This is a genomic window from Burkholderia sp. MSHR3999 (assembly GCF_000833595.1).
GTDB classification, from domain to species: Bacteria; Pseudomonadota; Gammaproteobacteria; order Burkholderiales; family Burkholderiaceae; genus Burkholderia; species Burkholderia ubonensis.
Map to the genome: position 1 here is coordinate 569,382 of NZ_JRFO01000007.1, position 55,984 is coordinate 625,365.

At 69.4% G+C, this 55,984-nt stretch carries 54 protein-coding genes and 1 pseudogene (2 of these 55 only partly in view); 38 read left to right on the forward strand and 17 right to left on the reverse strand.

Going from position 1 to position 55,984, the window contains the following annotated elements; translation table 11 throughout:
- Window positions 1-1,094: the 5' portion of a mannose-1-phosphate guanylyltransferase/mannose-6-phosphate isomerase gene (locus KY49_RS26020; protein ID WP_042587317.1), read on the reverse strand. 433 nt of this gene lie to the left of the window's left edge; 1,094 of the gene's 1,527 nt are visible here — the first part of the coding sequence; its start codon is at window positions 1,092-1,094; the stop codon falls past the left edge of the window.
- A gap of 428 nt (window positions 1,095-1,522) precedes the next feature.
- On the opposite strand from KY49_RS26020, the gene KY49_RS26025 reads away from it, so the two are divergent.
- The 10 genes from KY49_RS26025 to KY49_RS26070 all read left to right on the forward strand — a co-directional run bounded on the left by KY49_RS26025 (window position 1,523) and on the right by KY49_RS26070 (window position 14,360).
- Entirely contained in the window at window positions 1,523-2,899 is a 1,377-nt protein-coding gene (locus KY49_RS26025; protein WP_042588741.1) for an undecaprenyl-phosphate glucose phosphotransferase, read from the forward strand.
- Between the two features lie 55 nt (window positions 2,900-2,954).
- Window positions 2,955-4,367 (forward strand): UDP-glucose dehydrogenase family protein, encoded by a 1,413-nt coding sequence (locus tag KY49_RS26030; RefSeq protein WP_042587318.1) that lies wholly within the window; start codon window positions 2,955-2,957, stop codon window positions 4,365-4,367.
- 15 nt (window positions 4,368-4,382) lie between these two features.
- The gene (locus KY49_RS26035) at window positions 4,383-4,826 is read left to right on the forward strand and encodes a low molecular weight protein-tyrosine-phosphatase (RefSeq protein WP_042587319.1); all 444 of its coding nucleotides are present in this window, start codon (window positions 4,383-4,385) and stop codon (window positions 4,824-4,826) included.
- Entirely contained in the window at window positions 4,820-5,998 is a 1,179-nt protein-coding gene (locus tag KY49_RS26040; RefSeq protein ID WP_042587320.1) for a polysaccharide biosynthesis/export family protein, read from the forward strand. Before KY49_RS26035 ends, KY49_RS26040 begins: the two co-directional genes overlap by 7 nt.
- Window positions 5,999-6,047: 49 nt before the next feature.
- Window positions 6,048-8,273 carry a polysaccharide biosynthesis tyrosine autokinase gene (locus tag KY49_RS26045; RefSeq protein WP_042587321.1) on the forward strand — a complete coding sequence of 742 codons (2,226 nt, stop codon included), beginning with the start codon at window positions 6,048-6,050 and terminating at the stop codon, window positions 8,271-8,273.
- Window positions 8,274-8,291: 18 nt separating this feature from the next.
- Entirely contained in the window at window positions 8,292-9,251 is a 960-nt protein-coding gene (locus KY49_RS26050; RefSeq protein WP_042587322.1) for a glycosyltransferase family 2 protein, read from the forward strand.
- 147 nt (window positions 9,252-9,398) lie between these two features.
- Complete coding sequence (locus tag KY49_RS26055; RefSeq protein WP_042587323.1) at window positions 9,399-10,538, forward strand: glycosyltransferase family 4 protein; 1,140 nt, start codon at window positions 9,399-9,401, stop codon at window positions 10,536-10,538.
- 11 nt (window positions 10,539-10,549) lie between these two features.
- Entirely contained in the window at window positions 10,550-12,016 is a 1,467-nt protein-coding gene (locus KY49_RS26060) for a glucose-6-phosphate isomerase (protein ID WP_042588742.1), read from the forward strand.
- A complete protein-coding gene (locus KY49_RS26065; RefSeq protein ID WP_042587324.1) occupies window positions 12,013-13,197 on the forward strand; it encodes a glycosyltransferase family 4 protein in 1,185 nt (394 codons plus the stop codon). Before KY49_RS26060 ends, KY49_RS26065 begins: the two co-directional genes overlap by 4 nt.
- Window positions 13,197-14,360, forward strand: coding sequence for a glycosyltransferase family 4 protein (locus KY49_RS26070; protein ID WP_042587325.1), 1,164 nt, complete (start codon window positions 13,197-13,199; stop codon window positions 14,358-14,360). The genes KY49_RS26065 and KY49_RS26070 overlap by 1 nt, the downstream gene beginning before the upstream one ends.
- An 18-nt stretch (window positions 14,361-14,378) precedes the next feature.
- Here the strand turns inward: KY49_RS26070 and KY49_RS26075 are convergent, their stop codons facing one another.
- A complete protein-coding gene (locus KY49_RS26075) occupies window positions 14,379-15,605 on the reverse strand; it encodes an MFS transporter (protein WP_042587326.1) in 1,227 nt (408 codons plus the stop codon).
- A gap of 99 nt (window positions 15,606-15,704) precedes the next feature.
- Between KY49_RS26075 and KY49_RS26080 the strand changes: the two genes are divergently transcribed.
- Window positions 15,705-16,244: a winged helix-turn-helix transcriptional regulator gene (locus KY49_RS26080; RefSeq protein ID WP_231636488.1), complete on the forward strand. Its 540-nt coding sequence runs from the start codon at window positions 15,705-15,707 to the stop codon at window positions 16,242-16,244.
- On the opposite strand, the gene KY49_RS26085 is transcribed toward KY49_RS26080, so the two are convergent.
- Window positions 16,192-16,971 carry an AraC family transcriptional regulator gene (locus KY49_RS26085; protein ID WP_042587327.1) on the reverse strand — a complete coding sequence of 260 codons (780 nt, stop codon included), beginning with the start codon at window positions 16,969-16,971 and terminating at the stop codon, window positions 16,192-16,194. The two genes, KY49_RS26080 and KY49_RS26085, sit on opposite strands and share 53 nt — an antisense overlap.
- 32 nt (window positions 16,972-17,003) lie before the next feature.
- On the reverse strand, window positions 17,004-17,345 hold the full coding sequence (locus KY49_RS26090; RefSeq protein ID WP_042587328.1) for an FKBP-type peptidyl-prolyl cis-trans isomerase: 342 nt from the start codon (window positions 17,343-17,345) through the stop codon (window positions 17,004-17,006).
- A 405-nt stretch (window positions 17,346-17,750) separates the two neighbouring features.
- Here KY49_RS26090 and KY49_RS26095 point away from each other — a divergent pair, with 405 nt between their 5' ends.
- Both KY49_RS26095 and KY49_RS26100 read left to right on the forward strand, forming a co-directional pair.
- Window positions 17,751-18,671: a metal-dependent hydrolase gene (locus KY49_RS26095; RefSeq protein WP_042587329.1), complete on the forward strand. Its 921-nt coding sequence runs from the start codon at window positions 17,751-17,753 to the stop codon at window positions 18,669-18,671.
- A gap of 495 nt (window positions 18,672-19,166) precedes the next feature.
- Window positions 19,167-20,654, forward strand: coding sequence for a sigma-54 dependent transcriptional regulator (locus KY49_RS26100; RefSeq protein ID WP_042587330.1), 1,488 nt, complete (start codon window positions 19,167-19,169; stop codon window positions 20,652-20,654).
- A 9-nt stretch (window positions 20,655-20,663) separates the two neighbouring features.
- Here KY49_RS26100 and KY49_RS26105 read toward each other — a convergent pair whose 3' ends face one another.
- The 4 genes from KY49_RS26105 to KY49_RS26120 form a co-directional block, all read right to left on the reverse strand.
- Window positions 20,664-21,062 carry a GtrA family protein gene (locus tag KY49_RS26105; protein ID WP_042587331.1) on the reverse strand — a complete coding sequence of 133 codons (399 nt, stop codon included), beginning with the start codon at window positions 21,060-21,062 and terminating at the stop codon, window positions 20,664-20,666.
- A 22-nt stretch (window positions 21,063-21,084) separates the two neighbouring features.
- Window positions 21,085-22,149 carry a glycosyltransferase family 2 protein gene (locus KY49_RS26110; RefSeq protein ID WP_042587332.1) on the reverse strand — a complete coding sequence of 355 codons (1,065 nt, stop codon included), beginning with the start codon at window positions 22,147-22,149 and terminating at the stop codon, window positions 21,085-21,087.
- Between the two features lie 65 nt (window positions 22,150-22,214).
- On the reverse strand, window positions 22,215-23,555 hold the full coding sequence (locus KY49_RS26115; protein ID WP_042588744.1) for a glycosyltransferase family 87 protein: 1,341 nt from the start codon (window positions 23,553-23,555) through the stop codon (window positions 22,215-22,217).
- Window positions 23,555-24,793 carry a glycosyltransferase family 87 protein gene (locus tag KY49_RS26120; RefSeq protein WP_042587333.1) on the reverse strand — a complete coding sequence of 413 codons (1,239 nt, stop codon included), beginning with the start codon at window positions 24,791-24,793 and terminating at the stop codon, window positions 23,555-23,557. Before KY49_RS26120 ends, KY49_RS26115 begins: the two co-directional genes overlap by 1 nt.
- A 1,054-nt stretch (window positions 24,794-25,847) precedes the next feature.
- Between KY49_RS26120 and KY49_RS26130 the strand changes: the two genes are divergently transcribed.
- The 18 genes and pseudogenes from KY49_RS26130 to KY49_RS36300 form a co-directional block, all read left to right on the forward strand.
- On the forward strand, window positions 25,848-26,018 hold the full coding sequence (locus KY49_RS26130; protein ID WP_042587335.1) for a Flp family type IVb pilin: 171 nt from the start codon (window positions 25,848-25,850) through the stop codon (window positions 26,016-26,018).
- An 89-nt stretch (window positions 26,019-26,107) separates the two neighbouring features.
- Complete coding sequence (locus tag KY49_RS26135; RefSeq protein WP_042588745.1) at window positions 26,108-26,320, forward strand: Flp family type IVb pilin; 213 nt, start codon at window positions 26,108-26,110, stop codon at window positions 26,318-26,320.
- A gap of 111 nt (window positions 26,321-26,431) precedes the next feature.
- The gene (locus tag KY49_RS26140; RefSeq protein WP_042588746.1) at window positions 26,432-26,614 is read left to right on the forward strand and encodes a Flp family type IVb pilin; all 183 of its coding nucleotides are present in this window, start codon (window positions 26,432-26,434) and stop codon (window positions 26,612-26,614) included.
- Window positions 26,615-26,645: 31 nt separating this feature from the next.
- Window positions 26,646-27,185, forward strand: a complete 540-nt coding sequence (locus KY49_RS26145) for an A24 family peptidase (RefSeq protein WP_042587336.1) — start codon at window positions 26,646-26,648, stop codon at window positions 27,183-27,185.
- Window positions 27,186-27,225: 40 nt separating this feature from the next.
- Entirely contained in the window at window positions 27,226-28,626 is a 1,401-nt protein-coding gene (locus tag KY49_RS26150) for an ATP-binding protein (RefSeq protein WP_042587337.1), read from the forward strand.
- Between the two features lie 35 nt (window positions 28,627-28,661).
- On the forward strand, window positions 28,662-29,501 hold the full coding sequence (gene cpaB, locus KY49_RS26155; RefSeq protein WP_042587338.1) for a Flp pilus assembly protein CpaB: 840 nt from the start codon (window positions 28,662-28,664) through the stop codon (window positions 29,499-29,501).
- A gap of 119 nt (window positions 29,502-29,620) precedes the next feature.
- A complete protein-coding gene (locus KY49_RS26160; RefSeq protein WP_042587339.1) occupies window positions 29,621-31,732 on the forward strand; it encodes a type II and III secretion system protein family protein in 2,112 nt (703 codons plus the stop codon).
- Between the two features lie 20 nt (window positions 31,733-31,752).
- Entirely contained in the window at window positions 31,753-32,049 is a 297-nt protein-coding gene (locus KY49_RS26165; protein ID WP_042587340.1) for a hypothetical protein, read from the forward strand.
- 24 nt (window positions 32,050-32,073) lie between these two features.
- Window positions 32,074-33,330, forward strand: coding sequence for a pilus assembly protein TadG-related protein (locus KY49_RS26170; protein ID WP_042587341.1), 1,257 nt, complete (start codon window positions 32,074-32,076; stop codon window positions 33,328-33,330).
- Window positions 33,331-33,374: 44 nt separating this feature from the next.
- Window positions 33,375-33,878 carry a TadE/TadG family type IV pilus assembly protein gene (locus tag KY49_RS26175; RefSeq protein ID WP_042587342.1) on the forward strand — a complete coding sequence of 168 codons (504 nt, stop codon included), beginning with the start codon at window positions 33,375-33,377 and terminating at the stop codon, window positions 33,876-33,878.
- Window positions 33,875-34,336: a TadE/TadG family type IV pilus assembly protein gene (locus KY49_RS26180; protein WP_042587343.1), complete on the forward strand. Its 462-nt coding sequence runs from the start codon at window positions 33,875-33,877 to the stop codon at window positions 34,334-34,336. Before KY49_RS26175 ends, KY49_RS26180 begins: the two co-directional genes overlap by 4 nt.
- A gap of 30 nt (window positions 34,337-34,366) precedes the next feature.
- Window positions 34,367-35,575 (forward strand): AAA family ATPase, encoded by a 1,209-nt coding sequence (locus KY49_RS26185; RefSeq protein ID WP_042587344.1) that lies wholly within the window; start codon window positions 34,367-34,369, stop codon window positions 35,573-35,575.
- A gap of 20 nt (window positions 35,576-35,595) precedes the next feature.
- Window positions 35,596-36,963, forward strand: a complete 1,368-nt coding sequence (locus KY49_RS26190; protein ID WP_042587345.1) for a CpaF family protein — start codon at window positions 35,596-35,598, stop codon at window positions 36,961-36,963.
- A gap of 48 nt (window positions 36,964-37,011) precedes the next feature.
- Complete coding sequence (locus KY49_RS26195) at window positions 37,012-37,989, forward strand: type II secretion system F family protein (RefSeq protein WP_042587346.1); 978 nt, start codon at window positions 37,012-37,014, stop codon at window positions 37,987-37,989.
- Between the two features lie 54 nt (window positions 37,990-38,043).
- Window positions 38,044-39,018 (forward strand): type II secretion system F family protein, encoded by a 975-nt coding sequence (locus tag KY49_RS26200; protein WP_042587347.1) that lies wholly within the window; start codon window positions 38,044-38,046, stop codon window positions 39,016-39,018.
- A gap of 207 nt (window positions 39,019-39,225) precedes the next feature.
- Window positions 39,226-39,735 carry a winged helix-turn-helix transcriptional regulator gene (locus tag KY49_RS26205; protein WP_042588747.1) on the forward strand — a complete coding sequence of 170 codons (510 nt, stop codon included), beginning with the start codon at window positions 39,226-39,228 and terminating at the stop codon, window positions 39,733-39,735.
- 94 nt (window positions 39,736-39,829) lie between these two features.
- Window positions 39,830-41,101 (forward strand): beta-ketoacyl-ACP synthase II, encoded by a 1,272-nt coding sequence (gene fabF / locus KY49_RS26210; protein WP_042587348.1) that lies wholly within the window; start codon window positions 39,830-39,832, stop codon window positions 41,099-41,101.
- A 7-nt stretch (window positions 41,102-41,108) separates the two neighbouring features.
- Window positions 41,109-41,312 (forward strand): annotated as a pseudogene (locus KY49_RS36300) (TrbI/VirB10 family protein); the annotation flags it as partial.
- 5 nt (window positions 41,313-41,317) lie between these two features.
- On the opposite strand, the gene KY49_RS26215 reads toward KY49_RS36300, so the two are convergent.
- Complete coding sequence (locus KY49_RS26215; RefSeq protein WP_042587349.1) at window positions 41,318-42,100, reverse strand: ABC transporter substrate-binding protein; 783 nt, start codon at window positions 42,098-42,100, stop codon at window positions 41,318-41,320.
- Between the two features lie 214 nt (window positions 42,101-42,314).
- Here KY49_RS26215 and KY49_RS26220 point away from each other — a divergent pair, with 214 nt between their 5' ends.
- Window positions 42,315-42,734 carry an MbcA/ParS/Xre antitoxin family protein gene (locus tag KY49_RS26220; RefSeq protein ID WP_063805121.1) on the forward strand — a complete coding sequence of 140 codons (420 nt, stop codon included), beginning with the start codon at window positions 42,315-42,317 and terminating at the stop codon, window positions 42,732-42,734.
- Window positions 42,725-43,432: an RES family NAD+ phosphorylase gene (locus KY49_RS26225; protein WP_042587351.1), complete on the forward strand. Its 708-nt coding sequence runs from the start codon at window positions 42,725-42,727 to the stop codon at window positions 43,430-43,432. The genes KY49_RS26220 and KY49_RS26225 overlap by 10 nt, the downstream gene beginning before the upstream one ends.
- Before the next feature lie 31 nt (window positions 43,433-43,463).
- Here the strand turns inward: KY49_RS26225 and KY49_RS26230 are convergent, their stop codons facing one another.
- The gene (locus tag KY49_RS26230) at window positions 43,464-44,195 is read right to left on the reverse strand and encodes a metallophosphoesterase (RefSeq protein WP_042587352.1); all 732 of its coding nucleotides are present in this window, start codon (window positions 44,193-44,195) and stop codon (window positions 43,464-43,466) included.
- Window positions 44,196-44,316: 121 nt separating this feature from the next.
- Between KY49_RS26230 and KY49_RS26235 the strand changes: the two genes are divergently transcribed.
- Both KY49_RS26235 and KY49_RS26240 read left to right on the forward strand, forming a co-directional pair.
- Complete coding sequence (locus KY49_RS26235) at window positions 44,317-44,970, forward strand: DUF1345 domain-containing protein (RefSeq protein ID WP_042587353.1); 654 nt, start codon at window positions 44,317-44,319, stop codon at window positions 44,968-44,970.
- A gap of 192 nt (window positions 44,971-45,162) precedes the next feature.
- Window positions 45,163-46,794: a DUF3459 domain-containing protein gene (locus KY49_RS26240; protein WP_042588748.1), complete on the forward strand. Its 1,632-nt coding sequence runs from the start codon at window positions 45,163-45,165 to the stop codon at window positions 46,792-46,794.
- Between the two features lie 29 nt (window positions 46,795-46,823).
- Here the strand turns inward: KY49_RS26240 and KY49_RS26245 are convergent, their stop codons facing one another.
- From KY49_RS26245 to KY49_RS26265, 5 genes are all read right to left on the reverse strand, one after another.
- The gene (locus KY49_RS26245; RefSeq protein WP_042587354.1) at window positions 46,824-47,408 is read right to left on the reverse strand and encodes a thiamine phosphate synthase; all 585 of its coding nucleotides are present in this window, start codon (window positions 47,406-47,408) and stop codon (window positions 46,824-46,826) included.
- 40 nt (window positions 47,409-47,448) lie between these two features.
- The gene (locus KY49_RS26250; protein ID WP_042587355.1) at window positions 47,449-48,795 is read right to left on the reverse strand and encodes a hemolysin family protein; all 1,347 of its coding nucleotides are present in this window, start codon (window positions 48,793-48,795) and stop codon (window positions 47,449-47,451) included.
- A gap of 80 nt (window positions 48,796-48,875) precedes the next feature.
- On the reverse strand, window positions 48,876-49,643 hold the full coding sequence (locus tag KY49_RS26255; RefSeq protein ID WP_042587356.1) for a sensor histidine kinase: 768 nt from the start codon (window positions 49,641-49,643) through the stop codon (window positions 48,876-48,878).
- A gap of 76 nt (window positions 49,644-49,719) precedes the next feature.
- Window positions 49,720-50,643: a DMT family transporter gene (locus KY49_RS26260; RefSeq protein WP_042587357.1), complete on the reverse strand. Its 924-nt coding sequence runs from the start codon at window positions 50,641-50,643 to the stop codon at window positions 49,720-49,722.
- A 39-nt stretch (window positions 50,644-50,682) separates the two neighbouring features.
- Window positions 50,683-51,540 (reverse strand): LysR family transcriptional regulator, encoded by an 858-nt coding sequence (locus KY49_RS26265; protein WP_042587358.1) that lies wholly within the window; start codon window positions 51,538-51,540, stop codon window positions 50,683-50,685.
- 109 nt (window positions 51,541-51,649) lie between these two features.
- Between KY49_RS26265 and KY49_RS26270 the strand changes: the two genes are divergently transcribed.
- From KY49_RS26270 to KY49_RS26280, 3 genes are all read left to right on the forward strand, one after another.
- Window positions 51,650-52,033, forward strand: coding sequence for a tautomerase family protein (locus KY49_RS26270; RefSeq protein WP_042587359.1), 384 nt, complete (start codon window positions 51,650-51,652; stop codon window positions 52,031-52,033).
- Between the two features lie 125 nt (window positions 52,034-52,158).
- Complete coding sequence (locus tag KY49_RS26275; RefSeq protein ID WP_042587360.1) at window positions 52,159-53,823, forward strand: CHAD domain-containing protein; 1,665 nt, start codon at window positions 52,159-52,161, stop codon at window positions 53,821-53,823.
- Window positions 53,824-53,857: 34 nt separating this feature from the next.
- Window positions 53,858-54,691, forward strand: coding sequence for a TOBE domain-containing protein (locus KY49_RS26280; protein ID WP_042587361.1), 834 nt, complete (start codon window positions 53,858-53,860; stop codon window positions 54,689-54,691).
- A gap of 52 nt (window positions 54,692-54,743) precedes the next feature.
- Here KY49_RS26280 and KY49_RS26285 read toward each other — a convergent pair whose 3' ends face one another.
- Window positions 54,744-55,445 (reverse strand): sulfate/molybdate ABC transporter ATP-binding protein, encoded by a 702-nt coding sequence (locus KY49_RS26285; protein WP_042587362.1) that lies wholly within the window; start codon window positions 55,443-55,445, stop codon window positions 54,744-54,746.
- Window positions 55,446-55,511: 66 nt separating this feature from the next.
- A protein-coding gene (gene modB, locus KY49_RS26290; protein WP_042587363.1) for a molybdate ABC transporter permease subunit crosses the window boundary here: on the reverse strand, window positions 55,512-55,984 show its 3' portion. 202 nt of this gene lie beyond the right edge of the window; 473 of the gene's 675 nt are visible here — the last part of the coding sequence; its start codon lies beyond the right edge, outside the window; it ends in the stop codon at window positions 55,512-55,514.

Here is a 55,984-nt window from a genome sequence, read left to right on the forward strand (position 1 = left end):
TCGGGCGTCTCGACGACGACGAGGTTGTGCGTGCCGACGCAGGCGACGAGCCGGCCTTCCGAATGCGCGAACGTGGAGGCGGCATCCTCGAACAGCACGTGGCCGCGGCCGACGTTGTCGGCGTCGTCCTTCGGCAGGATCTGCCAGATCGCGTCCCACGAGCCGACGTCCGACCAGCCCGCGTCGAGCGGCACGACGACGCTCTCGCACACCGGCTGCTCGGCCGCGAGCGGCTCCATCACCGCATAGTCGATCGAGTTCGACGGCGACGCGGCGAATGCGTCGCGATCGACGCGGAAGAAGTCGCCGTCGGCCTTGCCTTGCGCGACCGCCTGTTCACAGGCCGCGTGGATCGCCGGCTCGAAGTGGCGGATCGCTTTCAGCCACACCGACGCGCGCACGATGAAGATCCCGCTGTTCCACCAGTATTCGCCGGATGCGACGTACTGCTGCGCGAGCTCGAGATGCGGCTTCTCGACGAAGCGGTCGAGGCGCCGCACGTCGAGATCGCCGGATGAGTCGCCGCCGAGCGGGGCGCCGACGCGGATGTAGCCGTAGCCGGTTTCGGCATGGTCCGGCACGATGCCCATCGTCGCGATCCTGCCTTGCGCCGCGCAGCGCACGCCGGCGGCGACGGCCGCGTGAAAGCGCGGCAGGTCGGCGACCGCATGGTCGGCCGGCATCACCGTCATCACCGCATCGCCGCTGTCGGCGACGATGCGCAGCGCGGCGAGCGTCAGCGCGGGCGCGGTGTCGCGGCCGAGCGGCTCGAGCACGATCGACGCGCGCTTGCCCGTCAGGCGCAACTGCTCGGCGGTCGTGAAGCGATGGTCCTCGCCGCAGACGATCAGCACGTCGTCGCTGAGCGGATGGCCGCTCGACAGGCCGTCGAGGCGGCACGCGGTCGCCTGCAGCAGCGAATGGTCGCCGAGCAGGCCGATCAGCTGCTTCGGATAGTGCTCGCGCGACATTGGCCACAGGCGCGTGCCGGAGCCGCCGGCAAGGATCACCGGCTGCACCGCGACGCGCGCGCCGGCAGGCGCGGCGGCGGAAGAAGACTGGCGCGTATCGGCTGTCACGGCCGGAGCATTCATGATCGCACTCCTCGTTTGATGTCAATGCCTGCCGTTGTAGCATGAAGTAAATCGACAATAAAACCGTGGTGGCTCGTTCGATATTCGTCGATCGCCCGTAAGAGAAAAATTTTCCAGATGCCGGAAGGCGCAAATAAAAAATAAAAAAATAATTCGGAAAATTCGGGTCTGATGCCCGTCCATCATGGCTGACGCGGCGATTCGGCCGATTCGTGAACATCTTTATCTTTTTTCGACCCGGGAAAAGATGCCGATATAAATCGCCCTCAGTCGGGCAGTAATTACCGATTAATTTTCGAAATACTTGTGCGCTTGCCGGAGGAATTTTCTTACCTGTTCAATAACGCCATGCAATGTTTGATGCGAATGCGCGGCACGTGCTGCGCAAGGAGCGGTTCGGCAAACGCCTGTCCAGAGAGGAAGCGAACATGTTGAGCGTGCTGGCGAGAATCATCGATATCGCGATGGTCGTGGCGGGAGCCGTGATCGCCGCCGCGCTGCACGACGGGCGCAGCGTATGGCTCGACGATCTGCAACGCACGATGGTGCTGTTCGACTGCGTGCTCGTCGTCGTGTTTTTCCCGGCGTTCGGGATCTACCAGTCGTGGCGCGGCAAGCGGCTGATCGGGCTGATGGGGCGCGTCGCGTTCGCGTGGCTCGTGGTCGAGCTCGCGGGCATCCTGATGAGCTTCAGCTTTCACCAGTCGGGCCAGCTCTCGCGGCTCTGGCTCGGCTACTGGGCGCTCGCGACGATGGGGCTGCTCGCGGCGTCGAAGGCCGGCGTGCATGCGGTGCTGCGGCAACTGCGGCGCGGCGGCTACAACCATCGCGCGGTCGCGCTGGTCGGCGGCGCGCCGGCGACGCGGCGGCTGATCGCGCAGATGCGCGCGCGGCCGGAGGCCGGCTTCAATCCGGTGTGCGTGTACGACGAAAGCGCGGCGCCCGGTGAAGCGATGCTCGACGACGTGGCGATCGAGCGCCGCTTCGACACGCTCGTGCGCCTCGTGCGCAACCGCGTGATTCGCGAGCTGTGGCTCGCGCTGCCGCTGTCGGAAGAGCCGCAGATCAACCGGATCGTGACGGTGTTCCGCCACGACTTCGTGAACATCCGCTTCATCCCGGACGTGCGCGCCGTGTCGTTCTTCAACCAGGAAGTCGTCGAGCTGCTCGGCGTGCCGGCGATCAACCTCGCGGCGTCGCCGATCACCGACGTGCGGATCCTGCCGAAGTTCGTGTTCGACCGGCTGTTCGCGCTGAACGCGCTCGTGGTGCTCGCGCCCGTGATGCTGCTGATCGCGCTGCTGATCAAGGCGACCTCGCCGGGGCCGGTGTTCTTCCGGCAGAAGCGCAAGGGCATCGACGGCAACGAGTTCGAGATCTACAAGTTCCGCTCGATGAAGGTGCACCAGGAGACGGCGGGCAAGGTCACGCAGGCGACCAGGAACGACACGCGCGTGACGCCGGTCGGCCGCTTCCTGCGCCGCACGAGCCTCGACGAGCTGCCGCAGTTCATCAACGTGCTGAAGGGCGAGATGTCCGTCGTCGGCCCGCGCCCGCACGCGCTCGCGCATGACGACATCTACAAGGATCTGGTCAAGGGCTATATGTTCCGCTACCGGATCAAGCCGGGCATCACGGGCTGGGCGCAGATCAACGGCTTTCGCGGCGAGACCGACCAGATCGAGAAGATGATGGGGCGCGTGAAGCTCGATCTCTACTACATGCAGAACTGGTCGTTCTGGCTCGACATCAAGATCGTCGCGCTGACGCTCTGGAAAGGCTTCACCGGCAGCAACGCCTATTGAGCGGGCAGGTTGCCCGCCCCGAACTTCGAATCACTGGTCAAGAGGTCGACACATCATGAATCTGACTATCATCGGCAGCGGTTACGTAGGTCTCGTCACCGGCGCCTGTCTCGCCGACATCGGGCACGACGTGTTCTGTCTCGACGTCGATCAGCGCAAGATCGACATCCTCAACGACGGCGGCGTGCCGATCCACGAGCCGGGCCTCAAGGAGATCATCGCGCGCAACCGCTCGGCGGGCCGCCTGCGCTTCTCGACCGACGTCGAGGCCGCGGTCGCGCACGGCGACGTGCAGTTCATCGCGGTCGGCACGCCGCCCGACGAGGACGGCTCCGCCGACCTGCAGTACGTGCTCGCCGCCGCGCGCAACATCGGCCGCTACATGACGGGCTTCAAGGTGATCGTCGACAAGTCGACAGTGCCGGTCGGCACCGCCGAGCGCGTGCGCGCGGCGGTCGCCGACGAGCTCGCGAAGCGCGGCGGCGACCAGATGTTCTCGGTCGTGTCGAATCCGGAATTCCTGAAGGAAGGCGCGGCCGTCGACGATTTCACGCGGCCGGACCGCATCGTGATCGGCTGCGACGACGACGTGCCGGGCGAGCGCGCGCGCGAGCTGATGAAGAAGCTCTACGCGCCGTTCAACCGCAACCACGAGCGCACGCTGTACATGGACGTGCGTTCGGCCGAGTTCACGAAGTACGCGGCGAACGCGATGCTCGCGACCCGCATCTCGTTCATGAACGAGCTCGCGAACCTCGCGGACCGCTTCGGCGCGGACATCGAGGCGGTGCGGCGCGGGATCGGCTCCGATCCGCGCATCGGCTACCACTTCCTGTACGCGGGCTGCGGCTACGGCGGCTCGTGCTTCCCGAAGGACGTCGAGGCGCTGATCCGCACCGCGGACGACCACGGCCAGCCGCTGCAGATCCTGAAGGCGGTGTCGTCGGTGAACGCCGGGCAGAAGCGCGTGCTCGCCGAGAAGATCGTCGCGCGCTTCGGCGAGGACCTGACGGGCCGCACGTTCGGCATCTGGGGCCTCGCGTTCAAGCCGAACACCGACGACATGCGCGAAGCGCCGAGCCGCGCGCTGATCGCCGAGCTGCTGTCGCGCGGCGCGCGTGTGACCGCCTACGACCCGGTCGCGCAGCGCGAAGCGCAGCGCGTGATCGCGCTCGATCTCGCGAGCCACCCGAGCTGGCTCGAACGCCTCGCGTACGTCGACGACGAATCGCAGGTCGCGCGCGACGCCGATGCGCTCGTGATCGTCACCGAATGGAAGGCGTTCAAGAGCCCGGACTTCACCGCGCTCGGCCGGCTGTGGAAGTCGCCCGTGATCTTCGACGGCCGCAACCTGTACGAGCCCGACGCGATGAGCGAGCAGGGCATCGAATATCACCCGATCGGACGGCCGGGCTCGCGCCAGGCGCTCGCCGCACGCCTTTCCGGAGCCGCCCGCGCGAACGCGTGAGGCCGGTCATACGCCATGTTCCGAAACATCCTGATCGTCTGCCACGCCAACGTCTGCCGCAGCCCGGCGGCGGAGCTGCTGTTCAAGTCGCATGCCGCGTCGCGCGGCGGGCCGCGCGCGGCGTTTCACTCGGCGGGCGTCGATGCGAACGTCGGCGAAGGCATCGATCCGGTGATGCGCAGGCTGCTCGCCGAGCGCGGCGTCGACGCGACGACGCATCGCTCGCGACGCCTGTCGCGCAACATCGTGCGCGAAGCCGACCTGATTCTCGTCAGCGAGCGTGCGCAGATCGCGGCGGTCGAGTCGTTCGACCCGTTCTCGCGCGGCAAGGTGCACCTGCTCGGCAAGTGGGAAGACGCCGAGATCGCCGATCCGCACGGCGGCCCTGAAGCCGGCTATCGCCGAAGCTACACATTGATCGAACGTCTGGTGCAAGGATGGCTGCAAAAACTATGCTGAATCGTACGCTGCGCCCCGTGGCGCTCGCCGTTGCGCTGACGACGCTCCTGTCGGCCTGCGCAACCGCGCCGGGCAACTACCTCGATGCGTCGCGCCTGAAGGAAGAGGAGCGCGCGCAACCGTCCGAGACCTACACGGTCCACTACATCGACGCGAAGCTGATCATGGACCAGCTCCAGCAGCAGCGCGCGTCGCACCCGCTGCCGCCGTCGCGCTTCGCGGACCCGTCGCAATACGTGTACCGCATCGGGCCGCAGGACATCCTCGGCGTGACGGTGTGGGACCACCCCGAGCTGACGACGCCGCAGGGCCAGTCGTTCTCGAGCGGCGGCAACACGACGCAGACGGTGGCCGGCGCGCTGCAGCAGCCGTATACGACGGCGCTGCCGGGCCAGGCCGATCCGTACGGCCAGACGGTCGGCGCGGACGGCACGATCTTCTTCCCGTTCGTCGGCCGCATCCGCGCGGCGGGCAAGACGATCGTGCAGGTGCGCGACGAGCTGGCCACGAGCCTCGCGCGCTACGTGAAGAATCCGCAGATCGACGTGCGCGTGCTGTCGTTCCGCAGCCAGAAGGTGCAGGTCACCGGCGAGGTGAAGCAGCCGGGCCCGCTCGCGGTGAGCGACGTGCCGCTCACGCTCGTCGACGCGATCTCGCGCTCGGGCGGCTCGACTGCCGAGGCCGACCTGCAGCGCGTGCGCCTGACGCGCGACGGCAAGTTCTACACGCTCGACGCGAACGGCGTGCTCGATCGCGGCGAGGTGTCGCAGAACGTGATGCTGCAGCCGGGCGACATCGTCAACGTGCCGGACCGCAGCGACAGCCGCGTGTACATCATGGGCGAAGTGAAGACGCCGGTCGCGGTGCCGATGATGAAGGGCAAGCTGACGATCGCCGACGCGCTGACGTCGGGCGGCGGCATCCTCGATACCGACGCGAACCCGCGCAAGATCTACGTGATGCGCGGCACGCGCGACAACCCGACCAAACCGGAAGTGTTCCGGCTCGACATGACGCAGCCTGACGCGCTGATGCTGTCGAGCCGCTTCCAGCTCCAGCCGCTCGATGTCGTGTACGTCGACACGGCGGGTTCGGTGCAGTTCAACCGCGTGCTGCAGCAGGTGCTGCCGACGATCCAGACGATCTTCTACATGAGGCAGATCACGCGTTGACGAATCGCGGGACGGCCCGGCCGTCCCTGCCCAACTCAAGCGGGAACGTATGGTGAACACGCAAGCGAAACAATCCTACGCGGGCCTGGCCGCGAAGACCGAGGAAGAAGACGTCGTGCTCGGTCAGCTGATCCAGGTGATCTTCGACGATTTCTGGACGCTGCTCGGCATCGCGGTGACCGTCGTCGCGCTCGCCGGCCTCTACTGCTTCATCGCGAAGCCGGTGTACCAGGCCGACGTGCACGTGCGGGTCGAGGGCAACGACAACACGTCGCAGGCGCTCACGCAGACGCAGACGGGCGCCGTCATCAACAGCGGCCCGCAGCAGGCGCCGACCGACGCGGAAATCGAGATCATCAAGAGCCGCGGCGTCGTCGCGCCGGTCGTCGAGCAGTTCAAGCTGAACTTCTCGGTGATGCCGAAGACGATCCCCGTGCTCGGCAGCCTCGCCGCGCGCTTCGCGACGCCGGGCGAGCCGGCCAACGCGTGGCTCGGCCTGAAGTCGTACGCGTGGGGCGGCGAGGTCGCCGACATCGACACGGTCAACGTCGTGCCGGCGCTCGAAGGCAAGAAGCTGACGCTGACCGCGGGGCCGAACGGCACCTACACGCTCGCGGACGCGAACGGCGGCCGGATCCTGTCGGGCCGCGTCGGCGAGGCCGAGCAGGGCGGCGGCGTGACGCTGATGGTGTCGAAGCTGGCCGCGCGCCCGGGCACGCAGTTCACGGTGGTGCGGTACAACGACCTCGACGCGATCGCCGGGTTCCAGGCCGGCATCCAGGTGACCGAGCAGGGCAAGCAGACCGGCGTCGTGCAGATCTCGCTCGAAGGCAAGGACCCGGAGCAGACCGCGGCGATCGCCAACGCGCTCGCGCAGTCGTACCTGAACCAGCACGTGATCGCGAAGCAGACCGAAGCGACCAAGATGCTCGACTTCCTGAAGAAAGAGGAGCCGCGCCTGAAGTCCGATCTCGAGCGCGCCGAGGCCGCGCTGACCCAGTACCAGCGCACGTCGGGCTCGATCAACGCGGGCGACGAGGCGAAGGTCTACCTCGAGGGCAGCGTGCAGTACGAGCAGCAGATCGCCGCGCAGCGCCTGCAGCTCGCGTCGCTCGCGCAGCGCTTCACCGATTCGCATCCGCTCGTGATCGCCGCGAAGCAGCAGCTCGGCCAGCTTCAGGCCGAGAAGGACAAGTTCGCGAACCGCTTCCGCAGCCTGCCGGCGACCGAGGTGAAGGCGGTCCAGCTCCAGCGCGACGCGAAGGTCGCCGAGGACATCTACGTGCTGCTGCTGAACCGCGTGCAGGAGCTGTCGGTGCAGAAGGCCGGCACGGGCGGCAACATCCACCTGATCGACTCGGCGCTGCGCCCGGGCGCGCCGGTCAAGCCGAAGAAGGTGCTGATCCTGTCGGCCGCGGTGTTCCTCGGGCTGATCCTCGGCACGGGCATCGTGTTCCTGCGCCGCAACCTGTTCCAGGGCATCGAGGATCCGGACCGCGTCGAGCGCATGTTCAACCTGCCGCTGTACGGGCTCGTGCCGGAAAGCGCCGAGCAGGCGCGGCTCGACGCGCAGGCCGAGAAGAGCGGCAGCCGCGCGCGGGCGATCCTCGCGAGCCTGCGGCCGAAGGACCCGAGCGTCGAGAGCCTGCGCAGCCTGCGCACCGCGATGCAGTTCGCGCTGATGGACGCGAAGAACCGCGTGATCGTGCTGACCGGCCCGACGCCGGGCATCGGCAAGAGCTTCCTCGCGGTCAACCTCGCGGTGCTGCTCGCGCACTCCGGCAAGCGCGTGCTGCTGGTCGACGCCGACATGCGCCGCGGCCTGCTCGACCGCTACTTCGGCCTCACGCCGCAACCCGGCCTGTCCGAGCTGCTGAGCGACCAGTCGCCGCTCGAGGACGCGATCCGCGAGACGCCGGTGCAGGGCCTGTCGTTCATCGGGGCCGGCACGCGTCCGCCGAACCCGTCGGAGCTGCTGATGTCGGCGCGCCTGCCGCAGTACCTCGAAGGCCTCGGCAAGCGCTACGACGTGGTGCTGGTCGATTCGCCGCCGGTGCTGGCCGTGACCGACGCGACGATCTTCGGCCGCATGGCGGGCTCGACGTTCCTCGTGCTGCGCTCGGGCATGCATACCGAAGGCGAGATCGGCGATGCGATCAAGCGGCTGCGCACCGCGGGCGTCGACCTGCAGGGCGGCATCTTCAACGGCGTGCCGCCGAAGGCGCGCGGCTACGGCCGCGGCTATGCGGCCGTGCACGAATACCTGAGCGCCTGACCGGCTGGAGGCTCGACGATGAAAATTTCCGTGCTCGTTCCGACCTACCGGCGTCCGGCCGATCTCGCGCGCTGCCTGCATGCGCTGCAGCGCCAGGCGCGGATGCCCGACGAGGTGATCGTCGTCGCGCGCCCGGAAGACGACGCGACGCACGAGCGCCTCGCCGATCCGTCGGTCGGCGGCACGCTGCCGCTGCGCGTCGTGCCGGTCGACGTGCCGGGGCAGGTCGCCGCGCTGAACAAGGGCCTCGACTCGGTGCACGGCGACATCGTCGCGATCACCGACGACGACGCCGCGCCGCATCCCGACTGGCTCGCGCGCATCGAAGCCGCGTTCCTCGCCGATCCGCGCGTCGGCGCGGTCGGCGGGCGCGACTGGGTGCACGAGAAAGGCCGCCTGCTCGACGAATCGCGCGAGCGCGTCGGCCAGCTCACGCTGTCCGGCAAGATCATCGGCAATCATCATCTCGGCGTCGGCGGCGTGCGCGAAGTCGACACGCTCAAGGGCGCGAACATGAGCTTCCGGCGCGCGGCGATCGAGCGGCTGCGCTTCGATACGCGGCTGCGCGGCGCGGGCGCGCAGGTGCACAACGACATGGCGTTCAGCATGCGCGTGCAGCGCGCCGGCTGGACGCTCGTCTACGACCCGGCGATCGCGGTCGATCACTTTCCGGCCGAGCGCTTCGACGACGACCGGCGCGACGCCGCGTCGCTGAACGCGATCAGCAACGGCGCGTACAACCTGCATCTGACGCTGCGCGAGCATCTGCCGCCGATCCGGCGCGAGATCGCGTGGTGGTGGTGGATGCTGGTCGGCACCCGCGTCTATCCGGGGCTCGCGCACCTGCTGCTGTCGCTGCATACCGCGCAGCGCGACCGCGTGCGCGACCACTGGCGCGCGGTGCGGCGCGGCGCGCGCGACGCCCGCCGCGCGACCCAGGCCTCCCACCGCGCGGCGATGCCGCCGGTGACGTCTTGAACGGCTCGCGCGCGTTTCGCGCGGCCAAATCTGGAGGACTTGAAATGGCACGACCCCCACGCTCACTACATTCGCTTGGGGGGCGCAGCCCCCCCATCCCCCGAAAGCCAATCCATTTGCGATTGGGGCGGCCCGGCGGAGGCTGACATGACTCCCACGAAAGTGCACGTCCATCTGTTTTACGGCGCCGATCCGCGCACGTACCGCAAAGGCGACGACATCGGCTGCCTGTACGGCTATCACCACGCGGAATCGGACGAATTCACGCTGACCTATTCGCAGGACGCGCGCGAGAACCGCGTCGTCAGCGTCGCGCGCCGCGCGCTGAAGGCGGCGCTCGGCTTCGACGTCGTGCATGCGTGGCGCAACCGCGCCGCGCTGATCGGCACCGACGTGATCTGGACGCACACCGAGCAGGAGCACCTCGCCGCGTCGCTGATCCTGAAGCTGGCGGGCGAGCGGGGCAAGCGTCCGCTGCTGCTCGCGCAGAGCGTGTGGCTGTACGACAAGTGGAGCGGCTACGGCCGCCTGCGCCGCTGGCTGTATCGCAAGCTGCTCGCGCGCGCCGACGTGCTGACGACGCTCGCGCGCGACAATGCCCAGCTGTGCCGCCGCTATCTGCATCGCGACGCGCTGTTCGTCCATTACGGGCTCAACACGCAGGACTTCCCGATCGGCGAGCCGCGGCAGTGGACGCCGAACCGGCCGCTGCGCATCGCGGCGATCGGCAACGACCGCGATCGCGACTGGCGCACCTTCCTCGCCGCGTTCGGCGGCGACGACCGCTACGACGTGCGGCTCGCGACGCGCCGGCGCGTGCCGCGCGAATGGCGCGCGCCGAACGTGACGATCGGCTCGGCGTCCGGGCTCGCGAAGCAGCACGAGCTGTATGCGTGGGCCGACGTGATCGTCGTGCCGCTGCGGCCGAACTTCCATGCGTCGGGCATCACGGTGATGCTCGAGGCGGCCGCGGTCGGCAAGCCGATGATCGTGTCCGACGTCGGCGGGCTCGCCGACTACTTCCCGCACGACACGGCCGCCTACGTGCCGCCGTTCGACGCGCAGGCGATGCGCCAGGCGGCCGACGGCTTCGCGGCGGACCCGCGCCGCGCGCTCGCGACCGCGCAGGCCGCGGCGGCGCGGCTGCGCGAGCGTGACCTGACGACGCAGGCGTACGCCGCGCAGCACGTGCGAATCACGCGCGACCTGCTGCGCCAGCGCCGCACGCCGGCGGCGGCCCGCATGGCGCTGCCGTTCGCGGATTCCCGTGCGTCGTCGTCGCGATGAGCACGGGTGCGATGAGTACGTCGATCGCCGCCGCTGAACCGTCCCGCGCGCGCCGCCGGTTTGCCGAGCCGAAGCACTGGGCCGGGCAGGCCGGGCTGTGGACTTTCACGGCCGCGCTGATCGCCGCGCACCAGGGCTCGGTGCTGACGCTCGCGTTCCCGGTGCTGTCGATCGCGGTGGGCCTGTGGCTGTATTTCAAGAGTCCGGCGCGCTACGTCGGCTTCATGTGGTGGGTGTGGTTCCTGAGCCCCGAGGTGCGGCGTCTCGCCGACTGGTCGAAGGGCGCGTTCACGCCGACGAGCCTGATCCAGGTCGCGCCGCTCGCGGTGACGATGATCGCCGGCCTCGGCCTCGTGCGCCATTACCGCGTGCTCGCGCAGCGGCGCGGGATACCGGTGCTGCTGATCCTGTTCGGGCTCGCGTACGCGTACCTCGTCGGCATCGTGTCGAGCGGCGTGATGGCCGCGACCTACGACCTCGCGAACTGGGTGTACCCGCTGCTGATCGGCTTTCACATCATGGTCAACTCGCGCGACTATCCCGAGTATCGCGACGTGCTGCTGTCCACCTTCATGTGGGGCATGCTCGTGATGGGCGCATACGGCGTCGTGCAGTACTTCCTGATGCCGCAGTGGGACGTGCTGTGGATGGTCGGCTCGCAGATGGGCTCGCAGGGCGAGCCCGTGCCGTACGGCGTGCGCGTGTTCAGCACGATGAACTCGTCGGGGCCGTTCGCGTTCGCAATGATGGGCGCGCTGGTGTTCGTGCTCGCCGCGCCGCAGAAGATCCGCTGGGTGGCGGGGGCGATGGGCTTCATCTCGTTCGCGCTGTGCCTCGTGCGCTCGACGTGGGGCGGCTGGGTGATCGCGCTCGCGATCCAGCTCGTGCAGTCGAGCAACCGCGTGCGGGTGCGGATCATCGTCAGCGGGCTCGTGCTGGCCGGGATGTGCGTGCCGCTGCTGACCGTCGGGCCGGTCGCCGACCGGCTCGGCGCGCGCCTGCAGTCGATCACGAACCTGAAGGACGACCGCAGCTACGACGACCGCAACAAGTTCTACGCGACCTTCGCGCAGACGGCGTTTACCGACGTCGCCGGCGAAGGCATGGGCGCGACCGGCGCATCGACCAAGCTGTCGAGCGACAGCGGCGAGCTCGGCAAGTACGGCAGCTTCGACAGCGGCGTGATGAACGTGCCGTTCGTGCTCGGCTGGCCCGGCACGCTGCTGTATCTCGCGGGGCTCGTGCTGCTGCTCGGCCGCACGCTGCGCGCGGCGTTCAGGCTGCGCAAGGACAAGTTCGTCGGCGCCTGCCTGAGCCTGTGCCTGTCGGTGTTCGCGATGCTCGTGTTCACGAACTCGCTGATCGGCACCGGCGGGCTGCTGCTGTTCACCGCCATTTTTTCGATTCTTTCCGCGGCGCACTGGCAGAAGGCCCGGCGCCAGTCATCCGCCGCGGCTATAACCGGAGCCGACCATTGAGAATCGTGATCGTCACGCATGTCGTGCGTCATAACGACGGGCAGGGCCGCGTCAACTACGAGATCGCCCGCGCGGCGCTGGCCGAGGACTACGAGGTGACGCTCGTCGCGTCGCACGTCGCGCCCGAGCTGCTCGCGAACCACCGGGTGCGCTGGGTGCCCGTGAAGGTCGGGCGCTTCTGGCCGTCGAACCTCGTCAGGCAGCAGGTGTTCGCGCTGAAGAGCGCGTGGTGGCTGCGCGCGCATCGCGGCGAATACGACGTGCTGCACGTGAACGGCTTCATCTCGTGGATCAGGGCCGACGTGAACACCGCGCACTTCGTGCACGGCGGCTGGTTCAAGAGCCCGTATTACCCGTTCGGGCTGACCAAGGGCCTGTGGTCCGCGTACCAGTACGTCTACACGCGCGTGAACACCGCGCTCGAACGCTGGGCGTACCGGCGCTCGCGCGCGATCACCGCAGTGTCGCAGAAGGTCGCCGACGAGATCCGCGGGCTCGGCATCGACGGCGGCAAGATCAGCGTGATCTACAACGGCGTCGACGCCGGCGCGTTCGCGGATGCGCAGCCCGACCGCGCGGCGTTCGCGCTGCCGGCCGACGCGTTCCTGCTGCTGTTCGTCGGCGACCTGCGCACGCCGCGCAAGAATCTCGGCACCGTGCTGAAGGCGCTGACGACGCTGCCGGAGAACGTGCATCTCGCGGTCGCGGGCTACCTGCCCGGCAGCCCGTATCCGGACGAGGCGCGCGCGCTCGGGCTCGGCAAGCGCGTGCATTTCCTCGGGCTCGTCAGGAACATGCCGACGCTGATGCGCTCGGTCGACGCGTACGTGTTTCCGTCGCGCTACGAGGCGATGAGCCTGTCGCTGCTCGAGGCGATGGCGGCCGGCCTGCCGGTCGTCACCGCGCGCACCGCGGGCGGCGCCGAGATCATCACGCGCGAGTGCGGGATCGTGCTCGACGACCCCGACGATCCGGCCGCGCTCGCGCAGGCGATCGGCGCGCTCGCGGCGTCGCGCGACGCGTGCCGCGCGATGGGCGCGGCGGCGCGCGACCTGATGTCCCGTTTCGGCTGGGCGCACATGGGCGCCCAGTATGTCGCGCTTTATCGGCGCATCGGCCAACCCTCGCAGCCGACCGCCTTCGGGCATGTCGAGCATGCAGTCACGCAGGAGCAATCGTGATGTCTCATTCCACCCGGCCGATCAAATCGCTGCAGATCGGCATGCACTGGTTTCCCGAACGTGCGGGCGGCCTCGACCGGATGTATTACTCGCTCGTCGGCGCGCTGCCCGGCGCGGGCGTCGCGGTGCGCGGGCTCGTCGCGGGCTCCGAGCAGGTCGCGAACGACACCGGCGGCGCGATCCGCGGCTTCGGCCCGGCCGAGCAGCCGCTCGCGCGCCGGATGCTGGCCGCGCGCCGCGCGCTGCGCGACGTGATCCGCACCGAGCGGCCCGACGTGATCTCGTCGCATTTCGCGCTGTATACGTTCCCCGGCCTCGACGTCACGCGCGGGATTCCGCAGGTGTCGCATTTCCAGGGGCCGTGGGCCGACGAGAGCCAGGTCGAGGGCGCGGCGTCGCTCGGGCAGCGCGCGAAGCGCTATCTCGAGCATGCCGTGTACGCGCGCTCGTCGCGGCTGATCGTGCTGTCGCAGGCGTTCGGCCAGATCCTGACGAGCCGCTACGACATCGATCCGGAGCGCGTGCGCGTCATTCCCGGCTGCGTCGACACCGCGCAGTTCGACACGCCGCTCGCGCCAGCGGAGGCGCGGCACAAGCTGCAACTGCCGCAGGACCGGCCGATCGTGCTCGCGGTGCGGCGGCTCGTGCGGCGCATGGGGCTCGAGGACCTGATCGACGCGATCGGCCTCATCAGGCGCCGCCATCCGGACGTGCTGCTGCTGGTCGCGGGCAAGGGCAAGCTCGCCGAGGAGCTGCAGCAGCGGATCGACGCGGCGGGGCTGCAGGACAACGTGAAGCTGCTCGGCTTCGTGCCCGACCATCATCTCGCGGCGCTGTATCGCGCGGCGACGGTCAGCGTCGTGCCGACGGTCGCGCTCGAAGGCTTCGGGCTGATCACCGTCGAATCGCTCGCGTCCGGCACGCCGGTGCTGGTCACGCCGGTCGGCGGGCTGCCGGAGGCGGTTGCCGGGCTGTCCGACGATCTGGTGCTGCCGTCGACGGGCGCGGACGCGATCGCGGAAGGGCTCGGCGCGGCGCTGTCGGGCGCGATCGCGCTGCCGGACGAAGCCGCGTGCAAGCGCTATGCGCGCGATCATTTCGACAACGCGGTGATCGCGCGGCGCGTCGCCGGCGTCTACGACGAGGCGATCCAGGCCGGTTGAGCGCCGCTGCGTCCATCGTCAGCGCGCGCGTTTCAGCGTCGCCGCCCAGAACGCCAGCGCGGCGGCGCTGACCGCCGCGCCGAGCACGCACACGCCGGCCCAGCCGGCGCGCGCATACACCAGCGTCGACGCGATCGCGCCGAGTCCGCTGCCGACCGAGTAGAACAGCATGTAGCAGCCGACGAGGCGCGCGTGCGCGTCCGGGCGCGCGCCGAGGATCATGCTCTGGTTGACGACGTGAATCGCCTGCCCGCCGATGTCGAGCAGGACGATGCCGACGATCAGCAGCGGAATCGACGACGTCGTGAACGCGAGCGGCAGCCACGACGCGACGAGCAGCACCAGTGCCGCGCCGGTCGTCGCCTGGCCGAGGCCATGATCGGCGAGCCGTCCCGCGCGCGCGGCCGCCGCCGCGCCCAGCGCGCCGACGAGGCCGAACGCGCCGATGGCCGTATGCGACATCGCGTGCGGCGACGCGCTGAGCGGCAGCACCAGCGCGCTCCAGAAGATGCTGAAGGCCGCGAACATCAGCAGCGCGAGCATGCCGCGCACCCGCAGCACGCGGTCGCGGCGCAGCAGGAAGCCCATCGATGCGAGCAACGCCGCATAGCCGATGCGCTCGCGCGGCGCACGCGCGTCGGGCAGCAGCCGCGACAGCACGACCCCCATCACGATCGCGGTCGCCGCCGACGCGAGATAGACGGCGCGCCAGCCGGCGAGATCGGCCACGACGCCCGCCACCGAGCGCGCGATCAGCAGCCCGATCACGACGCCGCCCTGCGCGGCGCCCACCACGCGCCCGCGCTCGCCGTCGCCCGCGAGCGCCGCCGCGCAGGCGATCAGGCCCTGCGTCATCGCGGTGCCGAGCAGCCCGACGCCGGCCATGCCGGCCAGCAGCCCGACGCGCGACGTCGACGCGGCGACGCCGATGCACGCGGCCGTCAGCAGCGCGAGCTGCACGGCGAGCAGCCGCTTGCGGTTCAGCAGGTCGCCGAGCGGGACCACGAACAGCAGCGCGAGCGCGCAGCCGAGCTGCGTCGCGGTGATGACGCCGCCGACTTCGGCATGCGGTATCGCGAAGTCGCGCGCGATCGAATCGAGCAGCGGCTGCGCGTAGTAGACGTTCGCGACGCTCGCCGCGCAGCAGGCGGCGAGCAGCGCGACGCGCGCGGTCGACAGGCGGTTGCCCGTGGCGTCGGCATCCGGTGCGCGACCGGCCGTCGCTGAAGTCACGGAAGTATCCATCGGTGCCCCTCGTGCAAAGTAGTTGCAATTTGAAACTGGTGTGAGTGTAGGAAAAGAAGTTTTAAAATGCAACTTGTTGACGTGTGAGCGGAGGAACGGATGGTCAGGCAGAAAAGTCTCGCGGATTCGCCGTGCCCGGTGGCGCGGGCGACCGACATCGTCGGCGACCGGTGGGCGCTCCTGATCGTGCGCGACGCGTTCGACGGCGTGCGCCGCTTCGGCGATTTCCGTGCGAGCCTCGGCGTGGCGAGCAACATCCTGTCGGACCGGCTCAGGATGCTGGTGGAGGCCGGCGTGTTCGAGGTCGTGCCGGCGTCGGACGGCACCGCGTACCAGGAATACGCGCTGACGAAGAAGGGCGAGGGGCTGTTTCCGGTGATCGTGATGCTGCGCCAGTGGGGCGAAGCGAACCTGTTCGCGCGCGGTGAGCCGCATTCCGTGCTGGTCGATCGCAAGACCGGCCGCGCGATCCGCAAGCTGGCGCTGCGTCACGACGACGGCCGGCCGCTGAAGGCGGCGGAGACGGTCGTCAGGAAGGTCGGCGGCGACGGCCGCGACGATGCGCGCGAACGCGCGAATCAGCCGCTCAATGACGATCGCCGCGCCAACGGCCCGGCGCGATGCCGAACCGTTTCGTGAATGCGTGCGTGAACGCGCTCTGGTCGGCGAAGCCGACCTGCCCGGCGATGTCCGCGAGCGCGTGCCGGCCGTCGGCGAGCAGGATCACTGCCGCGTCGAGACGCAGTCTTTGCAGGTAGCGGTGCGGGGTTTCGCCGAACGCGTCGACGAACAGTTGATGAAACCGGCGCATCCCGTAGCCGCAATGCGCGGCCAGATCGGCGATGCGCAGCGGCTCGGCGAGCCGCGCGCGCAGCCACTGGTCGATGCGCGCGAAATCGAGGCCCGCCGCGGGCGCTGCCGCTGCAAGGCCGCCGCCGCCCAGCAGCGCGCCGCACAACTGCGCGGCGGCCTGCCACTGGAAACGATGCGCGGCCGCGCGCTGCGCGTCGCCGGCCGCGGCGTCGAGCCGTTCGGCGGCGGCCGCGACCCGCGCGACCAGCGCCGTCAGGCCCGGATCGATCGGCACGGCGCGCGCGCCGTCGAACAGCCGCCGCGGCACCGCGAGCGACGACGCGGGCAGGTCGAGCACGAGCTGGCGGTTGTCGCCGAGGCCCGCGTAATCGTGGCGCGAACCGGCCGGAATCAGCCACGCGGCGTGCCGGTCGATGCGCTGGCCGACGCCGTCCACCGCCATCACCATCGCGCCGTCCACGCCGAGCACGATCTGATGGAAGTCGTGCAGGTCCGACGCTTCCGACGCGTCGTAGCGGCGCAGCGCAAGGGTGGGGGACGCGACGCGCTCCATCGGGCGGACGGCGGACGACGGGCCGTGGGGCGTCAGATGTCGAGCAGCTCGACCTCGAACACGAGCGTCGCGTTCGGCGGAATCACGCCGCCCGCGCCGCGCGGGCCGTAGCCGAGTTGCGGCGGAATCGTCAGGCGGCGCACGCCGCCGACCTTCATGCCCTGCACGCCTTCGTCCCAGCCCTTGATGACCATGCCGCCGCCGAGCACGAACGCGAACGGGTCGTTGCGATCCTTGCTCGAATCGAATTTCTGGCCGTCGGTCAGCCAGCCCGTGTAATGCACGCTGACCGTTTGACCCGCTTGCGCCTCGGCGCCGGCGCCTTCGGTGAGATCTTCGTACTTGAGGCCCGATGCGGTCGTGATGACTGCCATGACTTCTCCTGAATGGGGTTGGGTGAAACCGCTATTGTAGGCGAGCACGGCGCTCGACCGGCCCGTTTGAATCGATCCGGGTCGATCGGCGGCCGCATGGCCCGCCTCGCGGCGCACGGCCGGCGCGCGCGTATGAATCCGGTTCCGCGTAGGCGCACGCATCCCCTGCGACGCCGGACGCGCGTTCGAATTTCCCTGTCGATGCGCGCCGTTTCGGCGCCGTTCGTTCCGTCGCTCGCACCGCAAGGTGTTTGGAAGCGTGCGTCTACCGCGCGGCTTGCGCGTGCGGGGCGCCGCGACCTATCTTTACATCTGTCAATGTCAATATTGCCGATGGCGTGGACCGGCCCGGAACGGCATGGCACGAGACCCGTGCACGAAGCATGGGACAGGAGACGAACCAACATGAAATCAGCCGCTTCCGCCACCGCGGCCAGCGTGATGCCGGTGCGCCGCGACCTGCGTTTCGACCTGCCGGTCGAGCGCGCGAAGGACTGGCACGGCAAGGGGCCGCACGTCACCCACTTCTTCAACGCGCTGTCGCTGCTGTTTCCGGCGGGCGAGCGCTTCTTCATGGACGCGGTGCGCCATTACCGCGACCGCATCGACGATCCGGTGCTCAAGCGCCAGGTGCTCGGCTTCATTGGCCAGGAGGCGATGCACACGCGCGAGCACGTCGAATACAACGAGCTGCTGCAGGCGAACCGGCTGCCGGCGCGCAAGCTCGACAAGCGCGTCTGGGCGGTGCTCGACTACCTGAAGCGCACGCTGCCGCATTCGGTGCAGCTCGCGCACACGGTCGCCGCCGAGCATTACACGGCGATGCTCGCCGACTGGATCCTGCGCGATCCGTCGCGGCTGGCCGGCTCGGTCGACGGCTACCGGCAGATGTGGATCTGGCATGCGCTCGAGGAAACCGAGCACAAGTCGGTGTCGTTCGACGTGTGGAACGCGGTGATGAAGCCGGGCGCGCGGCGCTACTGCGTGCGCATCGGCGTGTTCCTGGCGACGACGCTGACGTTCTGGCCGACGGTGTACCTGATGCACCGCGCGCTGCTGCGGCGCGATCCGGCCGCCCGGCGCCACCGCGTGCGCGGGACGCTGGGCATGATCGCGTTCCTGTACGGGCCGCGCCGCGGGTTGTTTCCGCGCATCGCGCGCGAATGGCTGAGCTTCTTGCGGCCTGGTTTCCATCCGTGGGATCACGACAACCGCCACCATCTCGCCCGCGTCGACGCGCTCGTCGCCGCGTACGGGGAGCACGACGGCACGTCGCCCGGCCGTGGCCGCGCGAATGCGCTCGCGCCGCTGACGTCCGGACGCTGACGGGCGCTGATCGGCATCGACCGCCGAGGGCGCCGTGTTGCGCCCGCACATCAGTCGGCTGCGTCTGACGATTGACCTCGGTCAATCGTCGCGATCCCCGCCCCCGATCGCGTTCGCCCGCTTCGAATCGGACCCGAAATCGACGGTCGCCGGCGTGGCGGGCGCGGCGGCCGCCGCCATGCCCGGCGCATCGCGGACGGCGCCGGCTGCGCGGCCTTCTGCGCCCCGCGTCCGACCCTGGCTCCCAATGCCCGGCCGCCTCCGCGCGGCGCCAGCCCGTTTCGCGGCCGCCGTGCCACCGGGATTACACCCATCTAGCCGCACCGTGCCGGCGCCGATATACCGCTTAAGGCAGGCTTCGAACCGATGCAATTATTGCGCGGGGGTATTTTATTCAGACGGAAATACGGCGAATATGTCGGTTCGATCGTCTGGTCTGTCGCGCGCCACGGCGTCGAGTCGAAGCGCGCGACCAACGCAGAGCGGGGAACAACGATGGTGTCAAAGTCACCCGATGCAACCAGGGGGGCGGCGTCCGCTGCAACCGACGCGCCGCCGGTATCCATCACCGCGCCCGAGGCCGGGCGCAAGCTGTTCGTGATTGCGAAGTCGCCCGACGAGCCGCTGCTCGCGCAGCTGCGCGCGCTCGGCTGGGAGATCGCGGTCGCGAAGTCGGCCGGCGCCGCGCAGAACATGACGTCCAGCGCGGGCGTCGCGGCGGGCCTGATCGATTTCACCGGCTTCACGTCGCGCGATTTCCCCGCGCTGAAGGCGTGCCTGAGCCTGCCGGCGATCGGCTGGATCTCGGTCGCGCAGGCCGGCGTGTCGATCGGCCAGGCGGTGCGCGAGCTGATCCGCAGCTATTGTTTCGACTACGTGACGCTGCCGCTGCCGTACGAATGGATCTCGCACGTGCTCGGCCATGCGCGCGGCATGGCGGCGCTCGATCGCGTCGACGGCGCGGCCTATGCGGCGTCGATCGGCGAACACGGGATGATCGGCAACTGCGAGGCGATGCAGCAGCTGTTCAGCACGATCCGCAAGGTCGCGAAGACCGACGCGAGCGTGTTCATTTCCGGCGAATCCGGCACCGGCAAGGAACTCACCGCGCTCGCGATCCACGAGCGTTCCGCGCGCGCCAAGGGGCCGTTCGTCGCGATCAACTGCGGCGCGATTCCGCACCACCTGCTGCAATCGGAGCTGTTCGGCTACGAACGCGGCGCGTTCACCGGCGCGAGCCAGCGGCGCGCCGGCCGGATCGAGTCGGCCGACGGCGGCACGCTGTTCCTCGACGAGATCGGCGACATGCCGCTCGAAAGCCAGGCGAGCATGCTGCGCTTCCTGCAGGAGGGCAGGATCGAACGGCTCGGCGGCCAGGAACCGATTCCGGTCGACGTGCGGATCGTGTCGGCGACGCACGTGGATCTCGACGGCGCGGTCGAGTCCGGGCGGTTCCGCGCGGACCTCTATCACCGGCTGTGCGTGCTGCGCATCCACGAGCCGCCGCTGCGCGCGCGCGGCAAGGACATCGACATCCTCGCGCATTACGTGCTGCAGAAATACAAGGCGGACAGCGGCCGCAAGATCAGCGGCTTCACGTCGGCCGCGCTCGACGCGATGCGGCGCTACGAGTGGCCGGGCAACGTGCGCGAGCTGATCAACCGCGTGCGGCGCGGCATCGTGATGGCCGAGAGCCGGCTGCTGACGCCGCACGACCTCGGGCTCGAGACCCCGGGCGAAGCCGAGCCCGTGACGCTCGAACAGGCGCGCGCGCTCGCGGAGCGCACCGCGATCGAGAATGCGCTGCTGCGCAACGATCACCGGATCAACAAGGCGGCCGCCGAACTCGGCATTTCGCGCGTGACGCTCTACCGGATGATGATCGAGCACGGGCTGAGCGATCACGACAACGGCGACGGCGGCAAGGACGGCGCGCCGACCGAGCCGCCGTCAGGCGACGAGGGCCATCGCAGGGTCGGTTGAACGGCGTGGCTAGCGATAAGTCCACAGCCGGTGCAGCACGAACGTGACCGGCGGCACGAACAGCACGACCGCGACGATGCTCCATCCGGCGGCGAGGCCGAGCGCCTCGGTGCCGCGCGCGAGCAGCATCGTCTCGGCGAGCCCGGACACCGCGACCGTGAGGAAGCGCACGAGGTTGCTCCATTGCACGGTCGACGAGAAACTCCACAGCGTGTTGGCGAGATACGAGAACACGGTCGCGCAGACGAACGCGACCGCGTTCGCGGTCACGGGCGTCGCATCGGCCAGCGCGAGCATCGCCGACGCGATGAGCGCGTGGATCGCGGTCGAGCAGAGGCCCGACACGCCGAAGCGGATGAGCCGCCCGCGTTCGGCGGCGTAGAGGGCGCGAATCACCTGGATCTCCATGGCAGTGTTCGGTGCGCGGCGTTCAGTGTACAGCGACGCGATGACGCGTCAACGCGCGGCGGCGCGCAAGGTCGGCGCGCGCGGTGGCCGCCGCCTGGCGCAGCGAGTCGCGCGACACGGGCAGCGTCGTCACCTTGCTGCGCGCCTGGTAGCGGCGGCGCACGAGATAGACGGGCCGTTCCTTCGATTCGTAGTAGATGCGTCCGATATATTCGCCGACGACGCCGATGCCGATCAGCTCGATGCCGCTGATGAACAGCATCGCCGAGATCAGCGACGCGTAGCCGGGCACCGGATTGCCGAACATGAGCGTGCGCGCGACGATGAACGTGCCGTACACGAACGCGAGCGCGGCGATGCCGAGCCCGATGTAGGTCCAGCTGCGCAGCGGTACCGTGCTGAAGCTCGTGATGCCCTCGAGCGCGAAATTCCACAGCTTCCAGCCGGAGAATTTCGACTTGCCGGCGCTGCGCGCTTCGCGCTCGTAGTCGACGATCACGGTGCGAAAGCCCACCCACGCGAACAGGCCCTTCATGAAGCGGCGCCGCTCCGGCAGGCTGCGCAGCGCGTTGACGACCTGGCGGTCCATCAGCCGGAAATCGCCGACGTTTTCCGGCAGCTTTACTTCCGACAGCGCGTTGTGCACGCGGTAGTAGAGGGCGGCGGCGGTGCGCTTCGCGAACGAATCGCAGGCGCGGTTGGTGCGCCGCGCGGCGACGACTTCCGCGCCGTTGCGCCAGTGCTCGATCATCACCGGGATCAGGCTCGGCGGGTCCTGCAGGTCCGCGTCGATCGGAATCACGGCGTCGCCGACCGCTTCGTCGAGGCCCGCCGTGAGCGCCGCTTCCTTGCCGAAATTGCGCGTGAGGTCGATCACGCGCACGCGGCGGTCCTTCGCGCCGATCGCGATCAGGCGGTCGAGCGTGTCGTCGCGGCTGCCGTCGTTGACGCACACGATCTCGAAGCGGATTCCGTCGATTCCGGCCATCAGCGGAATCACGACGTCGAAGAAGTGCCCGACGGCCTCACCTTCGTTGTAGAACGGCACGACCAACGAGACGAGCGGTGTATGTGGTTGAGCCCGCATGACGTTTCCCCCTGTGTATGCCGCTTCAGTGCCGGCTGCCGGACGGCAGCGGCCGAGCGGTCGAATCAATGAAGCCGCGGCGCCGCGTGGCGCGGCCGCACGGCGTGCGCGAAATCGGTGTCGGTCGCGCTGTCGTGCGCGTCCGGCATGCACGGCGCGTCGTGGCGTTCGTGCGCGATGCGCGCGACGAGCAGCAACAGCGACACGGCCGTGACGAGCGGCATGAACTGCACGTGCAGATGCGCGATGGCGAGGCTTGCCAGCGGCGCGGCCCACAGCAGCGCGAGCCATTCGCGGTCGAAGCGCCGCCAGCCGAACGCGAACGCGTGACGCGCATACCACGCGATCACGATGCCGTACCACGCGAGATCGCAGTCGATCAGCGACGGGCCGGCCAGCAGGCTCGCGCAGACGAGCGTCGCGGCGCGCAGCGCATAGGTGCAGCTGCCGCGCCACGCGTAGACGACGGCCGCCGCCGCACACACGATCGACAGCGCCTGCAGCGTCCGCGCGACGAGCGGCGGCCAGCCGGCCAGCGCCGCCATCGCCTGTGCGGTCGGCATGCGCGCGAGCAGCGCGGGTGCGGCGCCGGCCGCCCGGCGCGCGTCGTCGATCGCCTGCGCGAACGCGAGCCACGCGTGCGGGCCGAACGCGAGCGTCGCGAGCGCGGCGATGCCGGCGACGGTCGCGGCCCATGCGGCGAGCGCGCGCCATTGCGCGGCGCACAGCAGCGCGAGCGGGAACAGCGCGGCGAGCTGCGGCTTCATGCTCAGCAGCCCGAAGCAGACGCCGGCGGCGAGCGGGCGCCGCTGCAGCAGCAACAGCCCGAAGCCGGCGAGCGATGCGGTGACGAGCGCGTCCTGCCCGGTGACGGTCGCGAGGAACGCGCCGGGAAACGCCCACGCGCACAGCGCGGCGGAGCGGCGCTGTACGATCAGGCGGCTCGCGGCGACGAACAGCGCATACCCGCCGCCGAGCCACAGGGCCGCCGCGAGCGCGTAGGGCAGCCAGCCGAGCGGCATCGCCATCCACAGCGTGCCGGGCGGGTAGCGCCACGGCATCGCGGCCGACGCGCCGTGCAGCGACGGAATCGCCTGCGCCTCGACCGCGTGCAGCGCCGCGCCATGCCATGCGTCGAGCGCACGCCCGTGCGCGGCGAGCCACGCGGCGCTCCAGGCCGGCGCGAAATCGGACGCGGGCGGCGTCAGCGTGTCGCCGTGCGGGCCCAGCAGGCGCACGACGTAGATTCCGGCGAACAGCAGGTAGCAGCACAGCGCGATGCACGCATAGGCGCGCACGCGGCGCAGCGTGAGCCAGTGGGGCCGGCGGCGCGGGCCGGCCGCCGGCAGTTCGGGATGCGCGTCGAACGCGGGCAGCGCGTCGCGGCCGGAGTGACGGAGCTGCATCATGCGGCTCCCGGCGCGAGCGACGCGCGGCGCAGGACGACGAACAGCAGGCTCAGCAGCACGACCGGGCCGATTTGCGGCAGCAGGAACAGGCGGTTGACGAACTCGAACGCGGGCAGCAGCCACGCGAGCACGACCACCGGCTGGTCGCCGGGCAGCCAGCCTTCGTCGAGGCCGTACGCGACGGCGCAGAACACCGCGATGCCGAGCCACGGCAGTTCGTAGTGCCACAGGTACGGCGTCGTCAGCAGCGTCGCGGCCGCGAGCGCCGCGCCGCGCAGGCGCATGTCGCGCGTGCGGCGCCACACGGCAACCGCGGCCGTCGCGGCGACCAGCGCGATCGCGGCCTGCGCCGCGTACGCGAGCGTCGGCGACGCGCCGGCGAGCCGCAGCGCCGCGAACGGCGACGGCGACACCAGCCAGTACCCCACGCCGTGCTCGACGATCATCTCGCGCACCATCGTCATGCCGTTCGCGAAGCCGCGCAGCGCGGCGCCGCCGCCGAGCGCGACGCTGGCCGCCGCGAACAGCGCGGAGCCGGCTGCGGCGGCGGCGAACGCCCGCCACGCGCGCGTGGCGATCAGCACGAGCGGAAACAGCACGGCGAGCTGCGGCTTGATCGCGAGCAGGCTGACGAGCAGGCCGGCCGCGACCGGCCGCCGTTCGAGATGGCGCAGCGCAAGCGCCGCGATGCCGGCGGTGAGCAGGCCGTTCTGGCCGCTCGCGATCGCGACGAACACGCCGGGGAACGCCAGCAGCGCGAGCGTGACGGCGCCCGGTTGCGCGAGGTGCGTGCGCAGCCCCGACAGGCCGGCTACGCCTCGCGCATAGCATAGAAAGCTGCCCGCGAAAAAGAGGAAAAAAGCGGGCAGAAACGGCACGAAAGCGAGCGGCACGACGAGCAGCAGCATCGTCGGCGGATACAGCCACGGCAGGAAGCCGTGATGCAGGTACGCGCCGAACCGCAGCAGTTCGGCTTGCGTGAAGAAGCTGAAATCGTAGATCGAGCCGACCTGTCCGTGCAGGATCAGGTCGGAGGCCGTCCAGAACACCGCGAAGTCGACGCCAGGGCGCACCGCCGTGTCGGCGCTGAAGCCGTGCGTCGTCCACGCCCATGCGCCGAGCGTGAGCGCGATGAGCAGCAGCATCGCGCAGCTGTACGGCACGATCCGCTCGGCCGTCAGCCACTGTGTGCCGCGCAGCGCGCGCCAGCGCGCCCCCCGATTTGCTACGTACATGATGCCCCGCCTGCAGGTGGTGGCTGCATCGTCGATGCAGCCCGTTGGTATCGTGTGGTATCGCACGGACTTCGAAGCGTGTTCGCTTTCCGGCAGCGTCCGGCCATTCCATTGATAGAAAAAAACGCCCGGCGATGCAAATCGCCCCCGGTTTAACCGGATGTTTAAACAAGGAAAATCCGGCGAAAACGGGCCGGCGGCAGGCTCGTGATAGGACGAATCGAGCCTCGGTGTTACGGGCATGAAACATTTCGCGTGGCCGGCCGATGCAAACCTGTACGCCGGCTGCCGTGCGCTCGCGGCCGGCGCGATCCGGGAAAATCCCGAGAAAATTTTTTGAGCCTTGTCCGGCGGGGCTCTGCGCGGGTCGTGCGGCTGCGTGCGGCGGCGCGGATGTATCAGAAGCGCAACTTCCGGCCGGCCGCGCTCCCCCCGTTCGACCACCCCCCGTCCCGAACCCCTTGCGCGGGCGGGATCGGGGGCCGGCTGGCCCGCTCTTTGCGATAGCTGACTCGCGGAAGTCGACGACGCGACGTCCGGCCGATCCAGACATCGACTACACCAGGATCGACGCCGGCGCGCCCACGGGGTTGGAGTCCGGAGCCACGCAGAACAGCGCCGCATCCGGTCTCACTGGGCAAGTCGCCGTCTGGCCAGCGGGGCGCCGGCATCGTCCGGTCGCCAGAACAAGGAGCAGGACCGAAGTCGGGGGTAACAAAATGATTGACCAAGCCATGCCGCGGCTCGCGAGCCGCCAACGCAGCGCAACGGCGCCACGCCGGGCGACTGCGCTTCATTCTTCCGGCCGGCGTGCGCCGACCGGGCTCCAGGCCGCTTCGGGCGGCAAGCGCATCCGGCAGATCGCCACGCATGCGCACCCGAGCAGCAGTTCCTCGTTCGTCGAAACGGCCCGCAAGGGCATGTGCGCCCGCGCGCCCGTGCCGATGCGGCCGATTTTCACGTTCTGATTTTTTGCAGTGCCAGCAGTAGAAGTAGGTCCCCCGAGTCAATGGTGGCAAGGGGTTTTGTTTAGCGATCCGAAGGGAGAGAAAACATGTCCAAGCTCGTTCAGCAACTGAAGCAGTTCGTCCGTGACGAAGACGGCGTGACCGCCATCGAGTACGGCCTGATTGCCGCGTTGATCGCCGTCGTCATCATCGGCGCGGTGAAGATCGTCGGCCAGGATCTCAATGGCGTCTTTACGACGATCGGCAACGAACTGTGAACCCGCCGACGGGCGAGTTCACGGTTGATTCGCCCGTCATTCCCTCGATTCGATGAGTGATGTTTTTCGTATGCGATGAGGAGCATGTCATGAAGCAGACAGTCCTTGTGCAGCACTCCAGCAGTTTGCGTCAGCTGCTGGCCGGTGTGCGCCGCTCGGGTTTCCTTCGGGACGACAGCGGCGTCACGGCGATCGAGTACGGCCTGATCGCCGCGTTGATCGCGGTGGTGATCATCGGCGCCGTGCAGCTCGTCGGCCAGGACCTGAACGGAGTGTTCACGACCATAGGGAACGAACTGTAGCGCACATGACATGGTGCACGGTCTGGCGTCCGGGCAGGCCAGCCCGGACGTGTATCGGCAGACACGTCGCGCATGTGCAGCGGCACGAATACTGAAGAAACGGAGATCGCCATGCGAACGGGAATCAAGGCGGTAGCGAGATGGATTGACGACAGGGGCGGGGTCACGGCGATCGAATACGCGTTGCTGGCGTCGCTGATCGCGATGGCCATCGTCGCTGCCGTGGCGACGCTCGGCACGTCGCTCGACGGTCTTTACCAGGACGTCGCGGCCCGCATCACGGCCGCGACCTGAATCATCCCGCTCACGATCGAAGAGGCCAGTCATGCTGCCTGCCATGCCACCCCATCCGGTGCCGCTGTGCGTCACGACGCTCGTGATCGTCGCGGCGAGCACGGACCTGACGTGCCGTCGCATTCCGAACCGCCTGCTCGCAGTCGGGCTCGGCGGCGCACTGGCCGCACAGTGCGTGCTGCTCGGGCCGTGGGCCGGTGCGCTCGCATGGCTCGCCGGCGCCGCGACCGGGCTCGCGCTGCTGCTGCCGCTGTACCTGATGCACGGGATGGCGGCCGGCGACGTGAAGCTGATGCTGACGATCGGCGCGTGGGTCGGCCCCGCGCTTGCGGTCTGGATCGTGCTCGCGACCTTCGTCGCGGGCGGCGTCGGCGCGCTGGCGGTGGTGCTGTGGCGAGGCCGTGCGCGGCAGCTGTTCGCGAACATCCGCTACCTGCTCGCGCGCAGCGCGCTCAGGCAGCAGGGCCTCGCGGCCGACATGCCGGCGCAGGTCGCGTCGGTGGGGGCGTTGCCGTACGGCGTCGCAATCGCCGCGGGCACGCTGGGGATGTTGTTCGCGGCCGCCGTGTAAGCGGGCCGCCTGCGCAATCGATGCTGACAACGGAGCGATCATGAACGCAGACCACAACGAGCCGAGACGCGACGCGCAGATCGCTCATCTGCCCGATCCGGCGCCGTCGCGCGAGTCGCACACGAAATTCCAGCCGCGCCTGCCGCGCGCGCCGCGCACGCTCGCGGATACCGGGCTCAAGGACACGTTCGTCGCCGGCCTGGTGCTCAAGTCGACGCTGATGCACGGACGCTCGGAGTACGCGGACCTGATCGACCGGCACTGCCTGCCGATCTCGGTGCTCGACGACGTGCTCGCGTTCCTCGTGCGCGAGCATCTCGTCGAGATCACGCACCGCGGCACGACCGATCTCGACGTGTCGTTCCGCCTGACCGACGCCGGCCGCGTGCTCGCGATCGAGGAGAAGGCGCACAGCAACTACGCGGGCCCCGCGCCGGTCACGCTCGACGCGTATGTCGAGATGGTCGACCTCCATTCGGTCCGCAGGCAGCGCATCGCGCGCGCCGACGTGATGGCCGCGTTCGAGGGCATCGTGTACGACATCGCGATCATCGAAGCCGCGGCCGCCGCGCTGAACGCCGGCCGGCCGCTGCTGATCCACGGGCCGGCGGGCAGCGGCAAGACCTTCCTTGCGGAGCGCCTCGGCACGCTGATGCGCGGCGACGTGCCGGTGCCGTACGCGATCTACGCGGGCGGCGAGATCATCCAGATCCACGACCCGCTCGTGCACGTCGACGCGGCGCAGCAGCCGGACGGGCAGTCGGTCGACCGCCGCTGGCGGCTGTGCGAGCGCCCGATGGTGATGTCCGGCGGCGAGCTGACGCTCGACGAGCTCGACCTGCGGCGCGAAGACGCGTCCGGCTGCTACCAGGCGCCGCCGCACGTGAAGGCCAACATGGGCATGTACGTCGTCGACGACCTCGGCCGCCAGCGCGTCGAGCCGCGCGACCTGCTCAACCGGTGGCTGCGGCCGCTCGATCGCGGCGTCGACCTGCTGACGCTCGGCTCGGGCAACCGCTTCGTCGTGCCGTTCGACGTGTGGCCGGTGTTCTCGAGCAACATCGCGCCGTCGCAGTTCGGCGACGACGCATTCCTGCGCCGCCTCGGCTCGAAGCTCTATGTCGGGCCGATGGCGATCGAGGACTACCACACGGTGTTCGACGCGATGTGCCGCTCGCTCGGCCTCGTGCCGGCCAACGACGCGTTCGACTACCTCGCGCACAAGCTGCACCTGCCGACCGGCAAGGCGTTTCTCGCCTGCTTCCCGGGCGACCTGCTGCGTCTCGTCGCCGCGTCGGCGCGCTATCGCGGCGACCCGATGGAAGTCACGCCGGAGGGGCTGCATGAGGCATGGGCCGGCTACTTCGGCTCCGCGCCCGAGCGCGACAGCCCGCATCCGCCGGCGGGCGAGCGGATGGGCCGCACGCTGATTTCCGGTTGAGCCGTTTCATTCACGATCTGTCGAGGAGCATTGCCATGAAAAACACTCGCGCAATCACGATGCTGATCATCGCCATGGTGGCCGGCCTTGCCGCCGTCGCGTTCGCATCGCGGTGGCTCGTTCAAACGTCCACCAGCGCCGTCACGCAAGTTGCCGTCGCGGCCACCGACCTCAACCTGGGCGAGCCGATCGGGCCGGCCCAGGTCCGTACCGTCAGCTGGCCGACGGGCAGCGTGCCCCCGGGCACGTTCGCCGACACCAAGTCGCTCGAAGGGCGCGTCGTGCGCACGAGCCTCGCGCGCGGCGAGCCCGTGCTCGAAGCGAAGCTCGCGCCGATCGGCACGAAGGGCGGGCTGTCCGCCGTGATCGGCGCGGGCAACCGCGCGATCACGGTGCGGGTCAACGACGTCGTCGGCGTCGCGGGCTTCGCGCTGCCGGGCAACTACGTCGACGTGATCGTCAACACCCAGGAGCCGGGCAAGACCGACAACCAGCAGAGCATCTCGAAGATCGTGCTCGAGCACATCCTGGTGCTGGCGGTCGCGCAGCAGGTCAGCCGCGACGACACGCAGCCGAAGGTCGTCAACGCGGTGACGCTCGAAGTGTCGCCCGAGCAGGCGGAGAAGCTCGACGTCGCGCGCAGCGTCGGCACGCTGTCGCTCGTGCTGCGCAACCAGATCGACAAGCAGACGCTGAACACCGACGGCGCGACCAAGCTCACGCTGCTCGGCAGGCCCGTGGCGCCGTCGGCTCCGCCGGCGCCCGCCCGTGCGAAGCCGGTGCGCGTGCACGTCGCGTCGCATGCGGCGCCGGCGGTGCGGCGCGACTGCATCGGCGTGCTGACCGGCGTGGCCGGCAGCGTCGAATGCTTCTGAGCACGTCAACAACAGGCATGGCGTCAACAACACGGACAGCAACCAGGCCGCTCGCCGCAAGCGGCGGCCTTTGACAGTCAAGCCCGGCGCTTCGCCGGGAATTCGGGGGATCAGACGAAATGAAGATCAAACCGCAAAGTTCTGGAGCCGGACCGGCGCGCCATCGCGCCCTGCACGGCGCGATGGTGGCGGCAATTCTCTGCGCCGGCTGGTTCAACGTCTACAGCGCGGTCGCGCAGGTCGGCGCCGAGGCGGGGGCGCTGCTCAAGGGCGGCCCGGCGAGCGCGCCGGCGGCGATGGGCAAGGGACCGATGCAGATGACGATCAGCATGACGCCGGCGCCTGCAGCGGGGGCCGCGGCAGCCGCCGCGAACGGGCCGCTGCGCGGGCCGAACTGCGTCGGCGCGGTGCGCGAATCGACGTCCGTCAGCGTGCCGCTCGGCAAGTCGATGCTGGTGCCGATGCCGGAGCCCGTGCGCAACCGCACGATCGGCAACCCGGCCGTCGCGCAGGCGACGATGGTGTCGCCGCAGACGCTGTACATCCTCGGGCTGTCGGTCGGCACGACCAACATGATCGTGCAGGGCAAGAGCGGCGCGTGCCGGATCATCGACGTGGCGGTCGGCGCGGACGCGGGCGGCCTGCAGGCGTCGCTCGGGCAGCTGATGCCGGGCGAGCGCGACATCCACGTGTCGACCGCGGCCGACACGATCGTGCTCGCGGGCAACGTGTCGAGCGCGCAGGCCGCGCAGCAGGCGGCCGCGATCGCGAAGGCGTATGCGAACGCGGGCGGCGGCGGCGCCAACGGCGACAGCAAGGGCGGCGGCACCGTGCTCAACATGCTGACCGTGACCGCGCCGCAGCAGGTGATGCTCGAGGTGAAGGTCGCCGAGGTGTCGAAGACGCTGATCAACCAGCTCGGCTCGGCGTTCAACATCCAGGGCGGCTTCGGCTCGTGGAGCGGCGCGCTGGTGAGCAACCTGCTCGCTGGCGTCGCGAGCGGCATCGTCGCGAACAAGGCGAACAATCGGCCGTTCAGGGTCGCGGTTGACGCGCAGAACACCGACGACCTCGTCAAGATCCTCGCGGAGCCCAACCTCGTGACGATCAGCGGCCAGGAAGCGACGTTCCTCGCGGGCGGCAAGATCTTCATCCCGGTTCCGCAGAGCAATACCGGCGGCGGCACGACGATCACGCTGCAGGAAGAGGAGTTCGGCGTCGCGCTGCGGTTCCTGCCGACGGTGCTGTCGAACGGCAGCATCAGCCTGAAGGTCGCGCCGGAAGTGTCGGAGCTGTCGCAGACGGGCGTCACGCTCACCGCGACCAACGTCGCCGGCGCATCGATCCTGCCGCTGATCACGACGCGGCGCGCGTCGACGACCGTGCAGATGGCGGACGGTGAAACGTTCGCGATCGGCGGGCTGATCAAGAACAACGTGACGGGCGCGCTGAAGGCGGTGCCGGGCATCGGCGAAATCCCGGTGCTGGGGGCGCTGGCGCGCAGCACGTCGTTCCAGCAGGACCGCACCGAGCTGATCTTCATCGTCACGCCGCACCTCGTGAAGCCGCTGCAGACCGCCGACGTGCCGCTGCCGACCGACAGCTTCACCCGGACGAACGAAGCGGACGTGTTCGCGACCGGCAACATGGAAGGGCGCGGCGGGCTGCGCAAGCACGGCAGGGCGCCGGCGAGCGAGGCCGCTCCGGCGCAACCGCAGTCGCAGGCTCCTGCGCCGGTGCCGGCCCCGGCGCCCGCGCCGCAGTCGGACGAGCCCGCCGCCTCCGCCGCGCTGCCGGCGCCGCGCGCGCCGCACGCCGATCCGGCCGCGCAGCCGGCCGTGACGGCGCTGCCGGTGACGACGCAGGACGTGCCGGCCAAGCCGATCGCGTCGTCGTCGCCGGTGAAGGCCGTGCTGGCCAAGCAGTTCGCGGCAGCACCGTCGCCGGTGAAGGTCGAGCCGGCCAAGCCGGTCGTGGCAACGCCGGCCCCGGTGAAGGTCGAGCCGGTCAAGCCGGTCGCGGCAACGCCGGCCCCGGTGAAGACCGAACCGGCACCGGCCGCCGCCGCGGCACCGTCCACCGCCGACGCGACGGCGGCCCGCATCGCCCGCATCGAGGCGGCCGCGGCCCGCATCGCCGCGGCGACCCAGACGAGCGCGCCGAGCCCGGCCAATCGCCACCCGCAACAGGTTGCCGGCGCGAACGCCGCGCCGTCGTCCACCGATCGTTGAAGACAATCAAGGGGAAGCTCATGAAATCCGCCTACCTCGTAATCGTGCGCCGCGTGGCCCTGGCCGCGCCGCTCGCCGCCGCGCTCGCGGGCTGCATGTCGTCGACGCCGGTGTGGGACGGCCGCTTCGGCGAATCGGTGCGCACCGTGATGCAAGCGCAGATCATCGATCCGCGCGCCGCGGAGCACGCGCCGAAGCCGGCCGTGTCGGGCAGCGCCGCGGCGTCCGCGCTCGACAACTACGACAAGTCGTTCCAGACGATCGAGCCGAAATCGAACACGTTCGTGATCGGCATCAGCAAGTCCGCCAACCAGTAACGACAGTCCACCAGGGAGAGTGCCATGTCCCGCGTCGCTCAACATCCTCGAATCGCCGGTCGCGGCAAGCGGCGCCAGCGCGGCGCCGTCGCGGTCATCGTCGCCATCGCGCTGGCGGTGCTGATCGGGTTCGTCGGCCTCGCGCTGGACCTTGGCAAGCTGTACGTCACGCGCAGCGAGCTGCAGAACAGCGCCGATGCCTGCGCATTGGCTGCTGCGCGTGACCTGACGGGCGCCACGGTGAACCTGTCGGTTTCGGAGGCGGCCGGCATCACCGCCGGCCACCAGAATTTCGCGCTGTTCGAGCAGAACGCGGTGCAGCTGCTGACGGACTCGAACGTCACGTTCAGCGATGCGCTGACCAATCCGTTCCTGCCGAAGGGCTCGGTCGTGACGCCGTCTGCCGTCAAGTACGTGAAATGTACGACGGCGCAGAACAACATCGCGAACTGGTTCATCCAGGCGCTGAACGTGATCCCGGGCATCAACATCGCGAACGCGTCGGTGTCGGCGGCCGCGGTCGCGACCGTCGGGCCGGCGCAGACGACCTGCGCGATTCCCGTGTTCGTCTGCAAGGCGGGCACCAACGTGAGCCCGCCGGTGGCCGGCGCCACCTACAACATCGGCGACTGGCTTGAATCGAAGACGGGTTCGCCGCCGTCCTACGGCGCCGGCAACTTCGGCTGGGCGGCGCTCAACGGCTCGAACAGCGCGTCGGAGATCACCAGCGAACTGTCCGGCAACTACTGCAACCTGCCGGCGATCGGTTCGAGCGTCGGCTCGCCGGGGAACAAGATCTCGAGCGGCGATGCGTGGAATACGCGCTTCGGCATCTATCACAACCCGTTCAAGGGCCCGGCGAACGGCACGCCCGATTTCACCGGCTGGACCTACAACACGACCACGTGGCCGACGGGGAGGAACGCGTACCCGGACTTCGTGGTCCGCCGCCAGACATTCGCCAGCTACCAGGGCGACGTGACGACCGGCATCAGCACGGGAGGCTCGTATTCGGCGGCCAACTATCAGGTCGGCGCGGATCGCCGCATGGTGCTGGCACCCGAGGTCGACTGCACACAGCTGCTCAGCGGCCACAGCGCGCCGGTGCTGCAGTGGGACTGCATGCTGATGCTCGACCCGATGGCGTCGGGCGGCGCCGCCGGCGCGGTGCATCTCGAGTATCGCGGCTCGTCGTCGGTGGCCGGCAGCCCGTGCGCCACCGAAGGCGTGCCGGGCAACGCCGGTGCCGTCGGGCCGATGGTGCCGGTGCTCCTTCAATAGCCGAGGCGATCATGAACAAGAAGCCCCTGTCCCGTCGTTCCCGGATGCGCGGCGTCGCCGCGGTCGAGTTCGCGTTCGTGCTGATTCCGCTCGTGCTGCTCGTCACCGGCGTCGCGGAGTTCGGCCGCGCGATCTACCAGTACGAGGCGCTGACCAAGTCGACCCGCGACGCCGCGCGCTACCTGTCGACCTACCTGTCGAGCGATCCCGCCTATCCGGTCGCGGCGGCGCAGTGCCTCGCCGTCTACGGCAGCACGACCTGCGGCGCGACGGGCACCGAGATCGTGCCGGGGCTGTCGACGACCCAGGTGATCGTGTGCGATGCGTCGCACAGCTCAGGCTGCGGCGACGCCTCCGATCCGCCGCAGTTCGCGAACGTGGCGACCTACGACACCAACAACGGCGCGTCGAGCGGCACGCCGTCGGGGAGCATCAACCTGGTCGAGGTCAAGATCAAGGGCTACCAGTACGTGCCGATTCCCGCGTTCCCCGGCCTGCCGCAGATCACCTTCGGCAACATCGTCACCGTGATGAGGCAAGTGTCATGAAACCGCGCACCCGTTCCCCGCTGCGCCGCCGCAACGAGCGCGGCGCGACCGTCGTCGAATTCGCGCTGGTCGCGGCGATCTTCTGCACGCTGCTGATCGGCATCTGCGAGTTCGGCCGCGTGCTGTTCTACTGGAACACCGCGAGCGAGGCGATGCGCCTCGGCGCGCGCACCGCGACCGTGTGCGACGCGGACGCGACCGTCATCAAGCAGCGCATCACGACGCTGATGCCGCTGCTGAAGTCCGCGAACGTGTCGCTCAGCTATGCGCCGTCCGGCTGCGACTCCGACGCGGCGACCGCGCGCAGCACCTGCACGTTCGTCACGCTGAAGGTGACGAACATCACGATCAAGACGCTGATCCCGTTCCTGAAGGTCAACGTCGCCATGCCGCCCTTCACGACGACGCTTCCCCGCGAGAGCCTGATGTCGTCGACGGGCGGCACGGTCTGCAATTAATCGAACTGCCGAACTGGCGAGGGGAACAACATGATCAACATCCTCGTGGCTTCCGACGATACGGGGCGTCTGACGCAGATCGCGCGGCTCGTCGCCGACTGCGGCAACTATCGCGTGACGCGCGCGGCCGGCCGGCCTGCGCAGATCGAGCATCGCACCGACGGGCTCGACGCGTTCGACGTGCTGATGGTCGACGGTGCGTCGCTCGACGCGGCCGAGCTGGCCGCGATCGAACGGATGTGCCGGCTGCACATGAGCCTGACCTGCATGCTCGTGACCGCCGACGCGTCGCAGCACACGCTGCTCGACGCGATGCGCGCCGGCGTGCGCGACGTGCTGGCGTGGCCGCTCGAAGTCCATTCGCTCACCGACGCGCTGCAGCGCGCGGCCGCGCAGAGCACGCGGCGCGACAGCGGCGACACCCGGATCGTGTCGTTCATGTCGTGCAAGGGCGGCTCGGGCACGACGTTCGTCGCGAGCAACGTCGCGTACGAGATCGCCGAGACCTTCAAGCGCCGCGTGCTGCTGATCGACCTGAACCAGCAGTTCGGCGACGCGGCGTTCCTCGTCTCCGACGAGACGCCGCCGTCGACGCTGCCGCAGCTCTGCACGCAGCTCGAACGCCTGGACGGCGCGTTTCTCGACGCGAGCGTCGCGCGGGTCAGCGACACCTTCCACGTGCTGGCCGGCGCGGGCGACCCCGTCAAGGCGGCCGAGATGCGGGAGGATGCGCTCGAGTGGATCCTCGGCGTCGCCGCGCCGCGCTACGACTTCGTGATCTTCGACGTCGGCCTGAGCCTCAATCCTGTGTCGATGGTCGCGCTCGACCGCAGCGACCAGATCGAGCTCGTGCTGCTGCCGACGATGCCGCACGTGCGCGCGGGGCGCCGGCTGCAGGAAATCCTGATGTCGCTCGGCTATCCGCTCGACCGCCTGCGCCTGATCGTGAACCGCAACGCGCGCGCGAGCGAGCGCACGCGGTCCGCGCTCGAGGAAGTGCTCGGCATGCGCGCGACGGACGTGATTCCCGACGATCCCGCCACCGTGCTCGAATCGGTCAACCAGGGGCACCCGATTTCGCGCCTCGCGCGCAACTGCACGGTGGCCCGCGCGCTGCAGTGCTGTGCGAAGCAGCTCGTCGAGGGCGAGATGCGCGCGGGGCACGGCGCGCCACGCACTGAACCGCTGGTCGCCCGGCTGTTCGGCCGCGGCGCGGCGCCGAAGCTCAAGTCCATGTGAATTCATTCGAGGAGTCGACCATGTCACTGCGCGAACAGTTGTCCATGCAACGGGTGCCGCCGGTCGCGGCGCGCGCCGATCACGGCGGTCCCGGCGGCGCGATGGTGCGCGAGGCCTATCAGAAGCTGCGCCGCGAGATTCACGCCGCGGTGCTGGAGCGCGTCGAGCTCGAGCGCCTGTCGCGCATGCCGCAGGAGCAGGTCCGCCACGAGATCTCGATGCTGATCGCGCGCATCCTCGACGAGGACAAGCTGCCCGCGAACGACATCGAGCGTCGCCAGCTCGCGATCGACGTGTACGACGAGATGTTCGGCTTCGGTCCGCTCGAATCGCTGCTGCGCGACCCGAGCGTGTCGGACATCCTCGTCAACACGTACAAGCAGGTCTACGTCGAGCGGTACGGCCAGCTCGAATTGACCGACGTGACGTTCTACGACGACGCGCATCTGATGAAGGTGATCGAGAAGATCGTGTCGCGCGTCGGCCGTCGCATCGACGAGTCGAGCCCGATGGTCGACGCGCGCCTGCCGGACGGCTCGCGCGTCAACGCGATCATCCCGCCGTCGGCGATCGACGGGCCGCTGATGTCGATCCGGCGTTTCTCGGTGTGCCCGCTGAAGATGGACGACCTCATCCGCTTCCAGAGCCTCACCCCGCCGATGGCGGAGCTGCTCGACGCGCTGTCGCGCGCGAAGGTGAACGTGCTGGTGTCGGGCGGCACCGGCAGCGGCAAGACGACGCTGCTCAACATCCTGTCCGGCTTCATTCCGCCGAACGAGCGGATCGTCACGATCGAGGACGCGGCCGAACTCCAGCTCCAGCAGCCGCACGTGCTGCGCCTCGAGACGCGTCCGCCGAACATCGAGGGCAAGGGCGAGATCACGCAGCGCACGCTGGTGCGCAACGCGCTGCGGATGCGTCCGGACCGCATCATCCTCGGCGAAGTGCGCGGCGCGGAGGCGCTCGATATGCTGAACGCGATGAACACCGGCCACGAAGGCTCGCTCGCGACGATCCACGCGAATACGCCGCGCGACGCGCTGACGCGCCTCGAGAACATGATCAGCATTGCCGGCCTGTCGCTGCCGCCGAAGACGATGCGCCAGCAGATCGCGTCGGCGATCTCGGTCGTCGTGCAGGCGGCGCGCCTGACCGACGGCAAGCGCAAGATCGTCAGCATCTCCGAGCTGACCGGGATGGAGGGCGACATCATCAACATGCAGGAGATCTTCACGTTCAGGCGCACGGGCGTGGACAAGGACGGCACGGTGCGCGGGCACTTCACCGCGACCGGCGTGCGGCCGAAGTTCGCGGAACGCCTGCAGGCGTTCGGCATCAACCTGCCGGACGCGCTCTACGACCCGGCGCGCCATTTCGAGGCGAACTGACGGCGCGGCCGGCGCGCGCCGGCCGCGCTCCGAAGACGAGGAACGACCATGGATCCGATCTTCTACGCGTTTGTGATTCTCCTGTTCGTCGCGGTGGTGCTGGCGTTCGAGGGGCTCTACCAGTGGTGGAACGCCCGGCACGGCGTCGCGGCGAAGCGCATCGAGGCGCGCATCCGCGCGATGTCCGCCGGCGGGCAGGTGCAGAAGGAGCGGCTGTCGATCCTGAAGGAGCGCATGCTCAACGACGCGAAGCCGTTCGACCGCCTGCTGATGGCGATGCCGCGGGTGCACGCGCTCGACCTGCTGCTGCAGCAGTCCGGCATGAGCTGGTCGGTCGCGAAGCTGGTCGGCATGAGCCTCGCGCTGCCGCCGCTCGCGCTGGCGGCGCTCAGCTTCACGACGCTGCCGTTCCCGGTGGCGGTGCTGGCCGCGCTGCCGACCGGCGTGCTGCCGATGCTGTTCGTGATGCGCAACCGCGCGCGCCGGATGCGCAAGCTCGAGCGCCAGCTTCCCGACGTGTGCGACATGATCGCGCGGGCGTTGCGCTCCGGCCACGCATTCACGAGCGCGATCGGGATGGTCAGCGACGAGTTTTCCGAGCCGATGGGCAGCGAGTTCCGCATCACGTTCGACGAGATCAACTACGGCGTGTCGCTGCACGACGCGCTGATGAATCTCGCGAACCGGGTGCCGGTGCACGACCTGCGCTACTTCGTGATCGCGGTGCTGATCCAGCGCGAGACCGGCGGCAACCTGGCCGAGCTGCTCGACGGCATCGCCGCGCTGATCCGCGAGCGCTTCAAGCTGTTCGACAAGATTCGCGTGCTGTCCGCGGAAGGGCGCATGTCGGCGTGGGTGCTGGGGCTGCTGCCGTTCGCCGCCGCCGGCGCGATGATGCTGCTGAACCCGGAATTCCTGGCGGTGCTCTGGCAGGACCCGGCCGGGATCAAGCTGGTCGTCTCCACGCTGGTGTCGATGGCGTTCGGCGTGCTGTGGATGCGCCGGATCATCCGGATCCGTGTCTGACGCGCGGCGCGCGCGACGTGGCCGGATGCTTCACGCTCTGATCGAGGAGTTGTCATGCAAAACCTGAACCTGATGCAAATCCTGATGCTCGGCGGGCTGTTCGCGGCGGTGTTCGCGGGCGCGCTGGTGGCGCTGCTCGTGTTCGTGCCGCGCAACATGCAGCGCCGCGTGCAGCAGGCGGGCGGCGGCGCCGTGACGCTCGGCGACGGCAGCTCGACGGGCGGCGGCTCGTCCGAATGGATCGCGAAGTTCGCCGAAATGTCGAAGCCGATCTCGAAGCTGTCGGTGCCGAAGGAGGGCTGGGAGGACTCGCCGCTGCGGATCCGGCTGATGAACGCCGGCTGGCGCACGCCGAACGCCGCGAGCGTGTACTTCGGCGCGAAGACGCTGCTCGCGATCGCGCTGCCGGCCATGCTGCTGCCGGCGCTGATCACCACCAGGCTCGCGGAGAGCCGCTACACGCTGTCGATGATCCTCGTGCTGTTCGGCGCGATCGGCTATTACCTGCCGAACGTCGTGCTGGCGCGCAGGATCGCGTCGCGCCAGCGCGCGATCTTCGAGGATTTCCCGGACGCGCTCGACCTGCTGACCGTATGCGTCGAAGCGGGCCTCAGCCTCGATGCGGCGCTGCTGAAGGTGTGCGAGGAACTGCAGTTCCGCAGCCCGGTCGTCGCGAGCGAGCTCGACCTGATGCTGCTCGAAATGCGTTCGGGCTTCACGAAGCAAGCCGCGCTGCGCAATCTCGCGCTGCGCACCGGCGTCGAGGACATCGAATCGTTCTGCGCGATGCTGATCCAGGCCGACCGCTTCGGCACGAGCATCGGCGATTCGCTGCGCGTGCTGTCCGACATGCTGCGCACGCGGCGGCGCATGCGCGCGGAGGAGCGCGCCGCGAAGATCGCGCTGAAGCTGCTGTTCCCGCTGATCTTCTGCATCTTTCCGGCCCTGCTGACGGTGCTGCTCGGGCCGGCGTTCATCCACATCTACCGGATCCTGCTGCCGACCTTTGCGTCGATGAACGGCGGCTGAGAATTCCGGACGACGGGCGCCGCCGGATCACGGCGGCGGGGAGGGGAGGCGGCCGGCTTGTCCGGCCGCGTCTTTTTGGTTTCACGATGATCGACCAGGTACTTCGGGCAGGTACGTGTCCTCATTGCTAGTGACTTGCATCTTGAATGTTGCCTGTGTAACATGACTTGCATCTTGAAAGTAAGTGCCCGGGAGAAGGGACATCAGATGAAGCGTACCGATCTAAGCGCATGGGCATGCCCGATTGCTCGCAGCGTGAGCCGTGTTGGAGAGTGGTGGAGCATCCTCATCCTGCGGGATGCGATGTATGGGCTGACCCGCTTCGACGAATTTGAAGAGAGCCTTGGCATCGCACCCAACATGCTCACCCGCCGGCTGACCGATTTGGTTGCTGCCGGATTGCTGGAGCGTGTTCAGTACAGCACCAAGCCTCCCCGGTACGAGTACGTTTTGACCGAACTCGGCTGGTCGTTCCGCCCGGTCATGCTGGCACTCACGGAATGGGGAAGCGAACGGCTGTCTCCGCAGGGACGTACGGTCCAACTGCTCGACAAGGCATCGGGGCGGGCTGCGCGCATTGGAGTCGTGGACCTGGAAACAGGACAGCTGATTACGCGAGACAGCCATGTAGTCGTGCCCGGCCCTGCTGCGGACGCGATCATCCAGGAGCGTTTTGCACGAGTAAGGACGAAGCATGCGGCGACCGAGCGAGCGTGAAGCGGGTGCCGCCAGTCATGCTTGCGTTAGGGAGAGTGCGCTCATGGCTTCGCGACTGACGGCAAAGCGCTCGCCGCATATGTGATTGAGACTGATGAATATGAAAAGAATTGTTGTAACGGGCATGGGTATCGTCTCCCCCCTTGGATGCGGGCTGGAGCACGTGTGGCGCAGGTTGCTTGACGGCGATTCCGGCATCGTTTCCCTGCCGCCCGAAATCGTTGACGGCATACCTGCGAAGGTCGGCGGCCTGGTTCCCGAGCGCGCGGAGACTTGCCCGGCTGGATTCGATCCGAATTTGGCCGCCGATCCCAAGGATCGGAAGAAAATGGATCGCTTCATCCTGCTTGCCCTTGCGGCGGCAAGGGAGGCGCTGGAGCAGGCAAAGTGGTCGCCCGAAGATGAGAGCGGGCAGACGAGGACGGCGACTATCGTCGCGTCGGGCATTGGTGGATTTGGAGCGATTGCCGACGCGGTTCGAACCAACGAAAGCAAGGGGCCTCGCCGTCTTTCTCCCTTTACCATTCCCAGCTTCCTGGCAAACATGGCCGCCGGAAATATTGCGATTCGCCACGGCTTCAAGGGGCCGATCGGTGCTCCGGTCACAGCTTGCGCGGCCAGCGTTCAGGCAATTGGCGACGCCGCACGTTTGATCCGGGCGGGGGAAGCAGACATTGCACTGTGCGGCGGGGCCGAAGCATGTATTGACAGGGTCAGCGTAGGTGCCTTCGCGGCCGCAAGGGCGCTTTCCACAGGCTTTGCCGAAAACCCGGAGGAATCTTCTCGCCCATTCGATCAGGCGCGTGACGGATTTGTAATTGGCGAAGGAGCCGGGTTGCTGGTCATCGAGGAACTGGAACATGCATTGGGTCGCGGTGCGACACCGATCGTTGAGTTGGTCGGTTACGGGACCAGTTCGGATGCTTACCATATGACCTCGACGCCAGCCGACGGGAACGGCGCGCGTAGAGCGATGGAATTGGCGCTCAGGCAGGCGGGAATTGCCCCGGGCGATGTTCAGCATCTGAACGCGCATGCTACGTCCACTCAACTTGGCGACAGCAGCGAGCTGAACGCCATCAAGGCAGTGTTCGGAGGCACCGCGGGCCCAGCGGTCTCGGCTACGAAATCAGCCACAGGGCATTTGCTGGGTGCAGCAGGCGGAATCGAAGCCATTTTTACGGCGCTGGCGATACGAGACCAGGTCGCGCCCGCCACGCGGAACCTGCAAACACCGGACGAAGGCGCCGCCGGTGTCGATATCGTGTGCAGGTCCCCCCGGCAAATGGAAATCGAATATGCGATTTCCAACGGATTCGGGTTCGGCGGTGTGAATGCAAGTGTGCTGTTCCGCCGTTTTGAATGACTGAGCGGCGGCCTTCGATTCGCTCGCGGCCGGGCCGGCCTCGACGGCGGCCCAGCCAGCCGATCCGGCCGCCGTGCAGAACCGGCAAGACCAGAAAGAGGCGTTCCTGAAAAACGGCTCTACGGAAACCGGCAACGCGGGCAATCTGGCGTTGCCGGCGTCGCCTTATCCGGGGATGGCGGGAACGATGATCGCCGGGGCGCCCGTGACGTCGCGTCAGCCGCCGTAGATGTCGAAATCGAAGTACTTCGACGCGAGCCGCCTGTAGGTGCCGTCCTTGACCATGTCGAGGATCGCGCGGTCGATCTTCGCCTTCAGGTCCGCGTCCTCCTTGCGCAGGCCGATGCCCGCGCCGACGCCCAGCACCTTCTCGTCGACGAGCTCCGGCCCGACGAACTGGTAGCCGGCGCCGCGCGGCGACTTCAGGAAGCCGATCGCGGCCTGCACCTCGTCCTGCAGCGCGGCGTCGAGGCGGCCGGCCAGCAGGTCCGCATAGACGCCGTCCTGGTTCTGGTACGACACGACGTTCGCCCCTTGCTTCGCCCAGTACGCCTTCGCGTACGCTTCCTGCGTCGTGCCCTGTTCGACGCCGACCGACTTGCCCTTCAGCGCTTCGGCGCTCGGCACGAGCGGCGAGCCCTTCTTCACGACGAGACGCGTCGGCTGGTTGTAGATCTTCGTCGTGAACGCGATCTGCTCCGCGCGCTGCGCGGTGATCGACATCGACGACAGCACCGCGTCGAACTTTTTCGCCTTCAGCGCCGGGATCATTCCGTCGAAATCGTTCTCGAGCCACACGCACTTCGCCTTCAGGCGCGCGCAGATCTCGTTGCCGAGATCGATGTCGAAGCCGACGAGCTTGCCGTCGGGCGCCTTCGACTCGAACGGCGCGTAGCTCGCGTCGGTGCCGAAGCGCAGCGTGGTCCAGTCCTTCGCGGCGGCGGGGCCTGCCGATACCGCGAGCAGGGCGATCGAAACGGCGGCAATCAGTCTCTTCATGGTGCGTTCCTTGGCGTGGTCGGTCCTTCCGGGGCGCACGGGAGACATCCGCGCTGTCCCGTGCCGCTATTAGCGCAGAAAATAAAATGAGACTCCAGAATGGACAAAAAATATCGTTTCGGCGCGAGCAAGCGCCGAAGGCCGGGTGCCGACCCTTGCACAAATACGAAAATGGACTAATCTTGTTAGTGAATTCGTTTTGAGACTAACGCTCATGTCCCGGCCCGCTCACGTTCCGCATCCCGTCCCGCCGCAGGCTTCGGTCGCCCAGATGTCGGCGGCCGGCCTGCGCGCGTTCTTCAACATCGCGCGCGACTGGGCGTTGACGATCGACGAGCAGATCGTGCTGCTCGGCTCGCCCGGCCGGTCGACGTTCTTCAAGTGGAAGGCGGCGCCGGAATCGGCGCGCCTGCCGCGCGACACGCTCGAACGGTTGTCGCTGCTGCTCGGCATCTACAAGGCGCTGCAAATCCTGCTGCCGCAACCGGCGGCCGCCGACGCGTGGATCAAGCGCCCGAACGACGCCGCGCCGTTCGGCGGCAAGCGCGCGCTGGACCGCATGCTGGCGGGCAACGTCGGCGATCTCGTCGCGGTGCGCCAGTATCTCGACGCGATGCGGGGCGGATGGGCGTGAACACTCCCGACGCGTTGATGAACTGGCCGACGACGGCCCTCGACTGGACGCCCGCCTATCGCGTCATTCCCACCCGCTTTCCGGCGATTAACCTGTTCGACCGCGTCGCGTCGGCGGACGATTTCGACGCGCTCTACGCGCTCGAATCGCTGACCAACGACCGCATCCGCAACGAGGTCGGCACGCTCGACCTGGTGCCGCCCGACGAGCGCCGCTACGGGCTCGGCTGGGGGCCGATCATGGCCGCGTTCACCCACCTGAATCCGCAGGGCAGCCGCTTCTCGGACGGCCGCTACGGCGTGTTCTACTGCGCGCGGTCGCGCGACACGGCGATCGCCGAGACCCGCTATCACAGCGGGCTGTTCCTGGCCGCGACGAAGGAGCCGCCGATGCGCCAGCAGATGCGGCTGTACACGGTGGTCGCGCAAGGCGTCGTGGCCGACGTGCGCACGTGGCCGCGGCGCGATCCGGCGCTGCTGCATCCGCGCAACTACGCGGCGGGGCAGGCGCTCGGCCGCGCGGTGCGCGACGCGGGCGGCGCGGGGGTCGTCTATCCGTCAGTGCGCGATCCGCTCGGCGAATGCCTGGCGGCGTTCCGCACCACGATCCTGCGCGACTGCCACCACGCGGCCTATCTCGAATACAACTGGAACGGCGCGGCGATCGATGCGGTGTACGAATTGAGCCAGGTCGGGTAGCACTGGCCGGCAGGGCGGGCGCTGCCGCGCGTCACGGCAACGGCCACTGCTCCGCGCGCCTTTCGCGCGCTTGCGCCTGCGTCACCGACCAGCTGCTCCCGGTGCGCGGCTCGACGAGCGTGAGCCGTCCGGCCGGCGCGAACGCGCCCGTGTCGATGAACCACTGCGCGCCGATCCGCAGCGGCGCGCGCACCGGCGTATGGCCGCTGCACGTGAGCGACAGTCCGTGCTGCAGGCCGGGGTCGGCGAGCCCCTGGACGAGATCGCGGCCCCAGATCAGCCGCTCGCGCACGTCGGGCGCGTAGTCGCCCGTATCGAGATCGGCGTCGTCGCCGAAGAATTCCGCATGCAGCACGTTGAAGCGCTCCGGCCCGTCGCCGACCACGCGCACGAGCGGCAGCGCGTCGACGCGCGCCGCATGTTCGCGCAGCCGCTCCGGCGGCAGGTCCGCGCCCCAGTCGCCGCCGATGCCGCGCCACGCGTCGGGCGCCAGCTTGCCGCGCGCGACGAGGCTCAGCACTTCCTCGTGATTGCCGCGCACCACGTGGCACCACGGGCGATCGAGCAGGTCGAGCGCGGCTTCCGATTCGGGGCCGCGGTCGACGAGGTCGCCGACGCAGAACAGGCGGTCGCGGGCCGGATCGAAGCGGATCTCGTGCAGCAGCGCGCGCAGCGCATCGAGGCAGCCGTGAAGGTCGCCGACCACGAAATCGCGGCCGACGGTATTCGCCGGATGGCGGCAGAGGGCAGGGGCGGCAGTCATCCTCATATCTTAGGCGCTTGCGATCATCGCCACGACCTGTCGGAATGGCGATAATCGGGGCGGTACCAGCCGGGACGCCCCGGGCTGACCGACGCCTTTCATTCCCTTTCGGAAACGCACTATGACCCTTTATCCGCAGGTGTTACGCAACCGGCCGCGCCTGGTGGCGGCGTTCGCCGCGGGCTTGCTGTGCGCGCTGCTGCTGCCGCTTCCGCTGCGCCCGACCGTGCGCGCGCTGATCGGCTGGGATGTCGCGGTGTGGCTGTATCTCGCGCTGATGTGGGTGCGCATGGTGACAGCGCACCATCACCAGGTGCGCGAGATCGCGATCCGCGAGGACGAGAACGCGACCACCGTGCTGACGATCATCTGTTTCGCGACCGTCGCGAGCGTCGCGGCGATCGCGATCGAACTCGCGACGGCCAAGGGCGTGGGCTTTCGCGCGGGGCTCGGCCATTACGCGGTGACGGCGGCGACATTGTTCGGCGCGTGGTTCCTGATCCCGACGATCTTCACGCTGCATTACGCGCGGCTGTACTACGCGTCGCCGGCCAGCGAGCGTGCGCTCCGCTTCCCGGACACGAAGCTCGAACCCGACTACTGGGACTTCCTGTATTTCTCGTTCACGATCGCGGTTGCGTCGCAGACTGCCGACGTGGCGCTCGGCAGCCGCCCGGCGCGGCGCGCGGTGCTGTCGCAGTCGATTCTTTCGTTCTACTTCAACATGGCGGTGCTGGGCCTGTCGATCAACGTCGCGGCCGGGCTGCTGGGCTGAGCCGCGTAGCGCGCCGCGCCCGGCGCTCCGCCGGGGTCGATACGCATTTAATAATGTCCGGCGGCGCGCGTCGCCACCGGAAAAAGCAGCGCATACTCACTTTCTCCCTCCCGCTTGGCAACCCGCATGCCAGTCCCACTGCGCCGCCGCGACGGCGCAGCCGTGCAGCCCGGCATGCACGAGGAGCGCATGATGTCAGATTGTCCGCACGATCCGTATGCGCATCACTACATTCACTGTCTGTCGTCCGGCGCGCAGCCGTGCGGCGCGATCGGCGCGTCGCCGCGCACGCATTTCCGCGTGTGGGCGCCCGGTTGCGCGCAGGTCCAGCTCGAACTCGACACCGGCAGCGGCATGACGCTAGTGCCGATGACGCCGGCCGGCCCCAACTGGTTCGAGGTTTTCGCCGACTGCGGCGCGGGCGCGCGCTACCGCTATCGCCTCGACGACGCGGTCTCGATTCCCGATCCCGCGTCCCGCTCGCAGCCCGAAGGGCTGAACGGCCCGAGCGAGGTCGTCGATCCGCGCACGTTCACGTGGCGGCACACGTTCTGGCGCGGCCGCCCGTGGGAAGACATCGCGCTGTACGCGATCCAGCCGCACGCGGCCGGCGGGTTCGACGGCGTGCGCCGCCGGCTGCCGCAGCTCGCGCATCTGGGCGTGACCGCGCTCGAACTGCTCGCGTCGCCGCACGACAGCCTGCCGTTCGCGCCGCTCGCGATCGATGGCGGCCCCGACGCACTGAAGGCGCTGATCGACGACGCGCACGGCTACGGTCTCGCGGTGCTGCTCGAACTCGATTACGCGCGGTTCGGCAGCGGCACGGACGCGTTGCGCCATTACGCCGCGCCGTTCTTCCATTCCCGCGATGATCCTTTGCAGGCGCCGCCGCTCGCGCTCGACCATCCGGAAGTGTGCGATTTCTTCTGCGACAACGCGCTGTACTGGCTCGACGAATACCGCTGCGACGGCCTGCGGCTGCGCGAGGCGGACCGCATCGGCATCACGTGGCTGCGCGAGATCGCGGACCGCGTGCGCGCCGCGATGCCGGCCGACCGGCTGATTCACCTGGTGCTCGGCAGCGAGCGGCATCCGGCGCATCTTGCCGACACGCATTTCGACGCGCAATGGAACGGCTGCGGCGAACGCGCGCTGCACCGGCTGACGGGCCGCGACGCGTCCGGGCATGAAGGGATCTCGTCGCATCAGTCGATCCACACGCTCGCGCGGGCGCTGACGGCCGCCGGCGCCGCGTTCCAGCCGGCGGCGCCGAGCGACGGCGGACCGGCGGATACGGCACTGCCGCTGACGTCGCTCGTGCTGTCGGACGGCGCGTGGCGCGACAGCGGGCAGGATCGCGAAGTGGGCCTCGCCGCGCTCGCGCTGTCGCTGCTGACGCCGCAGATTCCGCTGATCTTCGACGAAACCGCGCGCGATCTCGAACGCGCGCATTTCGTGCAGTCGGCGCTCGCGGTGCGCGCGAAGCTGATCGCGCCGCGCCTGGCCGATTGCCGGCCGCAGGATGCGCACCCGCTGCGCACGGGCAGCACCGGCGAGGCCGATGCGCTGCTCGCGTCGTGGCGGCTCGCCGACGGCGAGACGCTCAGCATTGCGTTGAACCTGTCGCCGGAGGCGGTGCCGTTCGACGCGCCGGCGGGGATGGTGGTGTTCGAGACGCCGGGCCGCGCGCGCGACCGGGTCGACGCGGGCGAGCTGCCGCCGTATTCGCTCGTCGCGTGGCTGACGGGCGACGTCAACCAGTATGCGCTGACGCACGACGCGCGCCGGATCGACGACGGCGCGTGGCGCGGGATGCTTGCCTGAGTGTTGGAGTACCGCCGCGCGCGAACCCGCTACCAGAAGCCGCGGATGCCCGCGATGCCGTGCGCGCCGCGGCGGCGCGCGTCGGCGAGTTGGTCGCGGGTCATCCCGCCCAGCGCGTAGACGGGCACCGCGACCTGCGCGGCCCATTCCGCGAAGCGGGCCCAGCCGAGCGTCGGCGCGCCGGGATGGCTGAGCGTCGGCAGCACCGGCGACAGCGTGACGAAGTCCACGCCGATGCGCTCGGCGCGCTTCAGGTCGTCGAGCGTATGGCATGCGGCGGACACGAGCCGCGCGGGCGGCAGCGGCCGCCGTGCGGCCGCGCGCAGCGCGGCGCCGTCGAGGTGCCGGCCGGCGCCGCCGAGTTGCGCCAGCGTTTGCGCATCGATCCTGCCGTTGAGCACCAGCCGCGCGCCGCTCGGTTCGCAGCGCGCCAGCGCGTCGGCCGCGAGCCGCGCGAACGCCGCCGCGTCGAACGACTTCACGCGCAGTTGCACCAGCGTCTCGCCGCGCGCGAGCACGGCCGACAGCCGGTCGAGGAACGCGCGGCAGTCCGCATCCGACGCGGAGGCCGGCTCCGGCGTGATCACGCAGCAGGGCGGCAGCGGCCTGCTCATCGCGCGACGCGCCGGCGGCCGGAGCGGCGGGCGCGCGCCGTCATTCGTCGGCTTCCTTCGCGACCTTCGGATACACGCGCACGAGCACGATGCGCGGCCCGTTCATCTTCTTCACGACGACGTCGAAGCGGTCGAACGACACCCGCTGGCCTTCGCTCGGCAGGTCGCTCAGCGCCTGGATCACGAGGCCGCCGACGGATTCCGCGCGCCCCTCGTCGATGTCGATGCCGAGCGCCTGCTCGAGCGACACGACGGGCAGGCTGCCCTTGCCCATCAGCGTGCCGTCGTCGAGGCGGGCCCAGTCCGAGTCGCCCTGGCGGAACTCGTCGTGGATCTGGCCGACGAGCGCGCCGAGCAGGTTGTCGAGCGTCAGGTAGCCGATCGGCTTCTCGCCCTTCTTGCCGACCAGCGCGAAATGCGGCGCGCCTTTGCGGAAGCGGCGGAACAGCTCCAGCGCCGGCGTGTCCGGCTTCACGTACTGCACCGGTCGCACGTAGTCGGACAGGTCGTCGAGCGCCGCGCCCGCGTGGCGCGCGAGCAGCAGGTCCTTCAGGTGGATCAGCCCGCTCACCTGTTCGCGCGACGCGTCCTCGAACAGCGGATAGCGGCTGAACCGGTGCCGCGCGACGATTTCCATGTTGCCAGGCAGCGGGATGTCGCGGCGCAGGCCGATCATCTCGTGGGCCGGCCGCATCAGGTCGGACACGGTCATCGACGAGAAGTCGAGCGAATGCGCGAGCGTGTTCCACTCGTCATTGCTGTACGCGCCGCGGGCCGGCTGCGAAGGGTTGTTGTCGGCGGCGCTGCGGCGACTGCGCAGGATCAGCTTCAGCTCGTCGGTCGAGTAGTGCGCGTCGCCGCCGTGGTCGGCCGACAGGCCCGCGAGCTTCAGCACCGCGTTCGCGCTGGTGTTGAGCACCCAGATCGCCGGGTACATCGCCCAGTAGAACGCATAGAGCGGCAGCGCGACCCACAGGCCGACCTTTTCGGCCTGGCGGATCGCCATCGATTTCGGCGCGAGCTCGCCGACGACGATGTGCAGGAACGAGATCAGCGAGAACGCGAACACCAGCGAGATCACGTGCACGAGCTGCTCCGAGTGCACGCCGATCAGGTCGAGCAGCGGGCCGATCAGCGCTGCGAACGCGGGCTCGCCGATCCAGCCGAGGCCGAGCGATGCGAGCGTGATGCCGAGCTGGCACGCGGAGAGGTACGCATCGAGACGGCCGTGCACGACGCCGAGGATGCGGCCGCGCAGGCCGTGCTTGCGGGCAAGTGTCTTGACGCGTGTCGCGCGCAGCTTGACGAGGCCGAATTCGGCCGCGACGAAAAAGCCGTTGAGGGCTACCAGGAACAACGCGCCGATCAGCGCGAAGATCTGAACCAAGGATTCGCTCCGGAAATGTCAGGCCCGTCAGTATAGGGCCGGAAAGGCAAACGTAATATTGGGCGGGTGTCGCTGCAGGCTTACACGGGCGCCTCGCACGGGAGGTCGAGCGCGAGGGTTACCGCCGCGCCGTCGGCGAACCGGTCGTGCGTGAACGTGCCGCCGTGCGCGAGCGCGACGCGCTGCGCGAGCGCAAGCACCCATGCGACGCGTTTCGCATCGCGTTCGCGCAGCATCTCGCGGCGCGCGAAGGTCTCGAACACGTGCGGGCGGGCCGGATCGGCGAGCGCCGCGGCATCCACGCCGCAGGCCACGCGTGCGACGAGCCGTGCGCCGTCGCGCGCGCACGAGAACGCCACGCGGCCGCCGGCGGCGCTGACCTCGACGGCGGCGACCAGCATGGTCCAGAGCGCCTGCGCGAGTCGTTCGCGGTCGGCGGTGAGCGACGGCGCGCCGTCGGGCGTCGTCGCGTCGAGCGTCACCTGACGCGCGTCGGCGAGCGCGAAGCGGGCCAGCGCGAGCACGTCGTCGAGCAGCGGGCGCAGCGCGAACGGCTGCGGCGCGAGCGCGAGCGTGCGCGTCTCTGCGCGCGGCGCGTCGAGCGCGTCGTCGATCAGCTTCACCTGCTGGTCGATGCCGGTGCGGATGCCGGCGAGCGCGCGCTGCAGAGCAGGATCGGCGTTGGCGAGTTGGCGCTCCAGCACATACGCCCAGCTGTGCATCGCGTTGAGCGGGCTGCGCAGGTCGTGCGACGCGGTCGACAGCGCCTGGTCGCGGAGGAACAGCGCCGCCTGCGCGGCATAGTGCGCTGCGCGTTCGCGCAGCAGGTCGGCGGGGTCGGGCGTCAAGGGGCGGGCCTGTCGGAAGCGGTTGGACGTGAATCGGGAAGTGAAGCGGCAACTGCCATTATAGGGATCGGGCGTGTCACGCCGGCACCGCGTCCTCGTCCTTTTTCTCCACGTCGCCGCGCGGCAGCAGCTGGCACGCGAGCAGGCCGGCGAGCATCAGCGCGCAGCCGACGAGCGCGCGCAGCGTCAGCGTTTCGCCGAGCGCCGCCCAGCCCGCGATCGCGGCGAACACGCCTTCCATGCTGAAGATCACCGCCGCATGAGCGGGCGCCGCGTCGCGCTGGGCCACCACCTGCAGTGTGTAGCCGACGCCGACCGACAGCAGGCCGCCGTACAGCAGCGTCGGCAGCGCGCCGCGCAGCATCGCGCCGTTGAGCGGCTCGACGGCGAGGCCGACCGCGAGGCACAGTACGCCGCAGGTCGCGAACTGCAGGAACGCGAGCACGAGTGGATCGTGGCGTCGCGCGAGGTGGCCGACCGCCATCACGTGCGCGGCGATGATGACCGCGCCGGCCAGCTGGAACCAGTCGCCGTACAGGATCGAGAAGTGCTCGTCGATGCTCAGGAAATACAGCCCGATCGCCGCGAGCAGCGCGCCGAACCACGTGCCGGCGCCGATCCGGTGGCGCGCGAACACGCCCATCAGCGGCACGAGCACGACGTACAGCGAGCTGATGAAGCCGGCGTTCGCGATCCGCGTGTATTGCAGGCCGATCTGCTGCAGCGAGATCGACGTGGCGAGCAGCGCGCCCAGCGCGAGGCCGGGCAGCAGCAGTGCGGGCGCACGGCGGATCGCCGCGAGGTGCGTGCGCGACGCCGCGTTGAGCGCCAGCAGCGGCACGAGCACCAGCGCACCGAGCAGGAACCGCAGCCCCGTGAACAGGAACGGCCCGATCACGTCGAGGCTCAGCCGCTGGGCGACGAAGGCCGATCCCCAGATCGCGGCGGCGCCGAGCATCAGCAGGTTGGCGCGGAGATGTTGGCGTGCGGTGGGCGTCATGACGAAATGTAAGCCGGAGGACTGACGAAACCCGTCAGTTTACGCCGAGATTGCAAGGCTGTCGGCAAATCGCCGCAGCGCGGCCGCCGAGCGGGCGTCGCGCACGCGCGCATAGAGCACGACCTGCGAATGCGGCAGCGGCGGCAGCCCGAATTTCGCGCCGACGTCGACCAGCGTACGCGGCGCGACGCGGCGCGCCAGCGGGCAGACCGCGAGCCCCGCGGCGGCGGCCGCCGCGACCGCCGCGACGCCGCCGCCCGTGAAGCGTTCGCGCCACGGCCGCCCCGCGCGGTCGAGCGCGCGCAGCGCGGCGGCCCGCACCCCGCACGGGCCGGCCAGCACCGCGAGCGGCAGCGGCTCGCCCGCGCGCGGCGCCCAGTCCGGGGCCGCGAGCCATGCGAGCGGCTCGGTGAACAGCAGCGTGCCGTCGTCGCGCGGCGGGTCCTCGCCGGGCTCGTGGCGCACGATCGCGGCGTCGAGGCGGCGCTCGTCGTACAGCGCGAGCAGGCTGGCGGACATGCCGAGATGCATCTCGAGCGACAGTCCCGGGTCCTGCCGGTGCAGGGACGTGAGCACGGCCGGCAGGTCCGGCACCGCGACGTGCTCGCTGACGCCGAGCGACAGGCGGCGCGTGCCGGCCGCGATCGCGCCGAGCGCGTCGTCGTGCGCATCCAGCAGCGCGCGGGCCGCGGGCAGGAAGGTCTCGCCGTCGGCCGCCAGCTTCACGACCCGCGGCGTGCGCTCGAGCAGCGGCTTGCCGAGATGGGCTTCAAGCCGCTTCAGCTTGAGGCTGACGGCCGATTGCGTGGTGCCGAGCGCGTCGGCCGCGCGCGTGAAGCTCGCGAGGTCGGCAACCAGCACGAACGCCCGCACCGCATCCAGGTCGAGGACTTTCATTTCAAATGAAAATGAATGAAATATGTATTGATGACTGTTCATTATAGTTCGGTGTCTTTAACCTGACGTGGCGTTTCCATCCCTCAACGTCACCGACAGGAGAACCACCATGCCATTCACCCGTATCGCATTGCGCGAAGGCAAGCCGGCCGAATACCGCGCGGCGCTCGTCGACGGCGTGCACCGCGCGCTGATGCGCACCTTCAACGTGCCCGAGGACGACATCTTCATGGTCGTGACCGAGCATGCGAACGAGAACTTCGTGTTCGGCCGCCATTACCTCGACATCGAGCGCAGCGACGATCTCGTGATGATCCAGATCACCGCGAACAACACGCGCACGCTCGAGCAGAAGCAGGCGCTGTACCGGACGATCGCCGACAACCTCGCGCAGCGGCCCGGCGTGCGGCCGCAGGACGTATTCATCAGCCTTGTCGAGGTGCTGAAGGAGGACTGGTCGTTCGGCAACGGCATCGCGCAATACGTCGTCTGACGCACGGCAAGCGGCCGGCCGAGCCCTGCTCGCGTGCGGTTTGGTGACGTGTACTATGGAGACTGCATCACGATCGACGCCGGCTCAGGGGAGACGCCGGCGATTCAACATGAGCGGGAGCCTCCATGTCGCGGGTGCTGGAAGTCGTGTTGTGCATGTCGTTGGAAGGTTGGCCGGCCGCATCGACGGGCCGGGCCCGGAGCGCGCAGCGCGACTTCGGCGCCGAGCTTGGCCGTGCCTGGCGGATCTGTCCGCAGGTCAGGATGAAGCGCGGCCATGAGCGCGTGACGATCGAGCCGTGCGAGGCCGTCGAGGCCGAGCCGAGCCCCGGCGAGAGCTGGTGGAACTGGGTCGAATCGACCGCGCGGGAGCGGCGCGTCATCGCGGCGCGCACGCGGACCCTCGCACCCGGCGTGACGCTGCGCGACGTGTTCGACACGGAACACGCGGGCATCGTCGTTGCGGCGCCGCAGCCGGCGGCGCCTGCGCCGGACGGTCCGTCCGATTCGAACCCGTCGCCCGATGCCGACGAGGCCGAGGCGGCGGACGTGGCCATTGCCGTCGCGAGCGAAACCCCCGCGCAGGCCGACGTCGCGGCCGCGCGCGTGCGGCTCGTCAGCACGCGGCGGCGTGGGCGGTGGGCCGACGACGGCGGCGTGGCGGTCGAGATGACGCTCGACGACGTCGAGATCCATGGCGTCGACGCGTCGCCCCGACGGTACTGCGAACTGCGTCTCGTCGCGCCCGACTGGGAAACGCCGGACGCACGCGCCGCCGCGCTGCACGCGCTGTTTGCCGCCGCGCGCGAGCTGAGCGGCGCGTGGCCCGCGTTCGTCCAGCTGACGAGCGTGATCGACCGCGCGTGCGCGGGTGCGCTGGCCGAGGCCGCGCCGGTGAAGGCGCGGCTCGTCGACTTGAGTGGGGTCCGCACGCAGCGCGCGGCGCTGTTCGCGCTGTCCGGCGACATCGCCGCGCAGTGGCTCGGCAACGAAGGCGGCGTGCTCGACCACGAGGATCCCGAGTTCGTTCACCAGATGCGCGTCGCGCTGCGCCGCCTGCGCACGCTGATGCGCTTCTTCCCGCGTTATGCGAACGAAGGCTGGAAGGACGCGTTCGGGGCGGACCTGCGCTGGCTCGCCGCGCTGCTCGGCACGGTGCGCGACTGGGACGTGTTCTCGACGGAAACCCTGCCCGCGCTGATCGCGGCCGACGGCGACAGCGCCGAATGGACGGGCACCCTCGACGCGGCGCGTGCGCAGTGCGCGGCGGCGCGCGTCGAGCTGCGCCAGGGGCTGCATTCGGCGCGGTACGCGCGGCTCACGCTCGGCTGGCTCGAATGGCTGAGCGCGTTCGTGCTGCCGCCCGCCGACGGCGACGATGCGCCGTCATTGAAGCGGCACGTGACCAAGCGCGTGCGCAGGCTGTTCGGCCACCTGTACGGCGCGCCGCCGCTCGCGACGCTCGACGCTGCTGCGCGCCACCAGATACGGATCGACGCGAAGCGGCTGCGCTACGCGCTGGAATTCTTCTCGTCGCTGGCCTCGCGCCGCACGCGCACCGAGACGGTCAAGACGCTCGCGCGCGTGCAGGGCGTATTGGGCGAGGCGAACGACACGGTGGTCGCGCTGCATCGTCTCGAGCAACTCGCGGCGCCGCCGTATCAGACCGGCTTCGTGCGCGGCTACGGCGCGGCGCTCGAACGGCGCGCGGTACAGGACGCCGAAGCGCTGCTCGCCAGCCTGCGTCCGCCGAAGCTCGGCGGCAAGGCGGTGGCCGGGCGCGGGCGCTGACTATAATGGCGGCCCGTCCTTGCCACGCCGACCGATGAGCGCCGATCCGCCACCGCCTTCCCGTACCGAGCCGCTCGAACTGGGCGGCGAGCTGTGGCTGCGCGCGGGCGCGCAGATGCTCGGCGGCTCGACGCGCATCGCGCTGCTGGCGGCGATCGGCGAGACCGGCTCGATCACGCGCGCCGCGAAGGCCGTCGGCATCAGCTACAAGGGCGCGTGGGAAGCGATCGACACGATGAACAATCTCGCCGGCGAGCCGCTCGTGCTGCGCGCCACCGGCGGCAAGGGCGGCGGCGGCACGACGCTGACGCCGCGCGCGGCGTCGCTGATCGCCGCGTTCCGGACGATCGAGCGCGAGCATCGCCGCTTCATCGATGCCGCGAGCGCGGCGGTGTCCGGCTTCGACGTCGACTGGGCGCTGATCGGGAGAATCGGCATGAAAACCAGCGCGCGCAATCAGCTGTTCGGGAAGGTCGCGTCGATCCGGCGCGGCGCCGTCAACGACGAAGTGGCGCTGACGCTGCCCGGCGGTCAGACGATCGTCGCGGTCGTCACGCATGAAAGCACCGAGGTGCTCGGCCTGCAGGTCGGCGCCGACGCCTGTGCGCTCGTCAAGGCGTCGTGGGTCATGCTCGCGGCCGACGACGGCGCGCCGGTCAGGGTGTCGGCGCGCAACCAGCTGCATGGCGCCGTCGAGACCGTGAAGGGCGGCGCGGTGAACAGCGAGGTGACGCTCGCGCTCGACGGCGGCGGGACGCTGACCGCGGTCGTGACGAACGACAGCGTCGACGCGCTGCAACTCGCCGCCGGGCGGCGGGCGATCGCGCTGTTCAAGGCGTCGAGCGTGATTCTTGCGGTGACGGGCTGAGGCCCGCGCCCGTTACACGCGTCCGTTACACGCGTCTGTTACACGCGTGTCGTTACACGACGCGCGTCGGCCACGCGGCGTGCGCGCTCGCCGTCCGCACGCGCCCGTCGCTCAGTTGCACGACCTGGTCGCCGAACGCGGCGACGTCGTCCGGATCGTGCGTGATCAGCACCATCGGAATGTCGAGCCGCGCCTGCAGCTCGGCGAGCTCGTGGCGCATCCGTTGGCGCATCGCGCCGTCGAGTGCCGCGAACGGCTCGTCGAGCAGCAGGATGCGCGGCTGCGCGATCAGCGCGCGCGCGAGCGCGACGCGCTGCTTCTGGCCGCCGGACAACTGCGCCGGATACTGGCTCGCGAGCGCTTCCAGCTCGAACGCGCGCAGCCAGTACGCGACTTCCGGCAGCAGCGACTTCGCGCGCGGATTGCGCAGCCCGGGCGTGAGCCCGAACGCGATGTTCTGGCGCACGTTCAGGTGCGGAAACAGCGCGTAGTCCTGGAACAGGTACGCGACCCGGCGCGCGCGGGTCGGGACGTCGATGCCGCGCGCGGTGTCGAACAGCGTCTCGCCGTCCAGCGCGATCGTGCCGGCGTCGGGCGTCAGCAGCCCCGCGATCGCCTGCAGCGTCAGGCTCTTGCCCGCGCCGGACGGCCCGAACAGCACGACGCGCTGCGACGTGGCCGCGAACGACACATCGAGCGCGAAGCGGCGCTCGGCGCTCGCGTAAATCTTGCGGATGTCGACGACGAGGCTCATGTCAGCCTCCGCGGGGCCGCCCCTTTGGGGGCCAGCGAGCAGGGCGAGCGTGGGGACCGTTTCATCTCAGCGCGCTCCGCTCAACGCGCGCGACGGCACGAGCCGGCCCGCCGCGAGCAGCACGACCACGCACGTGATCGACGTCACCAGCACGAGCAGGTTGGCGGTGCCGTCGTCGCCCGCCTGCACGGCCGCATAGACGGCGACCGACAGCGTCTGCGTGCGGCCGGGCAGGTTGCCCGCGATCATCAGCGTCGCGCCGAATTCGCCGAGCGCGCGTGCGAACGCGAGCAGCGCGCCCGCGAGGATGCCGCGCGCGGCGAGCGGCAGCGTCACGCGGAAGAACACCGCGGCTTCGCGGAGGCCGAGCGTGCGCGCGGCGCGCTCGAGCTGCGGATCGACGCCTTCGAACGCCGCGCGCGCGGACTTCAGGATCAGCGGGAACGCGACAACCATCGAAGCGATCACCGCGCCTTGCCACGTGAACACGAGCTGGATGCCGACCGAATCGAGCCATGCGCCGAACACGCCGCGCCGTC

Bases quoted from the DNA above. Each gene is read 5' to 3' on its own strand.
- KY49_RS26120 (WP_042587333.1), bottom strand. From the start codon at position 24,793: ATGTACGTAGCAAATCGGGGGGCGCGCTGGCGCGCGCTGCGCGGCACA.
- KY49_RS26050 (WP_042587322.1), top strand. From the start codon at position 8,292: ATGAAAATTTCCGTGCTCGTTCCGACCTACCGGCGTCCGGCCGATCTC.
- KY49_RS26080 (WP_231636488.1), top strand. From the start codon at position 15,705: ATGGTCAGGCAGAAAAGTCTCGCGGATTCGCCGTGCCCGGTGGCGCGG.
- fabF (WP_042587348.1), top strand. From the start codon at position 39,830: ATGAATATGAAAAGAATTGTTGTAACGGGCATGGGTATCGTCTCCCCC.
- KY49_RS26260 (WP_042587357.1), bottom strand. From the start codon at position 50,643: ATGACGCCCACCGCACGCCAACATCTCCGCGCCAACCTGCTGATGCTC.
- KY49_RS26190 (WP_042587345.1), top strand. From the start codon at position 35,596: ATGTCACTGCGCGAACAGTTGTCCATGCAACGGGTGCCGCCGGTCGCG.
- KY49_RS26060 (WP_042588742.1), top strand. From the start codon at position 10,550: ATGAGTACGTCGATCGCCGCCGCTGAACCGTCCCGCGCGCGCCGCCGG.
- KY49_RS26145 (WP_042587336.1), top strand. From the start codon at position 26,646: ATGCTGCCTGCCATGCCACCCCATCCGGTGCCGCTGTGCGTCACGACG.
- KY49_RS26115 (WP_042588744.1), bottom strand. From the start codon at position 23,555: ATGCAGCTCCGTCACTCCGGCCGCGACGCGCTGCCCGCGTTCGACGCG.
- KY49_RS26025 (WP_042588741.1), top strand. From the start codon at position 1,523: ATGTTGAGCGTGCTGGCGAGAATCATCGATATCGCGATGGTCGTGGCG.
- KY49_RS26265 (WP_042587358.1), bottom strand. From the start codon at position 51,540: ATGAAAGTCCTCGACCTGGATGCGGTGCGGGCGTTCGTGCTGGTTGCC.
- KY49_RS26180 (WP_042587343.1), top strand. From the start codon at position 33,875: ATGAAACCGCGCACCCGTTCCCCGCTGCGCCGCCGCAACGAGCGCGGC.
- KY49_RS26235 (WP_042587353.1), top strand. From the start codon at position 44,317: ATGACCCTTTATCCGCAGGTGTTACGCAACCGGCCGCGCCTGGTGGCG.
- KY49_RS26150 (WP_042587337.1), top strand. From the start codon at position 27,226: ATGAACGCAGACCACAACGAGCCGAGACGCGACGCGCAGATCGCTCAT.
- KY49_RS26170 (WP_042587341.1), top strand. From the start codon at position 32,074: ATGTCCCGCGTCGCTCAACATCCTCGAATCGCCGGTCGCGGCAAGCGG.
- KY49_RS26070 (WP_042587325.1), top strand. From the start codon at position 13,197: ATGTCTCATTCCACCCGGCCGATCAAATCGCTGCAGATCGGCATGCAC.
- KY49_RS26085 (WP_042587327.1), bottom strand. From the start codon at position 16,971: ATGGAGCGCGTCGCGTCCCCCACCCTTGCGCTGCGCCGCTACGACGCG.
- KY49_RS26195 (WP_042587346.1), top strand. From the start codon at position 37,012: ATGGATCCGATCTTCTACGCGTTTGTGATTCTCCTGTTCGTCGCGGTG.
- KY49_RS26090 (WP_042587328.1), bottom strand. From the start codon at position 17,345: ATGGCAGTCATCACGACCGCATCGGGCCTCAAGTACGAAGATCTCACC.
- KY49_RS26220 (WP_063805121.1), top strand. From the start codon at position 42,315: ATGTCCCGGCCCGCTCACGTTCCGCATCCCGTCCCGCCGCAGGCTTCG.
- cpaB (WP_042587338.1), top strand. From the start codon at position 28,662: ATGAAAAACACTCGCGCAATCACGATGCTGATCATCGCCATGGTGGCC.
- KY49_RS26245 (WP_042587354.1), bottom strand. From the start codon at position 47,408: ATGAGCAGGCCGCTGCCGCCCTGCTGCGTGATCACGCCGGAGCCGGCC.
- KY49_RS26035 (WP_042587319.1), top strand. From the start codon at position 4,383: ATGTTCCGAAACATCCTGATCGTCTGCCACGCCAACGTCTGCCGCAGC.
- KY49_RS26230 (WP_042587352.1), bottom strand. From the start codon at position 44,195: ATGACTGCCGCCCCTGCCCTCTGCCGCCATCCGGCGAATACCGTCGGC.
- KY49_RS26160 (WP_042587339.1), top strand. From the start codon at position 29,621: ATGAAGATCAAACCGCAAAGTTCTGGAGCCGGACCGGCGCGCCATCGC.
- KY49_RS26130 (WP_042587335.1), top strand. From the start codon at position 25,848: ATGTCCAAGCTCGTTCAGCAACTGAAGCAGTTCGTCCGTGACGAAGAC.
- KY49_RS26055 (WP_042587323.1), top strand. From the start codon at position 9,399: ATGACTCCCACGAAAGTGCACGTCCATCTGTTTTACGGCGCCGATCCG.
- KY49_RS26100 (WP_042587330.1), top strand. From the start codon at position 19,167: ATGGTGTCAAAGTCACCCGATGCAACCAGGGGGGCGGCGTCCGCTGCA.
- KY49_RS26140 (WP_042588746.1), top strand. From the start codon at position 26,432: ATGCGAACGGGAATCAAGGCGGTAGCGAGATGGATTGACGACAGGGGC.
- KY49_RS26275 (WP_042587360.1), top strand. From the start codon at position 52,159: ATGTCGCGGGTGCTGGAAGTCGTGTTGTGCATGTCGTTGGAAGGTTGG.
- KY49_RS26040 (WP_042587320.1), top strand. From the start codon at position 4,820: ATGCTGAATCGTACGCTGCGCCCCGTGGCGCTCGCCGTTGCGCTGACG.
- KY49_RS26200 (WP_042587347.1), top strand. From the start codon at position 38,044: ATGCAAAACCTGAACCTGATGCAAATCCTGATGCTCGGCGGGCTGTTC.
- KY49_RS26270 (WP_042587359.1), top strand. From the start codon at position 51,650: ATGCCATTCACCCGTATCGCATTGCGCGAAGGCAAGCCGGCCGAATAC.
- KY49_RS26135 (WP_042588745.1), top strand. From the start codon at position 26,108: ATGAAGCAGACAGTCCTTGTGCAGCACTCCAGCAGTTTGCGTCAGCTG.
- KY49_RS26030 (WP_042587318.1), top strand. From the start codon at position 2,955: ATGAATCTGACTATCATCGGCAGCGGTTACGTAGGTCTCGTCACCGGC.
- KY49_RS26175 (WP_042587342.1), top strand. From the start codon at position 33,375: ATGCGCGGCGTCGCCGCGGTCGAGTTCGCGTTCGTGCTGATTCCGCTC.
- KY49_RS26075 (WP_042587326.1), bottom strand. From the start codon at position 15,605: ATGGATACTTCCGTGACTTCAGCGACGGCCGGTCGCGCACCGGATGCC.
- KY49_RS26165 (WP_042587340.1), top strand. From the start codon at position 31,753: ATGAAATCCGCCTACCTCGTAATCGTGCGCCGCGTGGCCCTGGCCGCG.
- KY49_RS26185 (WP_042587344.1), top strand. From the start codon at position 34,367: ATGATCAACATCCTCGTGGCTTCCGACGATACGGGGCGTCTGACGCAG.
- KY49_RS26215 (WP_042587349.1), bottom strand. From the start codon at position 42,100: ATGAAGAGACTGATTGCCGCCGTTTCGATCGCCCTGCTCGCGGTATCG.
- KY49_RS26045 (WP_042587321.1), top strand. From the start codon at position 6,048: ATGGTGAACACGCAAGCGAAACAATCCTACGCGGGCCTGGCCGCGAAG.
- KY49_RS26225 (WP_042587351.1), top strand. From the start codon at position 42,725: ATGGGCGTGAACACTCCCGACGCGTTGATGAACTGGCCGACGACGGCC.
- KY49_RS26095 (WP_042587329.1), top strand. From the start codon at position 17,751: ATGAAATCAGCCGCTTCCGCCACCGCGGCCAGCGTGATGCCGGTGCGC.
- KY49_RS26285 (WP_042587362.1), bottom strand. From the start codon at position 55,445: ATGAGCCTCGTCGTCGACATCCGCAAGATTTACGCGAGCGCCGAGCGC.
- KY49_RS26240 (WP_042588748.1), top strand. From the start codon at position 45,163: ATGTCAGATTGTCCGCACGATCCGTATGCGCATCACTACATTCACTGT.
- KY49_RS26110 (WP_042587332.1), bottom strand. From the start codon at position 22,149: ATGCGGGCTCAACCACATACACCGCTCGTCTCGTTGGTCGTGCCGTTC.
- KY49_RS26105 (WP_042587331.1), bottom strand. From the start codon at position 21,062: ATGGAGATCCAGGTGATTCGCGCCCTCTACGCCGCCGAACGCGGGCGG.
- KY49_RS26280 (WP_042587361.1), top strand. From the start codon at position 53,858: ATGAGCGCCGATCCGCCACCGCCTTCCCGTACCGAGCCGCTCGAACTG.
- KY49_RS26205 (WP_042588747.1), top strand. From the start codon at position 39,226: ATGAAGCGTACCGATCTAAGCGCATGGGCATGCCCGATTGCTCGCAGC.